Below are 56390 nucleotides of genomic sequence, written 5' to 3'. Positions count from 1 at the left end.
GCCGATCAGGCCGCAGAGGCCGAGGACGACCACGATCGGGCCCTGCTGCCGGAGCCGTCCGGCGACCCGGGGGATGACGAAGGCGAGCGGCACGCCCATCGCCATGGTGACCGCGAGCAGGACGCCCGCCGTACCGGCCGGGACCCCCGCGTCGCGGAAGATCTGCGGCATCCAGCCCATGGTGATGTACGCGGCGGTCGCCTGGAGCCCGAAGAAGCAGGCCAGCCCCCACGCGGTACGGCTCCGGGTGATCCGGAGCGCCGGGGCCTCGGCGGAGCGCGCGTCGGCCGCCCCGGAAGCCGAGGCGGAACCGGAGGCCGCACCGGAAGCGGAACCGGAGGCAGGACCCGAACCCTCAGCCGAACCGGAGGCCGCACCGGAAGCGGAGGCCGCACCGGAACCCCGCCCGGGCCTCGTGGCCGCCGGCTGACCCGGCGCCGGGGTCCGGTCCCGTACGAGGACGATCCACGGCAGCACCGCGAGGGCGGCGAGCACGGCCCAGACGGCCAGCCCGGACTGCCAGTTGCCGCCGAGCGCGCCGGTGAGCGGGACGGTGACGGCGGCGGCGAGGGCCGTGCCGAGGGCCAGGGCCATGGAGTAGAGGCCGGTCATGGTGCCCACGCGGTCGGGGAACCAGCGCTTGACGATCACCGGCATCAGGATGTTGCTCACGGCGATGCCCATCAGGGCGAGCGCGCTGGCGGCCAGGAACCCGGCGGTGGAGCCGACGTACGGGCGGATCACCAGGCCCGCCGCGATGGCGGCCATGCCCGCGCAGACGACGGTGCCCGCGCCGAAGCGCCGGGCCAGCCGGGGTGCCATGACCCCGAAGACCGCGAAGCAGAGCGGCGGCACGGAGGTCAGCACGCCCGCCACGCTGCCGCTCATGTGCAGCCCTTCGCGGACCTCTTCGAGGAGGGCGCCGAGGCTGGTGATGGCGGGGCGGAGGTTGAGGGCGGCGAGGACGAGCCCGACGGCGATCAGGCGCAGCAGCCAGGGGGCCGGACCCGCGTCGACGGGCCCGGGAAGCCGCGGGGCGGGAAGCCGCGCGGCGGAGGATCCGGCGGAGCTGCGGTTCAGGGTCTGGGTCTGCGGTGGGGCCTGGGTCGGGGCCGGGGTCTCGTCGTGCGGCATGAGGCCCATCATAGAATCATGGGATGATTGGTTGTCCAATCCTCGGAGGTCCGGGTTCCTGAGAGAATCCGGCCGGACATCCCTCACACCTCACAGCCCGCCACGAGCAAGGAGCACCATGGCGCTGACGTCTCCCCGGCGTTCGGCACTCGCCGACCAGGTGATCGCGCAACTGCGGAACCAGATCACCTCGGGCGAGTGGCCGGTCGGCTCGCGGATCCCGACCGAGCCGGAGCTGGTCGAGCAGCTCGGCGTGGCCCGTAACACCGTGCGCGAGGCGGTACGGGCCCTGGCGCACAACGGGCTGCTGGACATCCGGCAGGGCTCGGGCACCTATGTGGTCGCCACCAGCGAGCTGGCCGGGGTGATGCACCGCCGCTTCGCCGCCGCCGATCCCCGCCACATCGCGGAGCTGCGCTCGACGCTGGAGTCCTCGGCCGCGCGGCTGGCCGCCGTACGGCGCACCGAGCGCGATCTGCGGCAGCTCGACACGCTGATGGCGCGCCGGGAGGAGGCATGGGCGTCGGGGGACGCGGAGGCGTTCGTGGCGGCCGACGCGACGCTGCACCTGGCGGTGGTCGCCGCCTCGCACAACGACGTACTGACCGAGCTGTACGCGGACCTCGGGGATCTGCTGCGCGACTATCTGCGCGGCGACGTGGGACCCGAGCTGCGCCCCGAGAACCACATGGACCACGCCCGGCTGGTCGAGGCGATCCGGGCCGGGGACGCGGAGACGGCGGCGGCCGAGGCGGCGAGCCATGCGCTGAACTGCCTGGCGGACCGGGTGTAGCCGAGCTCCCACGGCCGTCGGACCACGCCAGGACCGCTTACAGCGGGGCCGGACGGTGGCTGACCCAGGCGGTCGCGATCTCCTTCCAGCAGCGGTCCTCCAGCCGTACGGTCCGCCCCGGCTCCACCGCCACCGCCGCTCCGTCCGCGTCCACGTCCCACCAGCGGGCGCACTCGGTGTGGAGCTGGACCAGGTCGGTGGAGGGGTAGGGGTTGTGGCAGTACGCGACGACCCGGGAGCCCTCGATGGTCGTACGGCACTCGGAGCCGGCCGGTTCGGGCTCGGGGGGCGCCGCCGCCGTACCGGAGTCGGCACCGCTGGCCGCGCGGACCCCCAGGGGTACGGCGAGGGCGGCGACGGCCACCGACGCGGCGAGCAGGAGACGGGTGCGGCGACGCTCGGGGCGCACAGCGATCTCCCTCCCGCAGCCTGACCAGAAGTCCGGTTCCTCCACATTCTGCGGTGGATCGGCGGACTTTTCGACCGGAGCGGCGACGGGAGTCACGGACGGCGACGGCCCCCGGTCGCGTACCGCCTCGAAGAACGACGAGGAGGTACGCGGCCGGGGGCCGTCCCGCAGGGGTCGTACGCCGGTCAGGCGCCCATCATGTGCACGCCGCTGTCGACGTGGATGATCTCGCCCGTCGTCCGGGGGAAGAAGTCGGAGAGCAGCGCCACGACACCGCGGCCGGCCGGCTCCGGGTCGGACATGTCCCAGGCGAGCGGGGCCCGGGTGTTCCAGACGTCGGCCAGCTCGGCGAAGCCCGGGATGGACTTGGCGGCCATGGAGCCGATCGGTCCGGCGGAGATCAGGTTGCAGCGCAGCCCGTCCTTGCCCAGGTCACGGGCGAGGTAGCGGGAGGTGGCCTCCAGGGCGGCCTTGGCCGGGCCCATCCAGTCGTACTGCGGCCAGGCGTACTGGGCGTCGAAGGTGAGGCCGACGATCGAGCCGCCCTCGCTCATCAACGGCTTGCAGGCCATGGCCAGCGACTTCAGCGAGAACGCCGAGACATGCATCGCGGTGGCGACGGACTCGAACGGGGTGTTGAGGAAGTTGCCGCCGAGCGCGTCCTGCGGGGCGAAGCCGATGGAGTGGACGACGCCGTCGAGCGAGCCCAGCTCCTCGCGGACGAGGCCCTCCAGCCGGTCCAGGTGCTCCTGGTTGGTCACGTCCAGCTCGATGACCTTGGCGGGCTTCGGCAGCTTCTTGGCGATGCGCTCGGTCAGGGTCGGGCGCGGGAAGGCGGTGAGGATGACCTCGGCGCCCTGCTCCTGGGCCACCTTCGCGGTGTGGAACGCGATGGACGACTCCATCAGCACCCCGGTGATGAGGATGCGCTTGCCGTCGAGAATTCCGCTCATGGTGATCAGTGACCCATGCCCAATCCGCCGTCAACGGGGATGACGGCTCCAGTGATGTACGACGCGTCGTCGGAGGCGAGGAAGCACACCGCGGCGGCGATCTCCTCGGGCTGTGCGTAGCGGCCCAGCGGCACCTGGGACACGATGCCCTTGCGCTGCTCCTCGGTGAGCACCTGGGTCATGTCGGTGTCGACAAAGCCGGGGGCGACGACGTTGAAGGTGATGTTCCGGGAGCCCAGCTCACGGGCGAGGGAGCGGGCGAACCCGACCAGTCCGGCCTTGGAGGCGGCGTAGTTCGCCTGGCCCGCCGAGCCGAGGAGGCCGACGACGGAGGAGATCAGGACGACGCGGCCCTTCTTGGCGCGCAGCATGCCGCGGTTGGCGCGCTTGACGACCCGGAAGGTACCGGTGAGGTTGGTGTCGACGACGGAGGTGAAGTCCTCCTCCGACATCCGCATCAGCAACTGGTCCTTGGTGATACCGGCGTTGGCGACCAGCACCTCCACGGGACCGTGCTTGTCCTCGATCTCCTTGTAGGCCTGCTCCACCTGCTCGGCGTCGGTGATGTCGCAGCGGACCGCGAGAACGCCGGCTTCGGTGAGGGCCTGGGGCGGCTCGCCGGAGCGGTAGGTGATCGCTACCTGGTCGCCGTTGTCGGCGAAGGCGCGGGCGATGGCGAGGCCGATGCCCCGGTTTCCTCCGGTGACGAGAACCGAGCGGCTCAACGGATCACCCTTTCCTTGGCGGTGTGGTGCGCAGTCCATGACGGGCTGGTACGTCGAAAACCTATCGGTACCGTGCTCCGATCGAGGAATCGGGCCCTGACAGTGGCTTGTCCGGGGTGCTGTGGGGTTCCTACAGTCCGCACGGTTGCATGCCGGGCACACATGTCCGCGATATCCCCGGCTGTCCACACCGTGCGCATGGTTCACTGCCGTCGTGTATCGAGAAGGGAATTCCCTGTGCCCCACGAGGTAGATCAGTCATTCCTGGCCCTGCCGTTGCGCGCCCTGGCCGACGCGGCGCTCGCGCGGGCGCGGGCCCTCGGCGCCACGCACGCCGACTTCCGGCTGGAGCGGGTGCGCAGCGCCTCCCTGCGGCTGCGGGACGCGCGCCCGGCCGGGGCTTCGGACAGTACGGACCTCGGGTACGCGGTGCGGGTCGTGCACGGTGGCGCCTGGGGGTTCGCCTCCGGCGTGGACCTGACGATGGACGCGGCGGCGAAGGTGGCCTCGCAGGCCGTGGCGATGGCCAAGCTGTCGGCGAAGGTGATCGCGGCCGCCGGTTCCGACGAGCGGGTGGAGCTGGCGGACGAGCCGGTGCACGGCGAGCGGACCTGGGTCTCGGCGTACGACGTCGACCCGTTCTCCGTACCGGACGAGGAGAAGGCGGCGCTGCTCGCGGAGTGGAGCGGGCGGCTGCTGGGCGGGGACGGGGTGGCTCATGTGGACGCCTCTCTGATGACCGTGCACGAGAACAAGTTCTACGCGGACACGGCGGGGACGGTCACCACCCAGCAGCGGGTGCGCATCCAGCCGCAGTTGACGGCGGTGGCGGTGGACTCCGCGACCGGTGAGTTCGACTCCATGCGGACGATCGCACCGCCGGCCGGGCGCGGCTGGGAGTATCTGACCGGCACCGGCTGGGACTGGGACGCGGAGCTGGAGCAGATCCCGGGGCTGCTGGCGGAGAAGATGCGGGCGCCGAGCGTCGAGGCGGGGACGTACGACCTGGTCGTCGACCCGTCGAACCTCTGGCTGACCATCCACGAGTCGATCGGCCACGCCACCGAGCTGGACCGGGCGCTCGGTTACGAGGCGGCGTACGCGGGCACGTCGTTCGCCACCTTCGACCAGCTCGGCAAGCTGACGTACGGCTCCCCCGTCATGAACGTGACCGGTGACCGCACCGCCGAACACGGGCTGGCGACCATCGGGTACGACGACGAGGGCGTCGAGGCGCAGTCCTGGGACCTGGTCAAGGACGGCACCCTCGTCGGTTACCAGCTGGACCGCCGCATCGCGAAGCTCACCGGGCTCGGCCGCTCCAACGGGTGCGCGTTCGCGGACTCCCCGGGCCATGTCCCCGTACAGCGCATGGCGAACGTGTCGCTCCAGCCGGACCCGGGCGGGCTGTCCACGGAGGATCTGATCGGCGGGGTCGAGCGCGGGATCTACGTGGTCGGTGACCGGTCCTGGTCGATCGACATGCAGCGCTACAACTTCCAGTTCACCGGGCAGCGGTTCTTCCGCATCGAGAACGGCCGCCTCGCCGGGCAGCTGCGCGATGTGGCGTACCAGGCGACGACGACGGACTTCTGGGGCTCGATGGAGAAGGTCGGCGGCCCGCAGACGTATGTCCTCGGCGGCGCGTTCAACTGCGGCAAGGCCCAGCCGGGCCAGGTCGCGGCGGTCTCCCACGGCTGCCCCTCCGCCCTCTTCCGAGGCGTGAACATCCTCAATACGACGCAGGAGGCCGGACGATGAGCCGCGTCAGCAAGCCGTACGAGATCGTCGAGCGGGCTCTGGAGCTGTCCACCACGGACGGTCTGGTGGTCATCGCGGACGAGCACTCCTCCGCCAATCTGCGCTGGGCGGGCAACGCGCTCACCACCAACGGCGTGGCCCGGGGGCGGACCCTCACCGTCATCGCGACCGTCGACGGGGCCCAGGGCACGGCCTCCGGTGTCGTCTCCCGGTCCGCCGTGACCGCCGACGACCTGGAGCCCCTGGTACGGGCCGCCGAGGCCGCCGCCCGGGGCGCGGGTCCGGCGGAGGACGCGCAGCCCCTGGTCAGCGGGGTGCCCTCGTCGCCCGACTTCACGGACGCGCCCGCCGAGACCGGCTCGGAGGTCTTCGCGGACTTCGCCCCGGCCCTCGGTGACGCCTTCGCCCGGGCCCGCTCCGGTGGCCGCGAGCTGTACGGGTTCGCCAACCACGAGCTGACCTCCACCTACCTGGGGACGTCGACGGGGCTGCGGCTCCGCCACGACCAGCCGACGGGGACGCTGGAGCTGAACGCCAAGTCTCCGGACCGGACCCGTTCCGCGTGGGCGGGGCGGTCGACCCGGGACTTCAAGGACGTCGACCCGGCGGCGATGGACGCGGAGCTGGCGCAGCGGCTGGGCTGGGCGGAGCGGCGGATCGAGCTGCCCGCCGGGCGGTACGAGACGCTGCTGCCGCCGACCGCCGTGGCGGACCTGTTGATCTACCAGCTCTGGTCGTCCACCGCGCGGGACGCCGTGGAGGGCCGGACGGTCTTCTCCCAGCCGGGCGGCGGTACGCGGCTGGGCGAGACGCTGGCGCCGCTGCCGCTGACCCTGCGCAGCGACCCGCACGCGCCGGGGCTGGAGTCGGCGCCGTTCGTGATCGCCCACTCCTCCGGCGACAGCGCCTCGGTCTTCGACAACGGGCTGCCGCTGGCCCCGACGGACTGGATCCGGGAGGGGAAGCTGGAGCGGCTGACGACGACCCGGCACTCGGCGGCCCTCACCGGGCTGCCGGTCGCCCCGGCGATCGACAACCTGGTGCTGGACGGGGGCGGTGAGCGGTCACTGGAGGAGATGGTGGCCGCGACGACCGGGCGGGCGCTGCTGCTGACCTGCCTCTGGTACATCAGGGAGGTGGACCCGGCGACGCTGCTGCTCACCGGGCTGACCCGGGACGGCGTCTATCTGGTGGAGGACGGCGAGGTGGTCGGTGAGGTGAACAACTTCCGGTTCAACGAATCGCCGGTGGACCTGCTCTCCCGGGCCTCGGAGGCGGGGCGTACGGAGAAGACGCTGCCGCGCGAGTGGGGCGACTGGTTCACCCGGGCCGCGATGCCCGCGCTGCGCATCCCGGACTTCAACATGAGCTCGGTCAGCCAGGGCGTGTGACCCGCCTAGACTGGCCCGTGCATCCCTACCAACTGCAAGGAGCACCGGAACCGTGACGGACATCGTCGACGAGCTGAAGTGGCGCGGGCTGTTCGCCCAGTCCACCGACGAGGACGCATTGCGCAAGGCTCTCGCGGACGGTCCCGTCACCTTCTATTGCGGCTTCGATCCGACCGCGGCGAGCCTCCACGTGGGCCACCTCGTGCAGGTCCTCACCGTGCGCCGGCTCCAGCTGGCGGGGCACCGCCCGCTCGCCCTGGTCGGCGGGGCCACCGGTCAGATCGGTGACCCGCGCCCGACCGCCGAGCGCACGCTGAACGACCCGGAGACGGTCGCGGCCTGGGTGCAGCGGCTTCGGCAGCAGATCGAGCCGTTCCTCACCTTCGAGGGTCCGAACGCGGCGACGATGGTCAACAACCTGGACTGGACCGCGGGCATGTCCGCGATCGAGTTCCTGCGGGACATCGGCAAGCACTTCCGGGTCAACAAGATGCTCACCAAGGACTCGGTCGCCCGCCGGCTGGAGTCGCAGGAGGGCATCAGCTACACGGAGTTCAGCTACCAGCTCCTCCAGGGCATGGACTTCCTGGAGCTGTACCGCCGCTACGGCTGTGTCCTCCAGCAGGGCGGCAGCGACCAGTGGGGCAACCTCACCGCGGGCATCGACCTGATCCACCGGCTTGAGCCGGGTGCCACCGTGCACGCGCTGGCGACGCCGCTGATGGTGAAGGCGGACGGGACCAAGTTCGGCAAGTCCGAGAGCGGTGCCGTCTGGCTGGACCCGGAGATGACCACGCCGTACGCGTTCTACCAGTTCTGGCTGAACGTGGACGACCGGGACATCACGCGGTACATGCGCATCCTCAGCTTCAAGAGCCGTGCGGAGCTGGAGGAGCTGGAGCAGCTGACCGAGGAGCGGCCGCAGGCCCGTTCGGCGCAGCGCGCGCTGGCCGAGGAGCTGACCACGCTGGTGCACGGCGGCGAGCAGTGCGCGGCGGTCATCGCGGCGTCGAAGGCGCTGTTCGGGCAGGGCGATCTGGCGGAGCTGGACGAGGCGACGCTGAGCGCGGCTCTCTCCGAGGTGCCGCACGCCCGGGTCCCCGAGCTGGGTCCGCTGGTGGACCTCCTGGTCGAGGTCGGGCTCGCGCCGAGCAAGTCGGGGGCCCGCCGTACGGTCAAGGAGGGCGGCGCCTACGTGAACAACGTGAAGGTCGTCGACGGCGAGGTCGCGCCGGACGCCGGGGAGCTGCTGCACGGGCGCTGGCTGGTGCTGCGCCGGGGCAAGAAGAACCTGGCGGCGGTGGAGGTCGTCCCGGCGGCCGGCTGATCCACGCCGCCGCATCACGTACGGGCACGACAGCGCCACGTACGGCACGATCGCACCACGTACAGCATGGCACCGCGTACGGCACCACAGCGCCGCGGCCGGACACGCTCTTCCTCGCGTGTCCGGCCGCGGCGCTGTGGTGTCCGGCCCCGGGTCAGGTTCTGTTTCTGTTCCTGTTGCCCCGGATGGACTGCCAGGCCATGTCCCCGACCCCGACGACGGCCACGGCACCGATCAGCTGGAGCAGATGGCGGATCCAGTCGATGCCCTTGGTGTCCTCGACGCCGATCCAGCCGGCCACGGCATTACCGAGGATGGAGCCGAGAATGCCGAACACGATCGTCAGCCAGAGCGGGATGTCCTGTTTGCCCGGCAGGATCGCCCGTGCGATCACACCGAGCACCAGGCCCACGATGATTGCCCACAACCAGCCCATTTCGCCTCCTCGTACAGCGCGGAGTGCGCGTCCGCCCCAGTCTCGGCGCCGCCCGGCGGGGCCGCACTCCGGGCAGGGCCGTACGGGTGGGCCGTACGGGTGGGACGGCTGCCGTACGCCACCGGGGGGCGCCCCGGTCTTCGGTCCGGCGAGGGCCCGGCGTACGGTGGATGCGGCCCGGTCCGGGAGCGTCCGGCACAGAGATCTGGTGGTGGAACACATGCTGCGGAAGAGCGACGAGGTGGAGGTCTTCCGGATCACGGGGGCCCGTCAGGGGCTGGCCGACGACGTGCGGGGCAGACAGCGGCGCTATGTGATCTCGATGTCCGTGCGTACGGTCTCGGTGGTGCTGGCCGCGGCGCTGTGGAACGTGGAGCGGCATGTCGCGATCGTCGCGCTGGTGCTGGGGGTGCTGCTGCCGTACATCGCGGTGGTCATCGCCAACGCGGGCCGGGAGAACGCCCCTTCGCTGCCGTCGACGTATCTTTCGGCGCCGGTCCGGCCCGCCGTGGAGGCGGGTCCGGCCGCCGGTTCCGCCGAGTCGGCGGGTCCTCACGAGCGCTCGGGGTGGGTGCCTCCGGCGCAGGAGCACAGGTGAGCGTACGCACCCCGGAAAGCTCTGGAAAAGCTCAGATCAATCATGACGTTCCGGTGCACCGCACCCCGGTCCCCGTGACATACTTCGAGTGCGCTCCGCATCCCCCGTCGGAGCGATGGACCGACGCCGGGCAGCTCCCCCCGTGGCTGCCCGGCGTCGCCGTTTCTCCGGCCGGGGATGCATCATTCACCGTATGCAGCGGCCGACTTCGCCGTGGACAGCACACGGCTCGGGCGTGCTCGGCGCCTGGCTTCGGGCCATCTCCCGGCCTGACTTAGGCTGGTCCCGTGATCTTCCCCGAGACCTCCGCCGAGAGCGCCGCCGGTGCCCCGATCTGTTCCGCCAAGGGCTGCCGGGCCGACGCGGTCTGGGTGCTCGCCTGGAACAACCCCAAGCTGCACACGCCGGACCGGCGCAAGACCTGGCTGGCCTGCGAGGAGCACCGGGAGCACCTCTCGCAGTTCCTGGGCGTACGGGGGTTCCTCAAGGACGTCGTGGCGCTGGCGGACTGGGAGTCGGGGAGCTCCTAGAGGGGTGTATCAGCCTCCGATGGCCGACATCGGCCGGTCCGGCTGGAGGAAGGACGGGTCGTCCAGTCCGGAGCCCGCCTTCTTGCCCCACATGGCGACCTTCCAGAGCCGGGCGATCTCCTCGTCCGGCGCGTCCGAGCGGAGGGCGGAGCGCAGGTCCGTCTCCTCGCGGGCGAAGAGGCAGGTGCGGATCTGGCCGTCGGCGGTGAGCCGGGTGCGGTCGCAGGCGCGGCAGAACGGGCGGGTGACCGAGGCGATCACACCGACGCGGTGCGGGCCGCCGTCGACGGTCCAGCGCTCGGCGGGGGCGGAGCCGCGGGCCTCGTCGTCCTCCGGGGTGAGGGTGAAGCGGGTGCGCAGCGAGGCGAGGATGTCGCCCGCGGTGATCATGCCGTCGCGCTTCCAGCCGTGCTGGGCGTCCAGGGGCATCTGCTCGATGAAGCGGAGCTCGTAGTCGTTGGCCACGGCCCAGGCGAGCAGCTCGGGGGCCTCGTCGTCGTTGAGTCCCGGCATCAGGACGGAGTTGACCTTCACCGGGGTGAGGTCGGCCTCGCGGGCGGCTTCGAGGCCTTCCAGCACGTCCTTGTGGCGGTCGCGGCGGGTGAGGGTCTTGAAGACGTCGGGGCGCAGGGTGTCCAGCGAGACGTTGACCCGGTCGAGGCCCGCGGCCTTGAGGGCGGTGGCGGTCCGCTTGAGGCCGATGCCGTTGGTCGTGAGGGACATGCGGGGGCGCGGGGTGAGCGCGGCGCACTGCTCGACGATGGAGACGAGGCCGGGGCGGAGCAGGGGCTCGCCGCCGGTGAAGCGGACCTCGGTGATGCCGAGGGAGGTGACCGCGATACGGATCAGGCGCACGATCTCGTCGTCGGAGAGCAGCTCGCTCTTGCCGAGCCACTGCAGCCCTTCTTCCGGCATGCAGTAGGTGCACCGCAGATTGCACTTGTCGGTCAGTGACACGCGCAGATCGGTGGCGACCCTGTCATAGGTGTCGATGAGCACGGTGGGCCCCTCCCCCGGTGGTGTCCGCGATGGTGCGGTCATGCGTCTCTCCGGCTGACATGCGGCTCTCCGGTGGAAAGGTGTCGCCCCGGCCGGCTCTCACCGTCCTCGGCCGCCGCCCTCTCCGCCGTCTCTTCCGAGCCTACGTGAGACCGGTGACATCGCGGGGGCCCGTTTGCCACGAGGTGCGGCCGGGCCGCGTCGTAGGACTCTACGACGCGGCCCGGCCTCGGGAGTGGGTGATGAACCGAACGGCTCCGTGAATTCCTTCTCTCAGTGCGCTCCGGTGCCGGTGAGGGACTTGACCTCCAGTTCGGCGTACTTGTCCGTGTCGGCCTTCTCCTTGCCGATCACCGAGCCGAGCCAGCCGAGCAGGAAGCCGAGCGGGATCGAGATCAGGCCGGGGTTCTCCAGCGGGAACCAGGCGAAGTCGACGCCCGGGAACATCGAGGTCGGCCTGGAGGAGACGACCGGCGAGAAGAGCACCAGCAGGACGGAGGAGGAGAGCCCGCCGTAGATGGACCAGAGGGCCCCCTGCGTGGTGAACCGCTTCCAGAAGAGGCTGTAGAGGATCGTCGGCAGGTTGGCGGAGGCGGCGACCGCGAAGGCGAGGGCCACGAGACCGGCCACGTTGAGGTCGCGGGCGAGGGCGCCGAGGGCGATGGAGACGACACCGATGGCGACGGTGGCCCAGCGTGCGGCGCGGACCTCCTCCTTCTCGGTGGCCTGCCCCTTGCGGATCACGTTGGCGTAGATGTCGTGCGCGAAGGACGAGGAGGAGGCGAGGGTGAGTCCGGCGACGACGGCGAGGATGGTCGCGAAGGCGACGGCGGAGATCACCGCTAGGAGGATCGCGCCGCCGGTGGAGCCGGAGCCGCCGCCGATCTCCAGGGCCGCGAGTGGTGCCGCCGTGTTGCCCGCCTTGTTCGAGGCGATGATGTCGTCGGGGTTGAGGATCGCGGCGGCGCCGAAGCCGAGCACGATCGTCATCAGGTAGAAGGCTCCGATGATGCCGATCGCCCAGTTCACGGACTTACGGGCGGCCTTGGCGGTGGGCACGGTGTAGAAGCGGATCAGGATGTGCGGCAGGCCCGCGGTGCCGAGGACCAGGGCGATGCCGAGCGAGATGAAGTCCAGCTTCGAGACGCCGTCGGCGCCGTACTTCAGACCGGGCTCCAGGAAGGCAGCACCCTTGCCGCTGTTGCTGGCGGCGGTGCCGAGCAGGTCGGAGATGTTGAAGTTGAACTTCAGCAGGATCAGGAAGGTGATGAGCAGGGTGCCCGCGATGAGCAGGACGGCCTTGACCATCTGCACCCAGGTGGTGCCCTTCATGCCGCCGATGGTGACGTACAGGATCATCAGCACGCCGACCAGGGCGACGATGACGATCTTGCCGAAGTCGCTGGTGATGCCGAGCAGCAGCGAGACGAGGACGCCCGCACCGGCCATCTGGGCCAGCAGGTAGAAGATCGAGACGACGATGGTGGACGTACCGGCGGCGGTGCGCACGGGGCGCTGGCGCATCCGGTAGGCGAGGACGTCGCCCATGGTGTAGCGGCCGGAGTTGCGCAGCGGTTCGGCGACCAGGAGCAGGGCGACGAGCCAGGCGACGAGGAAGCCGATGGAGTAGAGGAAGCCGTCGTAGCCGAAGAGGGCGATGGCGCCCGCGATGCCGAGGAAGGACGCGGCGGACATGTAGTCGCCGGAGACCGCGAGCCCGTTCTGGAATCCGGTGAACTGGCGGCCGCCCGCGTAGAAGTCGGCGGCGCTCTTGGTCTGGCGGCCGGCCCACACGGTGATGAAGAGGGTCGCCACGACGAAGGCGGCGAACAGGGTGATGATCAGCGGCCGGTGCTCACCCGCGCTGTCGGCGGCGAGCTGGACGGTCGGGTAGAGGGTGTGGGCGGCGCTCATGCGTCGGCCTCCATACGGGACTTGATCGCTTCGGCCTTCGGGTCGAGCTTGGTGGCGGCGTGCCGGGAGTAGAGCCAGGCGATGAGGAAGGTGGTGGCGAACTGGGCGAGGCCGAGGACGAGCGCCATGTTGATGTTGCCGAGGACCTTGGTGCCCATGAAGTCGCCCGCGTAGTTGCAGAGCAGGACGTAGAGCAGGTACCAGGCGACGAAGCCGACGGTGAGCGGGAAGGCGAAGGACCGGAACGAGCGGCGCAGGTCGGCGAACTCGGCACTCGCCTGCACCGCGTTGTACGCCTCGGTGGTGGGCTGGGCAGGGCTCGTGCCGACCGGGCCCTCGGGCGGCGGTGCATCGGTAGCCACGGAATCTCCTCGCGACGCTGGTGCGGTGATCTGGGGAACGGTGGGTGTCATGGGAGGCCTCGCTTACCGGGGGACGGTGATGTGCCTCCTGGACAACGGCACGGAGAGCGCGACGAAGCGGTTCACCGGATCTTTCGCCTTCTCGGCCGCATACCGGCGGGCGGTGAGGCTCAGCTCCGACGGACGGTGCGGCTCGATTCCGGTGGCGGGAAAGCCACCCGTACGCATTCGGCCGCACAGGTGCACTCTTCGAACTCACTTGCCCCAAATCGTTGATACGCCGGGAAGATCAACGGTAGCTTCACTCGTCATGTACGCGACCGAACACGCCAGGTGTCCGGTCGTCCGGCACGGATGATGTGGAGAACCCATGGCTCATCTGGCATCGAGACGGGCCCGCGCGCTGGCGCTGCCCGTCGGACTCGCACTCGTCGCCTCGCTCGGCTTCCTGCCGGCGGCGACGGCCACGGCGGCGCCCACCGGCGCCCCGGCCACCGCGACCCCGCGGACCGACGGGCCGAAGCTCAGCTACGTCGTCAACACCGGCACCGGCCGCGCGGCCGTCCAGCGGGTGGAGAAGGCCGTCAAGCAGGCCGGCGGCACGGTCGTCATCTCGTACGAGCAGATCGGCGTGATCGTCGCCCACTCGCAGAACCCGGCCTTCGGCGAAACGATCCGGCGCGTACGGGGAGTGGCGTCGGCGGGCGCGACCAGGACCAACCCGATCGTGCCGCAGGCCACCAAGGACGTCGGCGCCATAGCGCAGCCGCTGACCGAGGCCCAGGCCGCAGCCGCGGCAGCAGCCGCGACGGCGGACGAGGACCCGCTGGAGCCGCTCCAGTGGTCGCTGCCCGCGATCAAGGCGGACAAGGCGCACCAGAAGTCGCTGGGTTCGAAGCGGGTCACGGTCGCCGTCATCGACACGGGCGTCGACGACACCCACCCGGACCTGGCGCCCAACTTCGACCGCGCCGCCTCCGTCAACTGTGTGACGGGCGCTCCGGACACCACCGCCGGCTCCTGGCGACCGGCGGCGGGCGAGAGCGACCACGGCACGCATGTGGCGGGCACCATCGCCGCGGCGAAGAACGGCTTCGGCGTGACCGGTGTGGCGCCGGGTGTGAAGGTCTCCGGCATCAAGGTCTCCACCCCCGAGGGCTTCTTCTACACCGAGGCCGTCGTCTGCGGCTTCCTGTGGGCGGCCGAGCGGGGCGTCGACGTGACGAACAACAGCTACTACACCGACCCGTGGCTGTTCGCCTGCAAGAACGACGCGGACCAGGGCGCCCTGGTCGAGTCCCTCACCCGGGCCGTCAAGTACGCCGAGCGCAAGGGCACGGTCAACGTCGCCGCCGCGGGCAACGCCCGCCACGACCTGGCCGCCCGCACGATCGAGGACCGGACCAGCCCGAACGACACCGAGCCGGTCACCCGGACGATCGACCCGCGCGTCTGCCCCGACATCCCGACCATGCTGCCGGGCGTCGTGACGGTCGCCGCGACGGGCGCCAAGGGCCTCAAGTCCTCGTACTCGAACTACGGCAAGGGCGTCATCGACGTCGCGGCGCCGGGCGGTGACTCGACGGTCTACCAGACCCCCGAGCCGCCGGCCGTCAACGGGCTGATCCTCTCCACGCTGCCGGGCGGCAAGTTCGGCTACAAGGCCGGTACGTCGATGGCCTCCCCGCACGTCGCGGGCGTCGTGGCCCTCATCAAGTCCCGCCACCCCTACGCCCCGCCGGCCGCGGTGAAGGTGCTGCTGGGCCTCCAGGCGGACGCGAAGGCGTGCGGTGAGCCGTACGACTACAACGGTGACGGGGTCATCGACGCGGTCTGCGAGGGCGGCACGAGCTACAACGGCTTCTACGGGGCCGGTGTGGTGGACGCGCTGGACGCGGTCCGCTGGTAGGCGCGTGACGCGATAGGCACGGTCATGGACAGGGGCCCGGGGGAGATCTCCCCCGGGCCCCTGCTCGTACGTTCCTCTCCCCTACGGACGGTCGGCCCGCGCCGCCCCCAGCACCCCGAGGGCCAGCAGGAGTTGCGCGGCGATGTAGGTGAGCATCACCCAGAAGTCGGGGGCGGGCAGCCGGGGCCACTCCGCGATGCCGGTGGCGATGAGGGCGTCGGAGAGCAGGAAGAGCGCCCCGCCGGCCGCCGCGTACCGGCCGAGGACCCCGGCCCGCCACGCCATCGCGGTGAGCAGCAGGCTGTAGCCGGCCACCGGAACGCGCAGCTCCGCCGGGAGGTCGGACCAGATCAGGACGAGGAAGACGGCGAGGACGAGGACGTACGCGGCCCCCGTGGCCAGGGCGGCGGGGGCCCGGTCCCGGCCGAAGAGCGTCAGGTAGCAGACATGGCCGACGGCGAACGAGCCCATCCCGAGGAGGAACGCCAGGTCGTTGTCGGCGAGCAGGAACACGTCCCCGCCCCACCCGAACAGCAGGGCCGCGATCAGCAGCCGGGGCCCGCCCCGGACGGCCGCGTACCCGGCGAGGAGCGGCATCAGCAGCGGCTTGGCGACCAGGTGGACGGTGTCGAGCCCGGCGAGGAGCCCGGCCAGGTCGACGGCGGCGGCGAGGAGGAAGGCGATGAGCAGGGGCCGCGCGAACCGCTCGGCGCGCGGCGCGGTGGCGCGTCGCGGGTCGGTGGGACGGGCGGCCGTGGCGCTCATCGGGTGGGCTCCGGGGCGGCGGCCTGAGCGGGTACGGGGGCGGGTGCGGGTACTTCGACCGGTACGGGAGCGGGCGCGGGAGCCTCGCCGCGTACGGCACCAGGAGCTTCACCTGATGCAGGTGCCCCCTTCTTCAGCGCAGGCTGCCAGCCCGGCCCCCGGAAGACCCGCCCGGCGCGCTCGCTCCAGCTTTCGGCGGCCCGGATGTCCCGGGCGATGGCCGCGTACTCGTGGGTGGCCACGCGCAGCGGGTTGTGGGTGGAGATGTTCTTGGTGAGCCCGTAGACGGGCCGCTCGGTCTCGGCCGCGAAGGAGCCGAACATCCGGTCCCAGATGATCAGGATCCCGCCGTAGTTGCGGTCCAGGTAGCTGCCCTGCGAGGCGTGGTGGACGCGGTGGTGCGACGGCGTGTTCAGGACGTACTCGAAGGGGCGCGGAAGCTTGCCGACCCGCTCGGTGTGGACCCAGAACTGGTAGACGAGGTTGGCCGACTGGCAGAAGGCGAGGGCCGCCGGGTGGACACCGCAGGCGATCATCGGCAGGTAGAAGGGCCAGACGGTGGCGGAGGTCCAGGGCTGGCGGAGCGCGGTGGTGAGGTTGAACTTCCGGCTGGAGTGGTGGACCACATGGCAGGCCCACAGGATCCGGATGACGTGGTGGCCCCGGTGGGACCAGTAGTAGAAGAAGTCCTGGGCGAGGAGCATCAGCAGGACCGTCCACCACACGACCGGCACCCGCAGCGGTGTCAGCTCGTAGACCGCCATGTAGATGGCGAGGATGGGGATCTTCCACAGCAGGTCGAACCCGAGGCTGCCGAGCCCCATGGTGACGCTGGTGGCGGCGTCCTTGGTGTCGTATCCGGCGGCGTCCTCGTCCGGATGGAAGCGGTAGCTGACCATCTCGATCACGGTGAGCAGCACGAAGGCCGGTATTGACCACAGCACGACATCGGGCAGGTTCGGCTCCATGCGAGCACCGTAGGGCCGCCCGTCGGTGAGGGCTAGAGGTTGTTACCCACAAGTATGCGAGACCTGCTGTCAGCAGTCTTTGGCACCTTCTGCCAATGGACGGGGCCGTAGGATTTCCGGAACGCGCGTCGTCGAGGGGGAGGAACGCACGTGTCCGGTACGGAAGTTGCGCTGATTCGGCTGGCCACGACAGTGCTCGGCGCGGCGACGAAGGCCTTGCTCACCCCGAGGCCGGGCGCGGGCCTGGTACCGGACCCGGTCCGTCCGCTCCCCCGCCCGCCGAAGCCGGACCGGCTGGCGCAGGTGCTGGCGGGCCGCCTGTCCGAGGCGTACGCGGACCTGCCCGAGCACGAACGGCTGGCCGCGCTCGCCTCCGTACAGGACACGTTCGCGGCGGCGGGCAAGCTGGATACGGGGCGGCTGTTCGCGGCGGAGCTGGACCCCGGGCGGCTGCACGCCGAGCTGTCGTCCCCCGCCTCCGGACTCTCGGCACGCGCCCGCGACCTTTACGAGGACCTCCTCGGCCGCTGCTGCGCGCATCTGGTGGAGCAGCTGACCGCCCACCCGTCGTTCGCGGCGCGGGCGGCGGTGGAGCAGGTCCGGGCGGCGGGGCGTACGCGGGAGCTGGTGGAGGACGTACGGGACCGGGTCGGCCCGCGCCCGGTCGCGGCGGATCTCGACTTCGAGCTGCGGTACGCGGAGTTCATGGCGGCGGCCAACAGCCGGGTGGAGCTGTTCGGGCTGACGCTGGGGCGGTCGGCGGGCGGGTGGCCGCTGGAGACGGCGTACATCGGTCTGGAGGTCAGCGGCGAGTACGGGACCGCCGACTGGCCCGGTCTGGATCACCCGGTCCGGACCACGGTCAGGATCGAGCAGGCCCTCGGCGAGCGGGACCGGCTCCTGTTGCGCGGACCGGCCGGTTCCGGCAAGAGCACGCTGGTGCAGTGGCTGGCCCTGAACGCGGCCCGGCAGTCGTTCGGGGACGAGCTGACCGGCTGGAACCGGTGCGTCCCCTTCGTCCTGCGGCTCCGCGCCTTCACGGCCCTCGATGCGCTGCCCTCCCCTGCGGACTTCCTGCGCGCGGCCGGTGTCCCGCTGCACGGCTCGGCCCCGGCGGGGTGGGCGGACCGGCTGATGCACCAGGGCCGGGCGCTGGTGCTGGTGGACGGGGTCGACGAGGTGCCGGACCGGCTGCGCAAGCGCACGGAGCGCTGGCTGAAGGATCTGATCGTCGCGTATCCCCGGGCCAAGTACGTGGTGACGACCCGCCCGTCCGCCGTCCCCGAGACCTGGCTCTCCGCCTCCGGCTTCGAGCCGCACACGCTGCTGGCGATGCGCCAGGAGGACGTACGCGCGTTCATCGGCCACTGGCACCGGGCGGCGAGGTCGGAGTGCCGGGCGGAGGAGGAGCGCGCCGAGCTGGACCGGTACGAGAACGCGCTCCGTCGTGCGGTCGGCACCCGCCGGGACCTGGGGCTGCTCGCGACGAACCCGCTGATGTGCGCCCTGCTCTGCGCGCTGAACCGGGACCGCCGGATGCAGCTGCCCCGGGCGCGAAAGGAGCTGTACGGCGCGGCGCTCGACATGCTCCTGGTCCGGCGCGACACCGAGCGCGAGATCGTCGGGGTGGAGGGCGTCGACCTGACCCGCGAGGAGCAGACGGCGCTGCTCCAGCGGCTGGCGTACTGGCTGATCCGCAACGGCCTGGTCGAGGCGCGGCAGGAGGAGACAGTGGGCCTGCTCACCGACTGGCTGCGGTCCATGTCCCAGGTCCGGGGCACCCCCGACCAGGTCTTCACCCACCTCCTCAACCGCAGCGGCCTCCTCCGCGAACCGGCCCCGGGCTCGGTGGGGTTCGTCCACCGCACGTTCCAGGACCACCTGGGCGCGAAGGCGGCGGTGGAGGCCCGCGACTTCGGCGTCCTGGTCCGCCATGCCCACGAGGACCAGTGGGACGACGTGGTGCAGATGGCGGTAGGGCACGCCCGGCCGGACGAGCGGGCAGTGCTGTTGCGGGGGTTGCTGAAGCGGGCGGACGCGGAGCCGGAGCACGGACACCGGCTGGTGCTGCTGGCGGCGGGGAGCCTGGCCCATGCGCCGGAGCTGGATCCTGGGGTGCGGGAGGAGGTGGAGGGGCGGACGACGGGGCTGTTGCCGCCGGAGAGCCAGGAGTCCGTCGACGAGCTGGCCAAGGTGGGCGATCTGGCGGTGGAGCTGCTGGCGGCGATGGTGGAGGAGTTGACGGAGCGGGAGGCCGCGTCAACTGTGCGAACTGCAGAGGCCGTCGGCGGAGACGCGGCGTACGAGCTGATCAAGCAGTTCCGTGACGACGAGCGGCGTCAGGTGGCAGATGCCGTCTCTCTGGCTTGGAATGCATTCGACCCGGACCTCTACGCACGCGAGGTGATGGCGGCCCGGCCCTGGGACGACACCTACGTCTACGTGAAGTCCGATGCTCAGCTCGCATCGTTGCACCGCATTCCGCGCATGAGCCGTCTGAACTTGGCAGGTGAGCACCAAGATCTGTCCCAGGTGCTCTCCCGACCGAGCCTGGAACGACTCTTCCTGTGGGAGAACGGGCACCTGAACGACATCGGGCCGCTCGTAGCGATGCCACGCCTCCGCGAACTGGGGCTCAGCCACTGCCCGCGCGTCTGGGATCTGGAACCGCTGAGGCGTACCGGGGTCGAATGGCTCTCGCTCGTCCGGCTCCATCCCGCGCTCGACCCCGCACCGCTCACCGAGATGTCCGACCTCCGTCACCTCGTGCTCGGCCATCCCTTCCGGGTCGGGAGCATCGGCGAGCTGCCCGTATGCGATCAGCTGACCGGCCTCGACCTGCTGAGCGAGACGCGCTACCTGAACCTGGAGGGTCTGGACCGTTGGACAGGGCTGAAGTCGCTGTCCCTCTACACCAGGGCCCACTATCAGCAGCTCACCCGGATGCCCTCACTCCACGGTCTCGAGCGTCTTCACCTGCTCCGCGAGTCCGACCTGGACCTCCGTCTCGCAGGCCCCCTCACCTCGCTGCGTGAACTCCTTCTGTACCCGATCGGTAAGGCCCACGTCCTCGCGCCCCTCGCCGATCTCCCGTCGCTCACCACACTCGTCCTCCATGGAGAAGGCACCTACGACCTCACTCCCCTCGCCGCCTGCGAGAACCTGACGGTCCAACTGGCCCACGACACCCACGCCACAGGCACCGAACTCTTCCCGCCCGACCGCATCATCCGCCTCCCCTGACCCACCCCCCAGGCCCACCGAGTAGGGCACTGTCAGTCGCGGCCCGTATTCTCTGTGACCATGCTCGACGACCGTCAGACAGCCGCACCGTGGCCGACCGCCTACCCCCAGGGGTACGCGGTCGTCGACGTGGAGACCACCGGCCTCGCCCGGGACGACCGGATCATCTCCGCCGCCGTCTACCGGCTGGACGCCCTGGGCAATGTCGAGGACCACTGGTACACGCTGGTGAACCCCGAGCGGGACCCCGGTCCCGTCTGGATCCACGGGCTGACGAGCGATGTGCTGGAAGGCGCGCCGCTCTTCCCCGAGGTGGCCGGGGAGCTGTCGGCGCGGCTCGCGGACCGGGTGCTCGTCGCGCACAACGCGGCGTTCGACTGGTCGATGATCGCCCGGGAGTACGCCCGGGCGTCGGTCGTCGCCCCGGTCGAGCAGCGGCTCTGCACGATCGCGCTCGCCAAGGAGCTGCGGCTGCCGCTGCCCAACCACAAGCTGGCCTCGCTCGCCGCCCACTTCGGCGTCGTGCAGCAGCACGCGCACCACGCGCTGGACGACGCCCGGGTGCTGGCCGAGGCGTTCCGGCCGAGTCTGCACGCGGCGGCGCGGGGCGGGGTGCGGCTGCCGTTGCTGGAGTGCCTGCCGCTGACCGAGTGGTCCGACTCCCCCGTCACCCCGCGCGTCGGATACCGCCCGGCGCGGCAGCCGAACAGCTGGCGGCCCTCGCGGAAGCGCCCGGCCTGCCCGTATCCGAATCCGGGACGGTACGAGAAGGAGAAGCCGCTCAAACAGGGGATGCGGGTGGCGTTCTCCGGGGACACCTCGGTCGACCGGGAGCTGCTGGAGGACCGGGCCGTGGAGGCGGGGCTGCATGTGGCGACCAGCGTGTCGCGGCTGACCAGTCTGCTGGTGACCAACGATCCGGACTCGGCCACCTCCAAGACGCAGAAGGCGAAGTCGTTCGGCACGCCGATCGTGGACGAGAGCGCCTTCACCCATCTGCTGCGCGATGTGGCCCCGGCCGACGGGACCGTGCTGCCCCGGCAGGCCACCCCGCCACCGTCGGAGGCCACCCCGTCATCGGAGTGAACCGGGCGCGACTCGCCCCGTGCCCGCTCGCCCGTCGCCGCCGGGCGTCCCACCCTGTGGCGCATGGCACGTTGTGAGGTTTGCGGAAACGACTACGGCATGTCCTTCGAGGTGCACGCACAAGGTGCGGTGCACGTCTTCGACTGCTTCGCCTGCGCCATCCACCGTATGGCCCCGATCTGCGAGCACTGCCGGGTCCAGGTGATCGGGCAGGGCGTCGAGGCCGACGGGCAGTGGTACTGCGGCGCCCACTGCGCCCGCGCCGAGGGGAAGGCGGGCATCGTGGACAAAGTGTGACGGAACCACTCATCGTCGGGCAGCCCCGACCACACCCCCTGAGTGCCGCACCCCATGACCCCGGTTGTACGGTCATGGGGTGTACCGCTTCCTGTTGACCCGGCAGTGGGTTCTCCTCACCCTTCTCGCGCTCGTCCTGATGCCGACGATGGTCGAGCTGGGGTTCTGGCAGTTCCACCGCCACGAGCGGCGGGTCGCGCAGAACGAGCTGATCTCGCGGAACCTGGAGGCCGCCCCGGCCCCGGTCACCGATCTCACCTCCCCCGGGCACACCGTCCCGCGCTCCGACTACTGGCGGGCGGTGACCGCGACGGGCACGTTCGACACCGAGCACGAGGTGGTGGTCCGTCGGCGGACCTCGGCGGACGACAAGGTCGGCGTGCATGTGCTGACCCCGCTGGACCTCAAGGGCGGCGGCACCGTTCTCGTCAACCGGGGCTGGGTCCCCGCCGCCCCCAACCAGACGGCGTTCCCGGACGTGCCGCCCGCACCCCGGGGCGAAGTGACCGTCACCGGGCGGCTCAAGGCGGACGAGACGACCGGCAGCAGCGGGATCAAGGATCTGGCGGGGCTGCCGGACCGGCAGGTCATGCTGATCAACAGCGAGCAGCAGGCGCAGCTGCTCTCCCGTGAGGTCCTCGGCGGGTACATCGAGCAGACCTCCCCCGAGCCGTCGGGCGGGCTGCCCGAGCAGATCCCGGACCCCGACGACAGCTCGATCGGCGCCCATATGGCGTACGCGGTCCAGTGGTGGCTGTTCGTCGCCGCCGTCCCGGTCGGCTGGATCATCCTCGTACGGCGGGAGAAGCGGGACCGCGAGGAGGCCGCCGCGAAGGGCGAGCAGGCCGTGGAGGACACCCAGCAGCCCGCCCCCGCGAGCGCCTGAGCCCGTCCGCCCCTCGGTTCCCGGCAGGTCCTGAGAGGTCCGGCACACCGGTCGGCTGGTTGACGAGGGTCCGGTTCGGGAAAACGCCAGAGCGTGACCCCACGCATCGAGGACTACGCCCTGATCGGCGATCTCCAGACCGCCGCGCTCGTCGGCAGGAACGGTTCGATCGACTGGCTCTGCCTGCCCCGCTTCGACTCCGGCGCCTGTTTCGCGGCCCTGCTCGGCACCGAGGAGAACGGCCACTGGCGCATCGCCCCGCAGGGCGCCGGTCCCTCCGACACCTGCACCCGGCGCGGCTACGCGGGTGATTCGCTGGTCCTGGAGACGTACTGGGAGACCCGGACCGGCACGGTCAAGGTCATCGACTTCATGCCGCAGCGCGACAAGTCGCCCGATGTGATGCGGATCGTGGAGGGCGTCAGCGGCAGCGTCGACATGAGCTCCGTGCTGCGGCTGCGCTTCGACTTCGGCTCCGTCGTGCCCTGGGTGCGCAAGTCGCACGACCACCGGGTCGCGGTCGCGGGGCCCGACTCCGTATGGCTGCGCAGCGAGCCGCCGGTCAAGACGTGGGGCCAGCAGTTCAGCACCTGCTCCTCGTTCACCGTCGCGGAGGGCGAGAGCGTGGCGTTCGTGCTGACCTGGCACCCCTCGCACTCGCCGCGCCCCAAGCTGATCGACCCGCACAAGGCGCTCAAGCACACGCTGCACGACTGGGCGAAGTGGACCGAGCAGTGTACGTACGAGGGGCCGTACCGCGAGGCCGTGCTCCGGTCGCTCATCACGCTCAAGGCGCTGACGTACGCCCCGACCGGCGGCATCGTGGCGGCCCCGACCACCTCGCTGCCGGAGGAGATCGGAGGCGTACGGAACTGGGACTACCGCTTCTGCTGGCTGCGGGACGCCACGCTCACCCTCGGGGCGATGGTCTCGGCCGGGTATCTGGAGGAGGCGGAGGCCTGGCGGGACTGGCTGCTGCGGGCCGTCGCCGGGGACCCGGCCGACCTCCAGATCATGTACGGCCTCGCGGGCGAGCGCCGGCTGCCGGAGTCGGAGCTGCCCTGGCTCGCCGGATACGAGAACTCCCGCCCGGTACGGATCGGGAACGCGGCCGTCCGCCAGCGTCAGCTGGATGTGTACGGCGAGGTCATCGACGCGCTCCGGCTCGCCAGGGTCGCCGGTCTGGACGACAAGCCGCACGCCTGGAACCTCCAGCTCAGTCTGCTCGGCTTCCTGGAGTCGTCGTGGCGCGAGCCGGACGAGGGGCTGTGGGAGATCCGGGGCGCGCGCCGCCACTTCGTCCACTCCAAGGTGATGGCCTGGGTCGCCGCCGACCGGGCGGTCCGCTCGCTGGAGGAGAACCCGGAGCTGCCCGGGGACGCGGACCGCTGGCGGGCGATGCGGGACGCCGTCCACGCCGAGGTGTGCGAGAAGGGGTACGACCCCCACCGGAACACCTTCACCCAGTCCTACGGGTCACGGGAGCTGGACGCCTCGACGCTGCTGATCGTGCGGACCGGGTTCCTGCCGCCGGACGACCCCCGGGTCATCGGCACGGTCGACGCGGTCCGCGCCGAGCTGGGCAGCGACGGGCTGGTCCGCCGCTACAGCACCGAGGGCGCCTCCGTCGACGGACTGCCCGGCGACGAGGGGGCGTTCCTGGCCTGCTCGTTCTGGCTGGTGGACGCGTTGCAGCGGATCGGCAGGCCGGAGGAGGCGCGGGAGCTGTTCGAGCATCTGCTGGAGCTGCGCAACGACATGGGGCTGCTGGCCGAGGAGTACGACGTCACGACCGGGCGGCAGCTGGGCAACTTCCCGCAGGCGTTCAGCCATATCGGACTGGTCAACTCCGCGGTCGACCTGGCCGGGGAGGACCCGGCAGGATAGGGCCATGGATCTTGGACTGAAGGACCGCGTGTACATCGTCACCGGCGCGACCCGGGGCCTGGGCAACGCCACGGCACGGGAGCTGGCCGCCGACGGCGCGAAGGTGATCATCACCGGCCGGGACGCGAAGAGCGTCGAGGAGGCCGCCGCCGAACTGGGCCCGGACGCCGTCGGGGTCGCCGCCGACAACGCCGACCCGAGCGCCGCCCAGCGGCTGGTGGACACGGCGCGGGAGCGTTTCGGGCGGCTCGACGGCATTCTCGTCAGCGTCGGCGGGCCCGCGCCCGGCTTCGTCGCGGACAACACCGACGACCAGTGGCAGACGGCCTTCGAGACGGTGTTCCTCGGGGCGGTCCGGCTGGCCAGGACGGCGGCCGCCGCGCTGGGCGAGGGCGGGGTCATCGGCTTCGTGCTCTCCGGTTCGGTGCACGAGCCGATCGCCGGACTGACCATCTCCAACGGGCTGCGCCCCGGTCTCGCCGGTTTCGCCAAGTCGCTCTCCGACGAGCTGGGACCGCGGGGCATCCGGGTCGTGGGCGTGCTGCCCGCCCGGATCGACACCGACCGGGTCCGCGAACTGGACGCGCTCTCGGGCGACGCCGATGCCGCTCGTACGGCCAACGAGGCCCGCATCCCGCTGCGCCGGTACGGGACACCGGAGGAGTTCGGGAAGACCGCGGCCTTCCTGCTCTCCCCCGCCGCCTCGTATCTGACGGGGATCATGGTGCCGGTGGACGGCGGGGCCCGGCACGGGTTCTGAGGGGGCGCCGCCCGTCCAGGAGGCGTTCATGCGTGGGCGTACGGGAACGGGCCCGCCCCCGTACGCGTACGGAAACGGGTCCGGCCCCGTAAGCCGACCGGCCGTCAGGACACCCGTTCCGCACGGTGTTTGACGGCCTTCAGCCGGACCTCGGCCGGGAGTTCGTCCAGGCCCGCCGACTCGCGGGCGTGGGCCAGCGCGCCGTCGGCCACCGCGTTGAGGGCCCGGGCGGGGGCGGCGTGCGGCTCCATCAGGAGGCGGACGCGGGCGCGGGGCGCGGTCCGGCGGCCGGTCAGGGCCGCCTGGGCGCGGGCCACCCCGTCCACCTCACCCGCCTCCTCGGCGAGGACGCCCTCCAGCGCCCGGCCGCGAACCTGGGCGCCCTCGCCGTCGCCGCTGTCGACCAGCACCTCGGCGAGGCGGCCGCGCCGGAGCTGGGCGAGGAACCACCACAGGGCGAGGACGACCAGCGCGGCGAGGACCGCGATCACGGTCGGCCACCACCAGCCCTCGTCGCGCCAGCGGCCCCGGTCGGCGGCGCTGAGCAGTACGTCGGTCCTGCCGTCCCAGGGCCACCAGGACGGTACGGCGGCGCCGAGGCCCGCCGCGAGGACCGCGCCGCCCACGACGATCAGGACGAGTCCGGCGAGGGCCAGCAGGATCCGGTTGACGGTGGGGCGCATGCCGCTCATCCCTTCCTCTCCGGCCGGTCGACCCGGACGGAGAGGCCGGGCGGCTTCGCCAGGCCCAGCTCCCCGACGGCCCTGGCCAGCACGGTCTCCAGGTCGGTGCGTACGTCGTCGATCCCCCGGAAGTGCGAGAGGGCCCGCACCTTCGCCTTGCGCCGCCCCATCCGGACCCGGACGGACTGCACGCCGGGCACCTCCACGGCCCGGTCCCGCAGGACCAGCGCGGCGGCGGTGCGGTCGAGTCCGGCCCGGACCTCGGTACGGTCACGGCGCATCGGCAGCAGATCGCGCAGCCCGGGGGTGAGGGCGAGCAGGAGGAGCCAGAGGCCGATGGCCGCGGCGACGCCCGCGCCGACGAGCACGGCGACATCGTCGAGCTGCCGTTCCGCCAGGCCGTCCGCCAGGGAGCGTCGCCACTGCATGGCCGGGTGACCGGCCCGTACGGCGGCGATGTCGTAGAGCAGCAGCCCGGCCGCGCCCAGGAGCACCAGGGCCAGCAGGGCAGCCGGGACCCGGCGGGCGGACCAGAAGCGGCGGGCCCGGCCGCCGCCGCCCTGATCGAGGGTGGGGACCGGCTCGTGGGACGGGGGCGCGCCGGGGTCGGGCGGGCCCGGGGCGCCACCGGCCCGGTCCACCGTGGGCATACGCCGGGTGGAACCGGTGGAGCCCCTGGGGTCGTCGGGGGCCACCGGGGTCGTGGGGTCGGTCGGGTCCGTCGTCATCGGATCCTCCCCTGTCCGCCACCGGCTCCCGCCGTGTGCAGCCGTTCGACCTGGACGGCCACTTCCGGCACGTCCATCCCGGCCAGCGACTTGACCCGCTGGGCGACCCGGCTCCGTACGGCACCGCACTGGCGGCCGATGTCGCAGGGGTAGCGCAGCTCCAGGCTGACCCGGACCCGGGCGGCGTCACGGTGGACGGTGACCGTGGCGCGCGGGGAGGCTCCGTCCTCGGGGGGTTCGTCGACGGCTTCCTTCGCCGCCTGCGCGGCGATCTTGGCGACGACCCGGTCGGCGATCCGGGTCTCGCCCCGCTCGGCGGCGGCGACCTGCCCGGTCACCGCCGTCACCGTCGCCGGTCGCCGCGCTCGCGACTCCGGAAGAAGTCGCCGGGTTCCAGGTCACCGTCGAGGAAGCGGCCGGCGATGAAGCCGATCGCCCCCAGGGCGGCCACCAGGACGAACGCTCCGAACCCGCCGAAATATCCGGCGAATCCGAGCGCCATGCCGGCCAGCAGGCCGGCCGCAGCCATGCTCATCGTCTCTCCTCTTCCTCAACTGCTGTACGGAACCCGGGGATCACTGGACGCGCTGCTGGCCCTCGTCGTCATCGTCGTCGTCCTCGTCGGGCAGCTTGACGTCGCTGACCGCGATGTTGACCTCGACGACTTCGAGTCCGGTCATGCGCTCGACCGCCGAGACGACGTTCTCGCGCACGTCACGGGCGACGTCGGAGATGGCCACCCCGTAGTCGACGACGATCTCCAGGTCCAGGGCCGCCTGGGACTCACCGACTTCGGCCTTCACGCCTCGGGTGACGGACTTGCCGCCGCCGGGGACCCGGTCGCGGACCGCGCCGAAGGTCCGGGACAGGCCGCTGCCCATCGCATGGACGCCGACCACATCGCGTGCGGCCATTCCGGCGATCTTCTCGACCACGCCGTCCGCGATGGTGGTGCGGCCCCGGGTGCCGGGATCACCGCCACCGCGCTTGTTCAGGGGGGACTTGCCCCGGCTGTCGCCGGGACCGCTGTCGGGGCCGTTGCGCTGGGAGTTCTCGCTCATCGCCACTCTTCCCTTCGGGACAGGGTTGGGACTTCCTTGCCCACGTTAAGTGCGCTTGCCCGGTCCCGCGCCGTGGATACGGCAGGGTGGGGGGATGACGACGGAGCTGAGCCCGCGGAGGGCCGACGGATGGACAGCTGCGGTACGGCAACGGCTGGGCCTCGGCCGGCTGCTCCCCCTGGGCGGTGCCACGGACGGCGTCTGGATCGCGGAGACGGCGGCGGCCTCGGTGCTGCGCGCGGAGGCGGTCGTTCCGGGCGCGGTGCTCGGGACGCTGAGGATCGGGCTGTCCCGGGGAGCCGCCGATAGGAAAGACATGACCACGCCTGAGCCCACGTCCCCGCTCTCCTCTCCCCCCGCGTCCGGGGCCGCGCCCGGGCCCGTGCCGCCGCCGGGCGCGCTGCCGCCCGGGCCGCTGAGGATCGAGGCGGAGTTCCGGGCGGCGGCGGACCGCCCGCTGCCGGGGACGGCGGCCACCCTGCGCGCGGCGCTCGTCGCGGCGGCCGCCGCCCGGCTCGGCCTGGAGGTCGCGGAGGTGGACCTGCGGGTGACGGCACTGCTGGAGGACGGAGCATCGGCCGGGGACGACACACACGGTGACGGTGGGGCATCCGGCGACGGCGAGGCATCCCCTGACGGAGGGCCATCCGATGGCGGCGGGGCATCCGATGGCGGCGATGCGCCCGATCAGGTGATGGCCCCCTCCGCCGCGTCCCCCGCTGCCGCGCGGGCGGAGGGTCCGGTGGCGGAGGCCGCCGCCGGGGTGCCCGGGGTCGTCTCGCTGACCCGGACCCTGGGCAGCCCGGTGCACACCGCCACCGACCACATCCGGGTCGAGGTGGCGACGGCGGGGGACCACCGGGCCCTCGACGTGGCCCGGTCGGTGCGTACGGCGGTGTCGGCGGCCACGACGGACCGGCTGCCGGTGTCGGTGCTGGTCACGGACGTGGTGGAGCCGCCTACCGGGCGCGCCCGGTAGCCCCCGGGGCCCCGCCCGATCCAGCCGGGCCGGTCCGGCCGGGTATCAGTCGGTGATGCCCGCCAGGTCCCGCAGCCTGCGGCCCTGTGCGGCGCGCTCGGCGACCCGCTGCTCCTCGTACGTACGGGAGACGGTACCGCTCAAGAGCGCCTTGGTCTCCACGACCGCGTCGCGCGGGGCGGCGAGCAGTGCGGCGGCCAGGTCGCGGGCAGCCCCGTCGAGCTGGTCGGCGGGGACGACGAGGTTGGCGAGGCCGGTGCGCTCGGCCTCCTCGGCGTGCACGAACCGCCCGGTGGCGCAGATCTCGAGCGCGCGGGCGTACCCCACGAGGTTCACGAGGGGGTGGGTGCCCGTGAGGTCGGGGACCAGACCGAGGCTGGTCTCGCGCATGGCGAACTGCACGTCCTCGGCGACGATCCGCAGATCGCAGGCGAGGGCGAGCTGGAAGCCGGCGCCGATGGCGTGGCCCTGGACGGTCGCGATCGACACCAGGTCATTGCGGCGCCACCAGGTGAACGCCTCCTGGTACTCGGCGATGGTCGCGTCGAGTTCGGCCTCCGGGCCGCGCGCCATGTCGAGGAAGGACGGCTCGCCGTCGAACCCCTCGGGGTGAACGCCTGCCGGTCGAGTCCCGCGGAGAAGGACTTGCCCTCGCCACGGAGCACCACGACACGGACATCGCCGGGCAGCACCCGTCCGGCCTCGGTCAACGCCCGCCAGAGAGCGGGAGACTGGGCGTTGCGCTTGGCCGGGTTGGTGAGCGTCACCGTGGCGACCGCGTCTTCGACGGTGAGCCGTACGCCGTCCTTGTCGAGCACAGGGTCGAGCGAGGTCATGGGGCACCTCCGGATCGGGTGCAGTCAGCACTCGGGAATGAAGTGACTGAACAGTAACCACCCGGACGACCTTGCGGTCAGCCGGGTGGCCACCCCGAATTCCGATGAGCCCGCAGAGGACCGGGGCACTCAGGCCGAAGCGGCCTTCTTGCCTCGTGTGGCACCGCCACGGCCTCGCAGCGTCACTCCGGACTCACTGAGCATCCGGTGGACGAACCCGTAGGAGCGGCCGGTTTCCTCGGCCAGCGCCCTGATGCTCGCACCGGAGTCGTACTTCTTCTTCAGGTCTGCCGCGAGCTTGTCACGCGCGGCGCCGGTCACCCGGCTGCCCTTCTTCAGAGTCTCGGCCACCCGTGCCTCCTCTATGGGAAGTGCGCTCTGGACTCTCATGATCACCCCTCCCGCGCTTCCTGGCCACCCATTCGGCAAGGTCGATACGACCGGATTCCGGACCGGAGAGCGCTCCGACACGATCGGAATCCCGTATTCCGCCGGGTTGCCGGGGCATGCGGAGCCTACCGGCGAGAGAACCGGCAGGTCAGAGCCGTACGGGAAGGAGAGGCCCGGAAAGGGGCGCGCGGCGGGTGAGCACCGGGCGCACCACCGGGGTACGAGACGTCCTCACGCAGATGGTGGATCACGCGTAGGCCGAATGATCTATCCGGGGGTGATCCGGGCTCCTCCCGAAGGGTTCGACGCGGGGCGCGACCCGGGCCCCGGTGGGGGCGCGGGGGCTCAGGCCAGGGCGACCAAGTCGCGGTAGTCGGCGCCCCAGAGGTCCTCGACACCGTCCGGGAGGAGGATGATGCGCTCCGGCTGGAGCGCCTCGACCGCGCCCTCGTCGTGGGTGACGAGGACGACGGCGCCCTTGTACGTACGGAGCGCGCCGAGGATCTCCTCGCGGCTGGCGGGGTCCAGGTTGTTGGTGGGCTCGTCGAGCAGGAGCACGTTGGCGGAGGAGACGACCAGGGTCGCGAGCGCGAGCCGGGTCTTCTCGCCGCCGGAGAGCACCCCGGCCGGCTTGTCGACGTCGTCGCCGGAGAAGAGGAACGAGCCGAGCGTCTTGCGGACCTCGACGAGATCGAGGTCGGGGGCGGCGGAGCGCATGTTCTCCAGGACCGTGCGCTCGGGGTCCAGGGTCTCGTGCTCCTGGGCGTAGTAGCCGAGCTTGAGGCCGTGGCCCTGGATGATCTGGCCGGTGTCGGGCTTCTCGGCGCCGCCGAGGAGGCGCAGCAGCGTGGTCTTGCCGGCGCCGTTGAGGCCGAGGATGACGACGCGCGAGCCCTTGTCGATGGCGAGGTCGACGTCGGTGAAGATCTCCAGCGATCCGTAGGACTTCGACAGGCCCTCCGCCATCAGCGGGGTCTTGCCGCAGGGGGCGGGCTCGGGGAAGCGGAGCTTGGCGACCTTGTCGGAGACCCGGACGGCCTCCAGTCCGGCCAGCAGCCGGTCGGCGCGCTTGGCCATGTTCTGGGCGGCGACGGTCTTGGTGGCCTTGGCGCGCATCTTGTCGGCCTGCGAGTTGAGGGCGGCGGCCTTCTTCTCGGCGTTCTGGCGCTCGCGCTTGCGGCGCTTCTCGTCGGCCTCGCGCTGCTGCTGGTAGAGCTTCCAGCCCATGTTGTAGATGTCGATCTGGGAGCGGTTGGCGTCGAGGTAGAAGACCTTGTTGACGACCGTCTCGACCAGCTCGACGTCGTGGGAGATCACGACGAAGCCGCCGCGGTAGGACTTCAGGTAGTCGCGCAGCCAGACGATGGAGTCGGCGTCGAGGTGGTTGGTCGGCTCGTCCAGGAGCAGGGTGTCGGCGTCCGAAAAGAGGATCCGGGCCAGCTCGACACGGCGGCGCTGACCGCCGGAGAGGGTGTGGAGGGGCTGGCCGAGCACCCGGTCGGGGAGGTTGAGCGCGGCGGCGATGGTGGCGGCCTCGGCCTCGGCGGCGTACCCGCCCTTGGTGAGGAACTCCGTCTCCAGGCGCTCGTACTTCTTCATCGCCTTCTCGCGGGTGGCGCCCTTGCCGTTCGCCATCCGGTCCTCGTTCTCGTGCATCTTGCGCAGGATCTCGTCGAGACCGCGGGCGGAGAGGATGCGGTCCCGGGCGAGGACGTCGAGGTCGCCGGTGCGGGGGTCCTGCGGGAGGTAGCCCACCTCGCCGGAGCGGGTGATGGTGCCGCCCGCGGGGGTGCCCTCGCCCGCGAGGCACTTGGTGAGGGTGGTCTTGCCCGCTCCGTTGCGGCCGACCAGGCCGATGCGGTCGCCCTTGGCGATCCGGAAGGAGGCGGACTCGATGAGGATGCGGGCGCCGGCGCGCAGCTCGATGCCGGTGGCGGTGATCACGGAAAAACTCCAGGGCAGGGTGGACGGCGGAGGGACGAGGGCGGAGGTCTCTCGACGCCGCTAATGCACAAGGAGAATGGCCATGGGCTCCATTCTACTGGCGGTGTGCAACTGCTTTTCCGCGTGCCCGGCGGGATGAACCGCCCGATACTCGGCGCAGGGCGGCACCCCGTCGCCCGCCCCGAGCCGAGGGTGGTGCGCCCGTGCAGTTCGACGACGACGCCGGTCTGGACACGTCGGAGGTCCAGGATGTGCGCGGGAGCCGTATCCCGGGCGGGCGGGCCACCGTGGGCGGCGGCATCGTGGGGCTCATCGCCCTGGCCCTGGGGCTGCTGTTCGGCGTCGGCCCGGATCAGCTCGGCCTCTCGTCCGGCGACACCGAGCCGGAAGCGGTCTCCTCATCGGCGGCGCAGGTGCAGCAGAGCTGCCGGACGGGCCAGGACGCCAACAACCGGGACGACTGCCGGACGGTGGCTGTGGTCAACAGCGTGCAGGACTTCTGGCGCCAGGAGTTCGAGCGGCGGCGGGGCAGTTACGCGGCCGCGCCGACGGTCCTGTTCAGCGAGCGGGTGAACACCGCGTGCGGGTCGGCGACCTCGGCGGTGGGCCCCTTCTACTGCCCGGGCGACCGGAAGGTCTATCTGGACCTGGGCTTCTTCGACGAGCTGCGGACGAAGTTCGGCTCCAGCGGCGGGCCGTTCGCCCAGGCGTACGTGGTGGCGCACGAGTACGGCCACCATGTGCAGAACCAGCTGGGCACGCTGAGCCGGTCGCAGGACGGGCGGCAGGGCGCGGACAGCAACGCGGTGAAGGTGGAGCTGCAGGCCGACTGCTACGCCGGGGTCTGGGCGCACCACGCGACGACGACCCCGGACGAGTCGACGGGCCGGCCGCTGATCACCGAGCTGACCCGGGCGGACATCCGGGACGGGCTGGACGCGGCGGCGGCGGTCGGGGACGACCGGATCCAGGAGCGGTTCCAGGGCCGGGTGACCCCGGAGTCCTGGACGCACGGCTCCTCCGCGCAGCGGCAGCAGTGGTTCTCCACGGGGTTCCGCAGCGGTGACATGGCGCAGTGCGACACCTTCTCCTGATCCCCTCCCGGGCCGGACGGAAGGCCGTCGGCGGCGGACGGAAGGCCGTTGTCAGCGCCGGGTGGAAGACTGAGACGCAGATCACACAGGTGGTCGATCCCGGAAGAGGTGAGGACGATGGCGGGCGCGGCGCGGGGTGTCCCGACGATCTACCCGACGGTGCTGTACGAGGACGCGAAGGCGGCGATCAGGACGCTGACGGAGGGCTTCGGCTTCACCGAGGAGGCGGTCTACGAGGGCGAGAACGGCAGCGTGCTCCACGCCGAGCTGTCGTGCGGCAACGGCAGGGTGATGCTCGGCTCCAAGGGCGGTTCGGGTGTCTTCGCCCGGGCGATGGCGGGCGCGGGACCGGCGGGGGTGTACGTGGTGGTCGACGAGGTGGACGAGCACTACGCGCGGGCCCGGGAGTTCGGCGTGGAGATCCTCATGGAGCCCACGGACCAGGACTACGGCTCACGGGACTACATGGCCCGGGACGCCGAGGGCAACGTCTGGAGCTTCGGGACGTACGCACCGGGGTCCGCCGACTGAGCGGCGGGCCCCGGCGGGGTGGGTGCGGACCGGGCGGTGCCGGGTGCGGGCTCGGCCCGTAAGGGCGTTCGGCGTGGGGCTCCGCCTGTGGGGATGTTCCCGCTCCGCGCGCAGGGGCGCGGTCAGGCTCCGCCCGTGTGGACCTGGAAGGCGGCTCTGCGGACCGCCTTGGCCAGGGCCGGGTCGGGGTGAGCGGCGGCCAGGGCGACCAGGACCTGGACCGTGCGCGGGTGGCCGACGGCCCTGACCTCGTCGAGCAGGGCCGGGACGGTGCCCTGGACGGCGGAGTCGAGGTGGCGCACCAGCAGCCCGGTCTCGCCGTGGTCCGCGACGGCGGCGGCGGTGTCGACCCAGAGCCAGGTGGCTTCCTCCCGGCTGAGGATCTCCTGCGCGTCGTCCGGGTCGACCCCTTCGTACTCCGCGAGCCAGAGCAGGGCGTAGGGGCGCAGCGAGGAGTGGTCGACCACCGCGCGGACCTCGGGCTCGGCGGGGGCGCCGACGACGCGCAGCGCCTCGAAGGCCAGGCCGCGCAGGAGGGCGTCCTCGCCCCGGGCGACGGCGAGCAGTTCCGCGACGGCGCTGCCGACCGTACGGGCGGCGAGCCAGGCCCGGTACTCGTCGCGGGCCGGTCCGGGGGTGAGCCGGGCGCAGCCGAGGAGCATGTCGGCGGCGGACTGCTCGATGTTCCCGGCCGGGCTCTGGGCGGCGACGCAGATCTGTTCCAGCTTGACCCAGACCGCCCAGTTGCCGAGCGGGGTGAGGGTGGCGTGGCCGTTGCCGAGGGTCAGTGCTCCGACGGCGGCGAGGCCCTCCAGGGCCCAGTCCAGCAGCAGGGCGTCCAGGTCGGCGTTCCGGTCGGCCGAAGGCGCGGGAGCGGGCGCGGGCACGGATGTCGGCGCCGGTGCCGGGCGTCCGTCGGCCGGAGCGCTCTCAAGGGGCGCGCGGCCGGCCCCGTACGGCACTTCGCAGCGCTCCTCCTGGAGTTCGGCGATGCGCTGCGCGAGGAGGTCCAGCAGGGCGGGCACGGGAACGGGGCCCGCGGAGAGCTGGAGGAGGGAGAGCACCTGGGGCACGGCCTCGACGGCTTCCGCGACCGCGCCGGTCTCGATGCCCTCGGGCGCCGCGTGGACCAGCGACCAGGCGTCGAAGAGCGCCACCCAGCCGCGGAGCACGGCCGAGTCGTCCCGGTCCCAGGCCCGCAGCCGCCAGCCGGGGCGGGCGGTGTCGCCGTGCAGCTCGATGAGGCCGGCCAGCCGGGCCCGGTCCCAGCCCGCGCGCACCTGGGCCGGGGAGAGTTCCAGGGCGGTCGCGGCCCGTTCGAGCGCCTGGGCGGCGAGCGGGGCGGAGCTGCCGGGGGCCGGGGCGCCGGCCGCCCAGTGGGCGATGCGCACGGCGTCGGCGAGGACCGCCCTGGCCTGGCGGGCCAGTTCCGTGCGGGGAGGGGTGCCCTCGGGGGGCCGGGGGGCCGGCCTGGTGCGCCGGGTGGACACGGCCCTGCGGGCGGTGGCGAGGGGTCGCGGGCGGACAAGTCGCAGCCTGGAGTCGCGCGGGGTACGGGACGTCACGGGAGCAGTCTTGCCCCTGACGGCCCGAAAGCCCAAACGGAAGGCGTTTCCCCGCTACCGGCACCGTTTCGCGGGGCCCGGTGACCAAAGGGACCGATCCCCGCATCACCTCACATCAGGGGCGTGAGGAAGCGCCGGAGGGTCTCCTCGTAGCGGCCGGGGTCGGCGTTCCACATCGACGCGTGCGGAGCCTGCCGTACGGCGTGGAGGCTGATCAGGTCCGGGCGGCGTGCGGCCAGTTCCCGGGAGGGGCCCCAGGGGGCGATGGTGTCGTCGGGGCCGTGCAGGATCAGCGTCGGGGCGGGCAGCGCGTCGGGCAGGGCCGGGTCCAGGAGCGGGTCGGAGGCCATCCCGGTCCGGCCCTGGGCGGCGCGGACGGCCAGCGGCAGCAGGGCGGCGGGGACCCCGCGGGCGACGGCCAGGGCGCGCAGGGTGGTCTGCCAGTCCAGGACCGGGGAGTCCAGGACGAGGCCGCCGATCCGTTCGCGGAGCGGGGAGCTGACGGCCGCGTGCAGGGCCATGGAGGCGCCGGTGGACCAGCCGTACAGGATCACGCGCCGGGCGCCGTAGCGGACGGCGAAGCGCATGGCCGCGTCCAGGTCGCGCCACTCGGAGGCGCCGAGGTGGCCGAGGCCGTCGGCGGGACGGGGGGCTCCGGGGTCTCCCCGATAGGCGAGGTCCAGCACGGGGAGGTGACGGTCGGCGAGGAAGCCCATCAGGTTCATGGGGTGGTCGCGGGTGGTGCCGAGCCCGTGTGCGGTGATGACCCAGGTGTCGCGCTTGCCGGGCACCCACCAGGCGGGCAGTCCGCCCAGTTCGCCGGGGATCTCGACCTCCCGGTGCTCCAGGCCGAGGGCGCTGCCCGGGTCGCCCCGGTACAGCTCGGGGGTGAGGCGGACCTTGTCGCCCGGCTCCAGGGTGCCGGTGTCGATCTGCTCCAGCCTGCGGACGACGGTGTCGGCGGTGGTCTCCGCCCCCTCGACGACGGGGCCGACCACCGCGTGGACGCCGGGGCCCTCGATCCCGTACGTACCGGGGCGGAGCGCGGTGAGGGAGCGGGTCAGGGTGATCCGGCCGGGCGCCGTGGCGTGGACGGTGAGCCTGCGGTCGGCGGGGAGGGGCCGTCCGGGGGCCGCCTTGAGGGCGGCGTCGCTGGCGTACCGGCCGGCCGCGACCGCTGCCGCGCCGGCGCCGAGGATCGTGGTGACGGCCGTTGCCGTCGCAGTTGCCGGGCGCACCGCTTCAGTGTCGTGGGGCGGGCGGCGCGGTGCCAGTGGGCGGGGGCCGTCCGGTGCGGCGCCCACTCCCCCGGCCGGCCGGGGGCCGCGGCGGCCACGGACGCGGACGGCCGAGGGGCGCGCGGGGCCTGGAGCCCGGAGAGCCAGGGGCGCGGGGCCGGGGACCCAGGCGGCCAGGGGGCACGGAGGGCCAAGGGGACGCGGGGGGCCGGGAGCATGGAGCGACGGAGGGGGTGGGCCGTCAGCCCTGCTGTCCGTATCCCTTCAGCGCTTCCGTCACCTCGTCGAGCTGGGCGCGGCTGAGCAGGGACGGGCTCAGGCCCGGTACGGCGTTCGCGGTGAGCCAGAGGCGGCAGAGCCACTCCAGCTGGGCGGTGCGCTCGTAGGCCTGGTCGAGGGTGGCGCCGTGGGTGACGGTGCCGTGGTTGGCGAGCAGGCAGCCGGTGCGGCCGCGGAGGGCGGTGAGCATGGCGTCGGCCAGCTCCGGGGTGCCGTAGCGGGCGTAGGCGGCGGTGCGGACGGGGCCGCCGAGGATGGCAGCCGCGTAGTGCACGAGCGGCACCTCGGTGACGAGCGTGGAGACGGCGGTGGCGTGCACGGCGTGGGTGTGGACCACGGCAGCCGCGTCGGTCTCCCGGTAGACCGTGAGGTGGAGGGGGAGTTCGCTGGTCGGCCGGAGCTTCCCGAGGACCTGGCGGCCGTCGAGTCCGACGCCGACCGCGTCCTCCGGTCCGAGGCGGTCGTAGGGCACCCCGCTGGGGGTCACCAGGACCAGGTCCCCGACCCGGGCGGAGACATTGCCCGAGGTGCCGACGACCAGCCCGTCGGCGGCGCTGCGGCGGGCGGTGTCGACCACCTCCCGCCAGGCCCGGGCGACGGATTCCGGCTGCTGCTCGCTCATGGGGCGAGCGTAGGGGTGACGGCCCGGAAGCGGAACGTGATCCCCCACGTGACGGGGATCTCTTCCGGGCCCGGGACCGTCCGTCAAAGTCTTCGCCAACGAGGGGTAAAGGGCAGCCCAGCCGGTGCCCCAGGGGCCCCGCACAGCCCCTCGCGCACACAAACGGAACCGGCGCACTCCGGTTGGAGACACCACGGCGCCCCGCTCAGTTCATCTTCCGTTCACCCAGGTTGCCTACGGTCCACGAGCCACTGACGTCGAACGATTGCCTGGGTAAATGGAACACATCACGCTGCTGCTTGCGATTGTGGTCGTAACAGCTCTCGTGTTCGATTTCACGAACGGTTTCCACGACACCGCCAACGCGATGGCGACCACCATCTCGACCGGCGCGATGAAGCCCAAGACAGCGGTGGCCATGTCCGCCGTTCTCAACCTGATCGGCGCGTTCCTGTCGGTGGAGGTCGCCAAGACGATCTCCGGCGGGATCGTCAACGAAGACGGCATCAGAACAGAGGTCATCTTCGCGGCGCTCGTCGGCGCCATCCTGTGGAATCTCCTGACCTGGCTGCTGGGCCTGCCGTCCAGCTCCTCCCACGCCCTGTTCGGCGGTCTGATCGGTGCCGCCGTGATGTCGGCCGGCTGGTCCTCGATCAATGGCGGCACCGTCGTCACCAAGGTGCTGCTGCCCGCGATCGCGGCCCCCCTGGTCGCCGGTATCGCCGCGATGCTGGCCACCCGGCTCACGTACCGGATCAACCGGAACGTCACCGACCCGAACCAGCAGAAGTCGACCGCCAAGGGCTACCGGGCCGGGCAGATCGCCTCCGCCGGTCTCGTCTCGCTCGCCCACGGCACCAACGACGCCCAGAAGACGATGGGCATCATCACGCTGGCGCTGGTCACCAGCGGTGTCCTGGCCCCCGGCTCCAACCCGCCCATGTGGGTCATCGTCTCGGCCGGCATCGCCATCGCGCTCGGCACCTACCTCGGTGGCTGGCGCATCATCCGCACCATGGGCAAGGGCCTGACCGACCTCCAGCCGCCGCAGGGCTTCGCCGCCCAGACCAGCGCGGCCACGGTCATCCTGGCCTCCTCGCACCTCGGCTTCTCGCTCTCCACCACGCAGTCCTGCTCCGGCGCCGTCATGGGCGCGGGCCTCGGCCGCAAGGGCGGCGTGGTCCGCTGGTCCACCGCCACCCGGATGTTCGTCGCCTGGGGTCTGACGCTCCCTGCCGCCGCCCTGGTCGGTGCCGGTGCCGAGTTCCTCACCAAGCAGGGTCCGTGGGGCGTGGCCGCCACCGCGGTCATCCTCGTCGGCGGCTCCTTCGCCATCTGGGTGGCCTCGCGCCGCGAGCCGGTCGACCACACCAACGTCAACGACACCGAGGCCACGTCGGCGGACGAGCCGCAGGGCGTCGTCACCACCGCCATGGCCGCGGTCGCCCCGCCGCCCACCGCCGGTGCGGTCCCCGACCTCTCGACCACCATCCCGGCCCCGTCCGCGGCGCCCGACGACACGCCCCGCCCCGCGGCCACGGTGTAAGGACAGATCCGCATGAAAATCGACTGGGCAGCTCTCGCCTCCGTCTTCGGTGTCAGTCTCGTCGTCACCGTCGCACTGGTCGGCGTCTTCACCCTGGGCATCGTCGCCCTCTCCAAGCTCTCGGCCCCGGCCGACGGCACCACCCCCGCCGCCTCCGGCGGCACGGCAGCGCTGGCGCGCACCGGCGCGTACGCCGCCTTCGCGGCGTGCGTGGCGGCGGTCGCGTACGGCATCTATCTGATCGTCGCCTGACCCGCGCCGACCCACTCCATCGGGCCGGACACACCACCGTGTGTCCGGCCCGCTGCGCGTCCGCGTGTGCGTCTGCGCACACCGGGCCTCCGCAGGTCAACAGCAAGTTGACGGCCGTTCTCGCAGCGTGGTGGACTGCCTGGGCCATTACGGCGACAGGAGAGGAAGCCGGTGCGAATCCGGCGCGGTCCCGCCACTGTCACCGGGGAGCACTCCCCCACACCGGAGTCACGGCCCGCCGCACGCGGGCTGGAAGGCCGGGGGAACTGCGGATCCGGGAGCCAGGAGACTCTCGTCGCCGGACACGTCGAACCAGGGCGCGGACCCTGAGTTAAGGACCTGACGCCATGCCTGGCCGCCGAGCGCCGCAACTGCCGCCGTTGCCGTTGTTCCCGTACGTGCCGCTGTTCCCGTACGCCGGAACCTCCCGCCCCACGACGGCCTGACCCCGTGCGTGCCGATCGCGCTCCCCTGCGCGCCGATCGCCTTCCCGTACGCGCCGACCGCGCTCCTCTGCGTGCCGGGCGCGTCTTCGCGTACGGCGCCACAGCCGGGCTCGTCGCCGACGCCCTGCTCGGTGACCCCCGCCGGGGGCACCCCGTCGCCGGTTTCGGGCGGGTGGCCGCGCGCGTGGAGTCGCTGCTGTGGCGGGACGACCGGGGCCGGGGCGCGCTGCACACCCTCGTCTGCGCCGGAGGCGCCGTGGGGGCCGCCGCGCTGACCGCCCGTGCCGTACGGGGGCGCCCCGCGCTCGCCGTCGCGCTGACCGCCGCCACCACCTGGTCGGTCGTCGGCGGTACGTCGCTGGGCCGGGAGGCCCGCGCCATCGGGGGCGCGCTGGCCGCCGGGGACCTGGAGGTGGCCCGGGAGCGGCTGCCGCATCTGTGCGGGCGCGATCCGCAGGCCCTGGACGGGCCGGGGATCGCCCGCGCGGTGGTGGAGTCGGTCGCGGAGAACACCTCGGACGCCGTCGTCGGCGCGCTGGTGTGGGGCGCGATCGGCGGAGTCCCGGGGCTCGTCGGCTTCCGGGCCGCGAACACGCTGGACGCGATGGTCGGCCACAAGTCGCCCCGCTACCGCCGCTACGGCTGGGCCTCGGCCCGCCTGGACGACATGGTGGGCTGGCCGGGCGCCCGGCTGACCGCCGCGCTGGCCGTGGTGGCCGGCGGGCGGCCCGCGGAGGCGGTACGCGCCTGGAAGGCGGACGCGCACCGGCACCCGAGCCCGAACGCGGGCCCGGTGGAGGCGGCGTTCGCGGGGGCGCTCGGCGTACGGCTCGGCGGCACGCTCGCGTACGCGGGGCGCGTGGAGCACCGGCCGGTACTGAACGGGGCGTCCGGGCGGGAGGTCCGGGGCAGCGACATCGAGCGGGCCGTACGGCTCTCGCGACGGGTGAGCGCGCTGGCCCTGGGGGTGTGCGTGGCGGGACGGTTGGTGGCCGGGCACCTCGTCGCGGCACGGAAGCGGGGGCGGGCATGACAGGCGTGGGCGCGAGCGGTACGGCATCGAGCGGTGCGGTACGGGAACGGAGGCGGGCATGAGCGGCGGCGGGCTGCTGGTCGCGGGGACGACCTCCGACGCGGGCAAGAGCGTCGTCACGGCGGGCATCTGCCGCTGGCTGGTGCGCCGGGGCGTGAAGGTCGCGCCGTTCAAGGCGCAGAACATGTCCCTCAACTCCTTCGTCACCCGCGAGGGCGCGGAGATCGGCCGTGCCCAGGCCATGCAGGCCCAGGCCGCCCGGGTGGAGCCGACGGCCCTGATGAACCCGGTGCTGCTCAAGCCCGGCAGCGACCGGTCCAGTCAGGTCGTGCTGATGGGGAAGCCCGTCGGTGAGATGAGCGCCAGGGGGTATCACGGGGGCCGTCAGGAAGCCCTGCTCGGGACGGTCACGGACTGCCTGGAGCAGTTGCGGTCCACGTACGACGCGGTGATCTGCGAGGGCGCCGGGTCACCGGCCGAGATCAACCTCCGGCGCACCGACATCGTGAACATGGGGATCGCGCGGGCCGCCCGCTTCCCCGTGCTGGTCGTCGGGGACATCGACCGGGGCGGGGTCTTCGCCTCCTTCTTCGGCACCACGGCCCTGCTGAGCCCGGAGGACCAGTCGCTGGTCGCGGGGTATCTGGTGAACAAGTTCCGGGGTGACGTCTCGCTGCTGGAGCCGGGGCTCGACATGCTGTACGGGCTGACCGGGCGGCGTACGTACGGGGTGCTGCCGTACGCCCATGGGCTCGGCATCGACGAGGAGGACGGTCTGCGGGTCTCCCTGCGGGGTGCGGTGCGCGAGTCGGTCGTGGCGCCGCCGCACGGGGAGGACGTGCTGCGGGTCGCGGTCTGCGCGGTGCCGTTGATGTCCAACTTCACGGACGTGGACGCGCTGGCCGCCGAACCGGGCGTCGTCGTGCGGTTCGTGGACAGGCCCGATGAGCTGGCCGACGCGGACCTGGTCGTCGTGCCCGGCACGCGCGGCACGGTGAAGGCGCTGGCCTGGCTGCGCGAGCGCGGTCTCGCGGAGGCGCTGGTGCGGCGGGCGGCCGAGGGGCGTCCGGTGCTGGGGATCTGCGGCGGGTTCCAGGTGCTCGGTGAGCGCATCGAGGACGAGGTGGAGTCGCGGGCGGGGGTCGTGGACGGGCTGGGGCTCCTTCCCGTACGCATCCGCTTCGACCGGGCCAAGACGCTGGCGCGGCCGGTGGGTTCGGCGCTCGGTGAGGTGGTGGAGGGGTACGAGATCCACCACGGGGTGGCCGATGTACGGGGCGGGGAACCGTTCCTGGACGGCTGCCGGGTCGGGTCGGTGTGGGGCACGCACTGGCACGGGTCGCTGGAGAGCGATGCGTTCCGGCGGCGGTTCCTGGAGGAGGTGGCCCGGGCCGCCGGGCGGCGGTTCGTACCGGCGCCGGACACCTGTTTCGGGGTGCTGCGGGAGGAGCAGCTGGACCGGCTCGGGGATCTGGTGGAGGAGCACGCGGATACGGATGCGTTGTGGCGGTTGATCGAGGGGGGTGCGCCGCCGGGGTTGCCGTTCGTGCCGCCCGGGGCCCCTTCGGTGCCGGGTGACGTGGGTGCGGGTGCGTCGGAGAGCCGGGGCGCTGCCCCGGGCCCCGCTCCTCAATCGCCGGAGGGGCTTGATTTTGCCGGGTCCGCCGGGCTCGAGCAGGAAGCTGAACAGCATGTCGACGAGGAGGCCTTGTGAGTACGCCCTATCCCTTCACCGCGATCGTCGGGCAGGACGACCTGCGGCTCGGGCTGTTGCTGAACGCCGTCAGTCCGGCCGTCGGCGGGGTGCTCGTGCGGGGTGAGAAGGGGACCGCCAAGTCCACCGCCGTGCGGGCGCTGGCCGCGCTGATGCCCGAGGTCGCCGTCGTACCGGGGTGCCGGTTCTCCTGCGACCCGGCCTCGCCCGACCCGGCGTGTCCCGACGGGCCGCACGCGGAGGCGGCCGGGGTGGCGCGGGCCGCGCGGACCGTGGAGCTGCCCGTGGGCGCGTCCGAGGACCGGCTCGTGGGGGCGCTGGACATCGAGCGGGCGCTCTCGGAGGGCGTGAAGGCGTTCGAGCCGGGTCTGCTGGCCGACGCGCATCGCGGGATCCTTTACGTGGACGAGGTCAACCTCCTCCACGACCACCTGGTGGACCTACTGCTGGACGCGGCGGCCATGGGTGCCTCGTACGTCGAGCGCGAAGGCGTCTCCGTACGGCATGCGGCACGGTTCCTGCTGGTCGGGACGATGAACCCGGAAGAGGGCGAGCTTCGGCCGCAGTTGCTGGACCGGTTCGGGCTGACCGTGGAGGTCTCCGCGTCCCGGGACACCGACGAGCGGGTGGAGGTCGTCCGGCGCCGGCTCGCGTACGACGACGATCCCGAGGGGTTCGCCGCGCGCTGGGCCGAGGAGGAGAACGCCCTGCGGGAGCGGATCGCGGGTGCGCGGGCCCTGCTCTCCCGGGTCGTGCTCGGTGACGGCGTGCTGCGGCAGATCGCCGCCACCTGCGCCGCGTTCGAGGTCGACGGGATGCGGGCCGACATCGTGATGGCCCGGACCGCGACCGCGCTCGCCGCCTGGGCCGGGCGCGAGGAGGTCACCGCCGACGACGTACGGCAGGCCGCCCTGCTGGCCCTCCCCCACCGGCGGCGCCGCAACCCGTTCGACGCGCCGGGCCTGGACGAGGACAAGCTCGACCAGACTCTGGACGAGGCCGGCCCGCAGGAGAACAGCGACGGCGACGACGATCCCGACCCCGGCCCGGACGGCGGGGGCGACGGCGGTGGGGGCGGTGGCGTGCCGCCGCAGGCCGACGGGGAGGACCGTACGCCTCCACAGCCTCCGCAGGGGCAGGGCTCCGAGGGCGACTCTCCGTCCCCGGCCCCCGAGGGCTCGCCCGACGCGCCCGGGCGGACCGCCGGAGGTGAGCAGCAGCCCGTGGCCGCCGCCGAGCCGTTCCGTACGAAGATGCTCAGCGTGCCGGGGCTCGGTGAGGGCGCTGCGGGGCGGCGCTCCCGGGCCCGTACCGAGCACGGGCGTACGACCGGCGCGCGGCGGCCCGAAGGAGCGCTGACCAAGCTGCACCTGGCCGCCACCGTGCAGGCCGCCGCCCCGCACCAGCACGCGCGCGGGCGCAGCGGGCGCGGGCTCGTGGTGCGCCGGGACGATCTGCGGCAGGCCACCCGGGAGGGGCGGGAGGGCAACCTCGTGCTCTTCGTCGTGGACGCGTCCGGGTCGATGGCGGCCCGGCAGCGGATGAGCGCGGTCAAGGGGGCCGTGCTCTCGCTGCTGCTGGACGCCTACCAGCGGCGGGACAAGGTCGGTCTGGTCACCTTCCGGGGCAAGGAGGCCGAGGTGGCTCTGCCGCCGACCTCGTCCGTGGACGCGGCCGCCGCCCGGCTGGAGTCGCTGCCGACCGGGGGCCGCACTCCGCTGGCCGCCGGGCTGCTGAAGGCCCATGACGTGCTGCGGGTGGAGCGGCTGCGCGATCCGTCGCGGCGGCCGCTGCTCGTCGTCGTCACGGACGGGCGGGCGACCGGCGGTCCTGAGCCGGTGGCGCTCGCCGGGCGGGCTGCGCGGCTGCACCGCTCGGAGGGGACGGCCTCGGTCGTCGTGGACTGCGAGTCGGGGTACGTACGCCTCGGTCTCGCCGGGGAACTCGCCCGGGAGCTGGGAGGCACCGCCGTCACGCTGGACGAGCTGCGGGCCGACTCGATCGCCGGGCTCGTCAAGGACGTCACCGCAGCCGGGAGGGCCGCTTAATGCCGCAGGGACAGCCGATATCGGTGCCGGACGACGGGCTCACCACCCGTCAGCGCCGCAACCGCCCGCTCCTGTTCGTCCACACGGGCATCGGGAAGGGCAAGTCGACCGCCGCCTTCGGGCTCGCGCTGCGGGCCTGGAACCAGGGGTGGCCGATCGGGGTGTTCCAGTTCGTGAAGTCGGCGAAGTGGAAGGTCGGCGAGGAGAACGCGCTGAAGGTGCTGGGCGCGAGCGGTGAGGGCGGCACCGTCGACTGGCACAAGATGGGCGAGGGCTGGTCCTGGGTCCAGCGCGACGGCCAGCTCGACAACGAGGAGAAGGCCCGCGAGGGGTGGGAGCAGGTCAAGCGGGACCTGGCGGCGGAGACGTACAAGCTGTACGTGCTCGACGAGTTCGCCTATCCGCTGCACTGGGGCTGGATCGACACCGACGAGGTCGTCGAGGTCATGCGGAACCGGCCCGGCACCCAGCATGTGGTGATCACCGGCCGCAACGCGCCGGACGCGCTGATCGAGGCCGCCGACCTGGTGACCGACATGTCGAAGGTCAAGCACCCGATGGACGCGGGGCAGAAGGGCCAGAGGGGCATCGAGTGGTGAGTGTGCCCCGTCTGGTCATCGCCGCTCCGGCCTCCAACAGCGGCAAGACCACCGTCGCCACCGGTCTGATGGCCGCCTTCGCCGCGCGCGGACTGGCCGTCTCGCCGCACAAGGTGGGCCCGGACTACATCGATCCGGGCTACCACTCGCTGGCGACGGGCCGCCCCGGCCGGAATCTCGACGCGTACATGTGCGGGCCGGAGCTGATCGCCCCGCTCTTCGCGCACGGGTCGGCGGGGTGCGACCTCGCCGTGGTCGAGGGCGTGATGGGGCTGTACGACGGTGCCTCGGGGCAGGGGGAGCTGGCGTCGACCGCGCAGGTGGCGAAGCTGCTCAAGGCGCCGGTGGTGCTGGTGGTGGACGCCTCCTCGCAGTCGCGGTCGGTGGCGGCCCTGGTGCACGGGTTCGCCTCCTGGGACCCGGAGGTGCGGATCGGCGGGGTGATCCTGAACAAGGTGGCCTCCGACCGGCACGAAGCGCTGTTGCGTGACGCGTTGGACGAGTCGGGGCTTCCGGTGCTGGGCGTGATCCGGCGGGCCCCGCAGATGGCGACGCCCTCGCGCCATCTGGGGCTGGTCCCGGTGGCCGAGCGGCAGGGCGATGCGGTGGACGCCGTACGGGCCATGGGTGAGCGGGTGCGCGCCGGGTGCGACCTGGACGCGCTGCTGGCGCTGGCGCGGACGGCGCCCGCGCTGCCGGACGAGCCGTGGGAGCCCGCGTACGCCCCTGCGGACGGCCCCAGGCCCGTCGTCGCCGTGGCGGGCGGGGCCGCGTTCACCTTCGCGTACGCGGAACACGCCGAGCTGCTGACGGCGGCCGGGGCGGAGGTCGTGGTCTTCGACCCGCTGCGGGACGAGAAGCTGCCGGCGGGGACGTCGGGGCTCGTCATCGGCGGCGGGTTCCCTGAGGTGTACGCGCCCGAGCTGTCGGCCAACGAGCCGCTGCGGCGGGCGGTGACCGAGCTGGCCCTGAGCGGCGCCCCGGTCGCGGCGGAGTGCGCGGGGCTGCTGTATCTGGCGCGGGAGCTGGACGGGAAGCCGATGTGCGGGGTGCTGGACGCGGAGGCCCGGATGTCGGAGCGGCTCACGCTCGGGTACCGGCAGGCGGTGGCGGTCTCGGACAGCCCGCTCGCGGCGGCCGGGACCCGGCTGCGGGGGCACGAGTTCCACCGGACGGTGCTGGAGCCGGGGGCGGGTCCGGCGCCCGCCTGGGGGATGCACCAGCCGGAGCGGCGGGTGGAGGGGTACGTCCAGCGGGGCGTGCACGCCAGCTATCTGCACACCCACTGGGCGGCCTCGCCGGAGGTGGCCCGGCGGTTCGTGGAGCACTGCCGGGCGCGGTGAGGCGTACAGGGGCGCACAAAGGCGTGCGCGCGGCTCACTCCGCGATGCCGACCACCAGCCAGATGAAGCCCACGCCCCCGACGGTGCAGAGAAGGGTGGAGCGGGCGGGATGGGTGTGGTGTGCCTCGGGAAGAATCTCGGCGGCGGCCAGGTAGAGCAGGGCTCCGCCGAAGAATCCGAGATAGCCGCCGAGCAGTTCCTCCGGAAGGGTGAACAGCAGCGTCGTCGCGGCGCCCACGACCGGGGCCACGGCGGCCGCGAAAAGCATCAGGAGCGCCTTGCGGCGGGCGTTCCCGTAAAGACTGGTGAGGGTGTACGTGTTGAATCCGTCGGCGAAGTCATGACTGATCACGGCCAGCGCCACGGCCACGCCCATGGAACCGCTGATCTGGAAGGCGGCGCCGAGCGCGATGCCGTCCATCAGGCTGTGGCCGACCATCGCGGCGGCCGCCGCCAGCCCCACCTGCGGCACCCGCTGCCCGTCCGCCCCGTGTGCCACCTGGCGGGCGGCGAGCAGCCGCTCGACCAGATGGGCCACCAGAAAGCCGCCGACGAACAGCAGCAGCGCCGCGGGCACCCCGAACACCGGCGTGCCCGCGGCCTCCAGGGCCTCCGGCAGGAGGTCCAGGCCGACCACGCCGAGCATCAGCCCGCCCGCGAGGCCGAGCACCAGGTGGCGGCGGTCGGTGACGCGTTGCGCGACCCAGCCGCCGGCCAGGGTCATCAGGAACGCGCCGAGCGCGACGAACACCGCCATGGGGTCTTGCTAGCCGATCGACCCCGTCGGCCGCATCTCAGGGTGTCCTTACCCACGGCCCTCTCCCCGGCGGCCCCGCCCGCCACGGGGACCGGGCCCGTGACCGTATACGGAACAGCTCCACCCCCCACCGCTTGATGTGAAAGGCAGGCCCCGCCATGACGACCCCCACCCCTGAGCCCGGTGTGCGGGACCTGGTCGTCGGGGTCGGTGCCCGGCGCGGTGTGCCGGCCGACGAGGTGTACGGCCTGATCGAGGCGGTGCTGCGTGGTGCCGGGCTGCGGACCACCGATGTGGTGGAGGTGGCGACCGTCGACGCGAAGGCGGACGAGCCCGGGATCGTCGGGGCCGCCGCCCGGCTGGGGGTCGCGGTGCGGTCGCATCCGGCGGCGGCGCTGGCCGGGGTGCGGGTGCCGAACCCGTCGGACGCGGCCGCCGGTTCGGTGGGCACGCCCTCGGTCGCGGAGGCGGCGGCGCTGATCGAGGCGGACGAGCTGGTGGTGGAGAAGTCCGCCGGAAAGGGACGCGCGACCTGTGCGGTGGCCCGCCGTTTTCCGGCCGTCCTCCCGTCATTCCCCGTTTCCGGCGAGAAAACTTCCACCCCACTCGTGACGGAAGGCCCCCGCCCGTTCACCATGGCAGCCATGAATCCCCCCACGCGTCCCCCCACGCGGGACATCGAGAGCGCCGGGCCCGACCTGCGGCACCACGGCGACGCGGAGGTGCGCGGCGAGAATCTGACCGATCTCGCCGTGAACGTCCGCACCCACACCCCACCGGAGTGGCTGCGCCAGCGGATAGCCGCGTCCCTGGTCTCGCTGGCCGCCTATCCCGACGGCACGGCGGCCCGGGAGGCGGTGGCCGAGCGGCACGGACTGCCGGTGGAGCGCGTCCTGTTGACGGCGGGCGCCGCCGAGGCGTTCGTCCTGATCGCGCGGGCGCTCCCGGCCCGCTGCCCGGTGGTGGTGCATCCGCAGTTCACCGAGCCGGAGGCGGCGCTGCGGGCGGCCGGGCACGGGGTGGGGCGGGTGCTGCTGCGGGCGGAGGACGGCTTCCGGCTCGATCCGGCGGCGGTGCCGGAGGAGGCGGACCTCGTGGTGGTCGGCAACCCGACGAACCCGACGTCCGTGCTGCACCCGGCGGCCCTGCTGGAGCGGCTGGCCAGACCGGGGCGGACGCTGGTGGTCGACGAGGCGTTCATGGACGTGGTGCCGGGCGAGCGCGAGGCGCTCTGCGGGCGTACGGACATCCCGGGGCTGGTCGTGCTGCGCAGCCTGACCAAGACCTGGGGGCTGGCGGGGCTGCGGATCGGCTATGTGCTGGCCGAGCCGGAGACCGTGGCGCTGCTGGCCGAGTCCCAGCCGCTGTGGCCGGTGTCGTCCCCGGCGCTGGCGGCGGCCCAGGCGTGCATGGAGCCGCGGGCGCTGGTGGAGGCGGCCGAGGCGGCGGACCGGATCACGGTGGACCGGGCCCATCTGCTGGCCGGGCTCGCGGAGTTCAGCGAGGTGCGGGTGGTGGAGGAGGCGCGGGGCCCGTTCGTCCTGGTCCGGCTGGAGCGGGCGGCGGAGATCCGGGAGCGGCTGCGGCTGCTGGGCTTCGCGGCCCGTCGCGGTGACACGTTCCCGGGGCTCGGGCCGCAGTGGCTGCGGCTCGCCGTGCGGGACCGGGCGACGACGAACCGCTTCCTCCAGGCCCTGGACCAGGCGGTGCAGGCGCTGCCCGCGCGGACGGGGCGCTGAAAGCCCTCGTAAGGCGTTACGGCCCCCTCGGGGCGGCGTTCCGTCGTACGGACGCCGCCCCGAGGTCCCCCGTACGCGGGGGTCAGCCCTGGCTGCTGCTGCGCCGGCGTGCGACCACCGTGGCGCCCGCGCCGACCGCGAGCAGCAGGGCCGCGCCGCCCGCGAGGTACGGGGTGGAGGAGCTGCCGCCGGTCTCGGCGAGGTTGGGCGTGGTGTCGGAGCCGGTCTGCGGCTTCGTACCGGCGCCGCCATCGCCCTGGTCGCCGCCGGTCGAGCCGGTGGAACCGCCCGAGGAGCCCCCCGTGTCTCCGCCCGTGGAACCACCGTCCGAACCTCCGGTGGAGCCTCCCGTGTCACCGCCCGTCGAGCCTCCGGTGGAGCCGTTCGTGGCCCCGCCGTCGGTGGTGCCCGGCTTCTCGGGCTTCTTCGGGGTCTCGCAGGTGGCCCCGGCGAGGGTGACCTCGCCGTTCACCTCGGCCACGTTGAGGTCGAGCGGGTTGACCGCGACCTTGAGCTGGAGCGCCGTCGCGGCGGCCGTACGGGAGGTGGTCTCCGTCTTCGACAGGTCGAGGCTCACCTCACCGACGCCCGGCACCGCCACCCGGGTCGGCCCGCCCGCGGAGAGCGTCACCTTCTTGCCGAGCACCGAGACATGGCCGAGCACGTTGGACTCGGCGACGGGCGCCTTGCCGACCTCGCAGAGCGCCTTGGAGGTGACCTTCTCGACCTCGATGAGCGAGAGCAGCGGCAGACCGGGCACATGGACGCGGGCCTTGGCCAGGTTGGTGTAGCCCTCGGCCTTCTTCTCGTCCACGGTCGCGTCGGCCGTGGCCACGTCGGCGCGCAGCACGCTGACCGGCTTTCCGCCCTCCACGCCGTCCAGGTTCACCGTCAGCGCGGTCTTCTCGGCGCTGGCCGGGGCCTGCACCTCGTTGAGCGTGACCTTGAGGGGCACCTGGACGGACTTGTTGAGGAGCGAGACGTCGAGCCCGGTACGGAGCACGACCGCGCTCGCCTTGCCCTCGCCGCCGGTGGCGGGCGTCGCCGGGGCTGCCTGCGCGGGGACGGCGGCAAACAGGGCGACGGGAGCGGCGGCGACCGCCAGGGCAGCGAGACGGAAGGTGTTGCTGTTCAAGATGGTGGAACCCCCACAAGAGACATGGAGCCACCGGCGCAGTCCAATGGGGGACATCGCCTGCGCCGGTGGCATCGACTCCGTGAATCTTTACGCACTGTGGGTGAACTGGCGGACACCTGAAGTGAGTTCACCCCAAAGAGGGGTTTCCGCGCGCATATTCGAATCTTTCGGCACGTGCGTTCCCTCCCGCCTCGTTCCGTCACCCGTTTCCCACGGGTGAACCGAACGGCGTGCGACCGTGCCGGAGGCCGCGTAAAGACGTTCAACGAGCCGGGGGCCGGTTACGTCACCCCCGGTCAACCCGGCACCGCACGGGGCTCCGCCTCCGGCTCACCCCACCACCCGCCCGTTCAGCACCACATGGCGCGGGGCCGCCAGCACCCGGACGTCGGCGCGCGGGTCCTCCTCGTACACGACCAGGTCCGCCGGAGCGCCCTCCTCCAGGCCCGGCCGCCCCAGCCACCGCCTCGCCCCCCACGCGGTGGCGGAGAGGGCCTCCAGCGGCGGGATGCCCGCCTTCACCAGCTCGGCGACCTCGCCCGCGACCAGGCCGTGCGCCAGCGAACCGCCCGCGTCGGTGCCGACGTAGACCGGGATGCCGGCGTCGTAAGCAGCGCGCACGGTGTCGTACCGGCGCTCGTACAGCTGCCGCATATGGGCCGACCAGCGGGGGAACTTGGCCTCGCCGCCCGCCGCGAGGTCGGGGAACGTGGCGATGTTGACCAGGGTCGGGACGATGGCGACGCCGCGTTCGGCGAAGAGCGGGATGGTCTCCTCGGTGAGGCCGGTGGCGTGCTCGACGCAGTCGATGCCCGCCTCGACCAGATCGCGCAGCGACTCCTCCGCGAAGCAGTGCGCGGTGACCCGGGCACCCAGCCGGTGCGCCTCCGCGATGGCCGCCTCGACCTCGCCGCGCGGCCAGCAGGCGGTCAGGTCCCCGGCGGAACGGTCGATCCAGTCCCCCACCAGCTTGACCCAGCCGTCCCCGCGCCGGGCCTCCCGCGCCACGTACGCGACGAGGTCGCCGGGCTCGATCTCATGGGCGTAGTTGCGGATGTAGCGGCGGGTCCTGGCAATGTGGCGGCCGGCCCGGATGATCTTCGGCAGGTCCTCGCGGTCGTCGATCCAGCGGGTGTCGGAGGGCGATCCGGCGTCCCGGATGAGCAGGGTTCCGGCACCCCGGTCGGTGAGCGCCTGCTTCTCCGCCGTGGCCGCGTCGACCGGGCCGTGCGCGTCCAGCCCCACATGGCAGTGCGCGTCGACGAGACCGGGCAGCGCCCACCCCGTCACGGTCTGCGCGCCCTCCGCGCCCGGCGGCCGCTCGCAGGTGATCCGCCCGCCGACGGCCCACAGTTCGTCGCGCACCTCGTCCGGACCGACGAGGACCCGCCCCTTCACGCGCAGCACCGGCTGCCGCTCCTGATCGCGCACCTGATCACTCATAGCGGCACTGTACGAGGCCATCGGTAGGCTGCGAGGGGGGCGTCGGGACCGAGCCGGACACCCCCGCGCGCGGCACACCCCCGAGGGGGCGTCAGCCGCTCCGCAGCACCGCCGCCCGACCACGGCCCCGACCCGAAGAGAGCCCCACCGTGACGCACCCCTTCCTCGACCTCCCCCCGCTGACCGCCGACCGCTTCGCGGCCATCGAGCGGCGGGTGGCCGCGCTCCTCGCCACCGGGCAGGACGTCGTCATCACGCAGGGCGAGGCGCTGCTGCCGCTGGAGGGCTGCATCCGCAGCGGTGCCCGGCCCGGCTCGACCGCGCTGAACGTGGTCACGGGGCCGTACGGGCAGACCTTCGGCAACTGGCTGCGGGACTGCGGCGCCCGGGTCGTCGACCTCACGGTGCCCTTCCACACGGCGGTCACCGCCGACCAGGTCGCCGAGGCGCTCGCCGAGCACCCGGAGATCGACTTCGTCTCGCTGGTGCACGCGGAGGCGGCCACCGGCAACACCAACCCGGTCGCGGAGATCGGTGAGGTGGTCCGGGCGCACGGGGCGCTCTTCATGCTGGACGCGGTCGCCTCGGTGGGCGCCGAGCCGCTGCTGCCGGACGCCTGGGGCGTGGACCTGTGCGTGATCGGCGCGCAGAAGGCGATGGGCGGTCCGGCCGGGGTCTCGGCGGTGTCGGTGAGCGAGCGGGCCTGGGAGCGGTTCGCCGCCAACCCGGCCGCCCCGCGCCGCTCCTATCTCTCGCTCCTGGACTGGAAGGAACGCTGGATCGACGCCGGCCGCACGGCGCTCCCGCACGCCCCGGCGCAGCTGGAGATGCTGGGTCTCGAAGCGTGCCTGGAGCGGATCGAGGACGACGGCCTGGAGACGGTGATGGCCCGCCACGCCGCGGCCGCGGCGGCGACCCGGGCGGGCGCGGTGGCCCTCGGCGGCGGTCTGGAGCCGTACGTCCACGAGGCGCGGGACGCCGCTCCGGTGGCCACGACGCTGCGCGCCCCGGCGGGGACCGACGCCGCCGCGCTGGTCGCGCGGGCGCTGACGACGGAACCCTCGCTGCCGCTCGTCGCGGGCGGCGGGGCGCTGTCCAAGGAGATGATCCGGGTCAATCACTACGGGGCGGATGCGACGCGGAGCGCGGTGCTGTCCTCGCTCGCGGCTCTGGGGGCGGCGCTGGGCGCCACGGGTCGGCAGGTCGACTTCGATGCTGCCCGCCATGCGGTCTCGGAAACCTCTCCGGGCCTCTGAGCATCTGATATCCATAATGCGGGGAGCTGCTTTATCGAAAGCAGCTCCCCGCATTCTTCTGCCCGCTTTCCCGCCCCCTAAACGCGGAAGTTTTTCCGGGGCCCGAACTTCATGATTCGGACACGTTCCGAAGGAGTTACCAGCTTGTGACCGACTCCACAAGCTGGGCGTTATGCCCGAAAAATTCAGGACAAAGAGTACCGAATCGCACCTCGATCGCCCCGGGTCTCGCGCACGCCTGATAACACATACCGGCGCTCCACCCAACCCCTTGCCTCGATGCAATTTCGAAATTTGCTGGGTAAATTCAATTCGCATGACCGCCGCACCAGCAGATTTTGCCCGTGCCCGAAGCGAATTCCTGAGTATCGACACACCACGAGTGGAGGACGGAGCCGCGATCTGGCGCATCGCCCGCGACTCCGAGGTTCTGGACCTGAACTCCTCGTACAGCTACCTGCTGTGGTGCCGTGACTTCGCCGCGACGTCCGCCGTCGCCCGTGGCGAGGACGGCGAGCCGATCGCCTTCGTCACCGGCTACGTCCGGCCCGACCGCCCCGAGACCCTGGTGGTCTGGCAGGTGGCCGTCGACGGGGCGCACCGCGGCAAGGGGCTGGCCGCCTCGCTGTTGGACGCGCTGACCGCCCGGGTCGCCGCCGGCCAGGGGCTCTCCTGGGTCGAGACGACGATCACCCCGGACAACACCGCGTCCGACCGGCTGTTCACGTCCTACGCCCAGCGGCACGACGTGGCGCTGGAGCGGGAGGTGCTCTTCGACGGCGGGCTGTTCCCCGAGGGGACGCACCTGCCCGAGGTCCTCTACCGGATAGGTCCGTTCACCGGCTGAGGCGCCCGGGGCACCGCTGAGCCCTGAGGCACCGAGGCACCGCTGCGGCGGCCCCGGGCGTCCGAGGCGCCCGGCCCATCGGCCGGGGCACCGCCGGGACACCCCCGGACACGACCCGCCCGGCCCGCCCCGAATGCCCGAGCCCGGACGGCCCCGTACGACCGCACGGCCCGTACACCCTCCGTACGACCGGGCGTACCGCACCCGTACGCCCGGTCCCCCACGACTTTTCGCGCCGGCCGACCACCCGGCGCGGTCCCGGCCGCCCCCTCGGGGCCGGGAGCACCGACCACACCGCCCGTCACACCCCCTCACGCAGGAGATCCGCTGTGACCATCACCCCGCCCGCACTGAGCGTCTTCGAGACCCTGGAGTCGGAGGTCCGTAGCTACTGCCGCGGCTGGCCCGCCGTGTTCGACCGCGCGCAGGGCGCCCGGCTGACCGACGAGGACGGCCACTCCTACCTGGACTTCTTCGCCGGGGCCGGCTCGCTCAACTACGGCCACAACAACCCCGTGCTGAAACGAGCGCTGATCGACTACATCGAGCGCGACGGCATCACCCACGGCCTGGACATGGCGACCACCGCGAAGCGCGCCTTCCTGGAGACGTTCCAGAACGTGATCCTGCGCCCGCGCGACCTGCCGTACAAGGTGATGTTCCCCGGCCCGACCGGCACCAACGCCGTCGAGTCGGCGCTGAAGCTGGCCCGTAAGGTCAAGGGCCGCGAGTCCGTCGTGTCGTTCACCAACGCCTTCCACGGCATGTCGCTGGGCTCGCTCGCCGTCACCGGCAACGCGTTCAAGCGGGCGGGCGCCGGCATCCCGCTCGTGCACGGCACGCCGATGCCGTTCGACAACTACTTCGACGGTACGGTCCCCGACTTCCTCTGGTTCGAGCGACTGCTCGAGGACCAGGGCTCCGGGCTCAACAAGCCCGCCGCCGTGATCGTGGAGACCGTCCAGGGCGAGGGCGGCATCAACGTGGCCCGCGCCGAGTGGCTGCGCGCGCTCCAGGAGCTGTGCGAGCGCCAGGACATGCTGCTGATCGTCGACGACATCCAGATGGGCTGCGGCCGGACCGGCGGCTTCTTCTCCTTCGAGGAGGCCGGGATCGTCCCGGACATCGTCACGCTGTCGAAGTCCATCAGCGGCTACGGCCTGCCGATGTCGCTCTGCCTGTTCAAGCCGGAGCTGGACATCTGGGAGCCGGGCGAGCACAACGGCACCTTCCGCGGCAACAACCCGGCCTTCGTCACGGCCGCCGCCGCGCTGGACGCCTACTGGGCCGACGGCCGGGTGGAGCAGCAGACCAAGGAGCGGGGCCTCCAGGTCGAGCAGGCGCTGCTGGCGATCTGCGCCGAGGAGCCGACCGCGCAGTTCCGCGGCCGGGGCCTGGTCTGGGGCATGGAGTTCGAGGACCCGGCGCGCGCCACGGCGGTCTGCGCCCGCGCCTTCGAGCTGGGGCTCCTGCTGGAGACCTCCGGTCCGCAGAGCGAGGTCGTCAAGCTGCTGCCGCCGCTGACCATCACCACCGAGGAACTGGACGAGGGCCTGCGCACGCTGGCCCGCAGCGTCCGCGAGACGGCCTGACCCGGCCCGGCCGGGGCAGGCGCAGGAAGAAGAGGCGCCCCGGGCCTCACGGCCCGGGGCGGAGCACGAGAGAAAGGCACCGCTCACCGTGATCGTCCGATCGTTCAAGGACATCGAGAACACCGACCGGCATGTGAAGGCCGCGTCCGGCACCTGGGAGAGCAAGCGCATCGTGCTCGCCAAGGAGAAGGTCGGCTTCTCCCTCCACGAGACCGTGCTCTACGCGGGTACGGAGACCTCCATGTGGTACGCGAACCACATCGAGGCCGTCCTGTGCACCGAGGGCGAGGCCGAGCTGACCAACGACGAGACCGGCGAGACCCACTGGATCTCCCCCGGCACGATGTACCTGCTGGACGGCCATGAGCGGCACACCCTGCGGCCCAAGACCGACTTCCGCTGCGTGTGCGTCTTCAACCCTCCCGTCACCGGACGGGAGGACCACGACGAGAACGGTGTCTACCCACTGCTGACCGAGGAGGCCTGAACCGCATGACCACCGAAGTACGCGCCGATCTCTACCCCTCGCGCGGCGCCGCCGAGATGACCACTCCCCGCCAGGACCCGGTCATCTGGTCGGCGCCGGGCGCCCCGGGCCCGATCGCCGCCAAGGATCTCCAGAGCTACGAGCACGACGGCTTCCTCACCGTCGACCAGCTCATCACCCCGGACGAGGTCGCCGTCTACCGCGCGGAGCTGGACCGGCTGGTCGCCGACCCGCTGATCCGTGCCGACGAGCGCTCCATCGTGGAGAAGCAGTCGCAGAACGTCCGGTCCGTCTTCGAGGTCCACAAGATCAGCGAGGTCTTCGCCGGGCTGGTCCGCGACGAGCGGGTGGTGGGCCGGGCCCGCCAGATCCTGGGCTCGGACGTGTACGTCCACCAGTCCCGGATCAATGTGAAGCCGGGGTTCGGTGCCTCGGGCTTCTACTGGCACTCGGACTTCGAGACCTGGCACGCCGAGGACGGGCTGCCGAACATGCGGACCGTGTCCGTCTCCATCGCGCTGACGGAGAACTTCGACACCAACGGCGGGCTGATGATCATGCCCGGTTCGCACAAGACCTTCCTGGGCTGTGCGGGCGAGACGCCGAAGGACAACTACAAGAAGTCGCTCCAGATGCAGGACGCGGGCACTCCGTCCGACGAGGCGCTGACGAAGATGGCGGACCGGCACGGCATCAGGCTCTTCACGGGCAAGGCCGGTTCGGCGACCTGGTTCGACTGCAACGCCATGCACGGCTCGGGCGACAACATCACCCCGTACGCCCGCTCCAATGTCTTCATCGTCTTCAACAGCGTGGAGAACACGGCGCAGGAGCCGTTCGCGGCACCGATCCGCCGCCCGGAGTTCATCGGGGCGCGGGACTTCACCCCGGTGAAGTAGCGGAGGACATCCCCGTGCGAGGGGCCCGGAACGGTACGCCGTTCCGGGCCCCTCGCGCGTAACTCGGTGGACCGGGCCCCGGCCACCGGAGAGGGTGGAGGCCATGACTTCTCACGTACGGCACATAACGATCGACTGCGCCGACCCTTACGCGCTCGGCACCTTCTG

Annotated in this window: 53 protein-coding genes, 1 pseudogene and 1 riboswitch (2 of these 55 cut by a window edge); of the genes and pseudogenes, 30 read left to right on the top strand and 24 right to left on the bottom strand. The window is 72.4% G+C overall.

The window, feature by feature from the left end:
* A protein-coding gene (locus DJ476_RS27940; protein WP_112492644.1) for a CynX/NimT family MFS transporter crosses the window boundary here: on the bottom strand, positions 1 to 1134 show its 5' portion. 321 nt of this gene lie to the left of the window's left edge; only the first 1134 of its 1455 coding nucleotides appear in the window; its start codon is at positions 1132 to 1134; its stop codon lies beyond the left edge, outside the window.
* Positions 1135 to 1252: 118 nt separating this feature from the next.
* Here DJ476_RS27940 and DJ476_RS27935 point away from each other — a divergent pair, with 118 nt between their 5' ends.
* Complete coding sequence (locus tag DJ476_RS27935) at positions 1253 to 1927, top strand: FadR/GntR family transcriptional regulator (protein WP_018488218.1); 675 nt, start codon at positions 1253 to 1255, stop codon at positions 1925 to 1927.
* A gap of 37 nt (positions 1928 to 1964) precedes the next feature.
* On the opposite strand, the gene DJ476_RS27930 is transcribed toward DJ476_RS27935, so the two are convergent.
* From DJ476_RS27930 to fabG, 3 genes are all read right to left on the bottom strand, one after another.
* Positions 1965 to 2336, bottom strand: a complete 372-nt coding sequence (locus DJ476_RS27930) for a hypothetical protein (protein ID WP_070201471.1) — start codon at positions 2334 to 2336, stop codon at positions 1965 to 1967.
* A 185-nt stretch (positions 2337 to 2521) separates the two neighbouring features.
* A complete protein-coding gene (fabI, locus tag DJ476_RS27925; protein WP_018488216.1) occupies positions 2522 to 3289 on the bottom strand; it encodes an enoyl-ACP reductase FabI in 768 nt (255 codons plus the stop codon).
* Between the two features lie 5 nt (positions 3290 to 3294).
* The gene (gene fabG, locus DJ476_RS27920) at positions 3295 to 4014 is read right to left on the bottom strand and encodes a 3-oxoacyl-[acyl-carrier-protein] reductase (protein WP_103418801.1); all 720 of its coding nucleotides are present in this window, start codon (positions 4012 to 4014) and stop codon (positions 3295 to 3297) included.
* Between the two features lie 237 nt (positions 4015 to 4251).
* On the opposite strand from fabG, the gene DJ476_RS27915 reads away from it, so the two are divergent.
* The 3 genes from DJ476_RS27915 to tyrS are packed head-to-tail and all read left to right on the top strand — an operon-like array spanning position 4252 to position 8493.
* Positions 4252 to 5775 (top strand): TldD/PmbA family protein, encoded by a 1524-nt coding sequence (locus DJ476_RS27915; protein WP_112491816.1) that lies wholly within the window; start codon positions 4252 to 4254, stop codon positions 5773 to 5775.
* The gene (locus tag DJ476_RS27910; RefSeq protein ID WP_103418799.1) at positions 5772 to 7166 is read left to right on the top strand and encodes a metallopeptidase TldD-related protein; all 1395 of its coding nucleotides are present in this window, start codon (positions 5772 to 5774) and stop codon (positions 7164 to 7166) included. The genes DJ476_RS27915 and DJ476_RS27910 overlap by 4 nt, the downstream gene beginning before the upstream one ends.
* 52 nt (positions 7167 to 7218) lie before the next feature.
* Positions 7219 to 8493: a tyrosine--tRNA ligase gene (gene tyrS, locus DJ476_RS27905; RefSeq protein WP_103418798.1), complete on the top strand. Its 1275-nt coding sequence runs from the start codon at positions 7219 to 7221 to the stop codon at positions 8491 to 8493.
* A gap of 154 nt (positions 8494 to 8647) precedes the next feature.
* Here the strand turns inward: tyrS and DJ476_RS27900 are convergent, their stop codons facing one another.
* Positions 8648 to 8929 (bottom strand): GlsB/YeaQ/YmgE family stress response membrane protein, encoded by a 282-nt coding sequence (locus tag DJ476_RS27900; RefSeq protein WP_103418797.1) that lies wholly within the window; start codon positions 8927 to 8929, stop codon positions 8648 to 8650.
* A gap of 220 nt (positions 8930 to 9149) precedes the next feature.
* Here DJ476_RS27900 and DJ476_RS27895 point away from each other — a divergent pair, with 220 nt between their 5' ends.
* Both DJ476_RS27895 and DJ476_RS27890 read left to right on the top strand, forming a co-directional pair.
* Positions 9150 to 9527 carry a DUF3099 domain-containing protein gene (locus tag DJ476_RS27895; protein WP_103418815.1) on the top strand — a complete coding sequence of 126 codons (378 nt, stop codon included), beginning with the start codon at positions 9150 to 9152 and terminating at the stop codon, positions 9525 to 9527.
* Between the two features lie 287 nt (positions 9528 to 9814).
* Entirely contained in the window at positions 9815 to 10057 is a 243-nt protein-coding gene (locus DJ476_RS27890) for a hypothetical protein (RefSeq protein WP_103418796.1), read from the top strand.
* A 9-nt stretch (positions 10058 to 10066) separates the two neighbouring features.
* On the opposite strand, the gene moaA is transcribed toward DJ476_RS27890, so the two are convergent.
* The 3 genes from moaA to DJ476_RS27875 form a co-directional block, all read right to left on the bottom strand.
* On the bottom strand, positions 10067 to 11056 hold the full coding sequence (moaA, locus tag DJ476_RS27885) for a GTP 3',8-cyclase MoaA (protein WP_318294907.1): 990 nt from the start codon (positions 11054 to 11056) through the stop codon (positions 10067 to 10069).
* 273 nt (positions 11057 to 11329) lie between these two features.
* Positions 11330 to 12970 carry a solute symporter family protein gene (locus tag DJ476_RS27880; protein WP_103418794.1) on the bottom strand — a complete coding sequence of 547 codons (1641 nt, stop codon included), beginning with the start codon at positions 12968 to 12970 and terminating at the stop codon, positions 11330 to 11332.
* Entirely contained in the window at positions 12967 to 13332 is a 366-nt protein-coding gene (locus DJ476_RS27875) for a DUF485 domain-containing protein (RefSeq protein WP_103418793.1), read from the bottom strand. Before DJ476_RS27875 ends, DJ476_RS27880 begins: the two co-directional genes overlap by 4 nt.
* 370 nt (positions 13333 to 13702) lie before the next feature.
* Here DJ476_RS27875 and DJ476_RS27865 point away from each other — a divergent pair, with 370 nt between their 5' ends.
* A complete protein-coding gene (locus DJ476_RS27865) occupies positions 13703 to 15241 on the top strand; it encodes a S8 family peptidase (protein ID WP_103418791.1) in 1539 nt (512 codons plus the stop codon).
* An 81-nt stretch (positions 15242 to 15322) separates the two neighbouring features.
* Here the strand turns inward: DJ476_RS27865 and DJ476_RS27860 are convergent, their stop codons facing one another.
* A complete protein-coding gene (locus tag DJ476_RS27860) occupies positions 15323 to 16006 on the bottom strand; it encodes a lysoplasmalogenase (protein WP_112491814.1) in 684 nt (227 codons plus the stop codon).
* Positions 16003 to 16974, bottom strand: coding sequence for a sterol desaturase family protein (locus tag DJ476_RS27855; RefSeq protein ID WP_112491813.1), 972 nt, complete (start codon positions 16972 to 16974; stop codon positions 16003 to 16005). Before DJ476_RS27855 ends, DJ476_RS27860 begins: the two co-directional genes overlap by 4 nt.
* A 150-nt stretch (positions 16975 to 17124) precedes the next feature.
* Between DJ476_RS27855 and DJ476_RS27850 the strand changes: the two genes are divergently transcribed.
* From DJ476_RS27850 to DJ476_RS27825, 6 genes are all read left to right on the top strand, one after another.
* Positions 17125 to 20217: an NACHT domain-containing protein gene (locus DJ476_RS27850; protein ID WP_208853537.1), complete on the top strand. Its 3093-nt coding sequence runs from the start codon at positions 17125 to 17127 to the stop codon at positions 20215 to 20217.
* Between the two features lie 54 nt (positions 20218 to 20271).
* Entirely contained in the window at positions 20272 to 21303 is a 1032-nt protein-coding gene (locus DJ476_RS27845; protein WP_103418787.1) for a DEDDh family exonuclease, read from the top strand.
* 63 nt (positions 21304 to 21366) lie between these two features.
* Positions 21367 to 21600, top strand: a complete 234-nt coding sequence (locus DJ476_RS27840) for a hypothetical protein (RefSeq protein ID WP_078507646.1) — start codon at positions 21367 to 21369, stop codon at positions 21598 to 21600.
* Positions 21601 to 21679: 79 nt separating this feature from the next.
* Positions 21680 to 22486 (top strand): SURF1 family cytochrome oxidase biogenesis protein, encoded by an 807-nt coding sequence (locus DJ476_RS27835; RefSeq protein WP_112491811.1) that lies wholly within the window; start codon positions 21680 to 21682, stop codon positions 22484 to 22486.
* Positions 22487 to 22579: 93 nt separating this feature from the next.
* On the top strand, positions 22580 to 24373 hold the full coding sequence (locus DJ476_RS27830) for a glycoside hydrolase family 15 protein (protein WP_112491810.1): 1794 nt from the start codon (positions 22580 to 22582) through the stop codon (positions 24371 to 24373).
* Between the two features lie 4 nt (positions 24374 to 24377).
* Entirely contained in the window at positions 24378 to 25133 is a 756-nt protein-coding gene (locus DJ476_RS27825; protein ID WP_070201484.1) for an SDR family oxidoreductase, read from the top strand.
* Positions 25134 to 25237: 104 nt separating this feature from the next.
* Here the strand turns inward: DJ476_RS27825 and amaP are convergent, their stop codons facing one another.
* The 5 genes from amaP to DJ476_RS27800 are packed head-to-tail and all read right to left on the bottom strand — an operon-like array spanning position 25238 to position 27605.
* Entirely contained in the window at positions 25238 to 25825 is a 588-nt protein-coding gene (amaP, locus tag DJ476_RS27820; RefSeq protein ID WP_112491809.1) for an alkaline shock response membrane anchor protein AmaP, read from the bottom strand.
* Positions 25822 to 26544: a DUF6286 domain-containing protein gene (locus DJ476_RS27815; RefSeq protein WP_103418782.1), complete on the bottom strand. Its 723-nt coding sequence runs from the start codon at positions 26542 to 26544 to the stop codon at positions 25822 to 25824. The genes amaP and DJ476_RS27815 overlap by 4 nt, the downstream gene beginning before the upstream one ends.
* Complete coding sequence (locus DJ476_RS27810; protein ID WP_070203797.1) at positions 26541 to 26891, bottom strand: Asp23/Gls24 family envelope stress response protein; 351 nt, start codon at positions 26889 to 26891, stop codon at positions 26541 to 26543. Before DJ476_RS27810 ends, DJ476_RS27815 begins: the two co-directional genes overlap by 4 nt.
* The gene (locus DJ476_RS27805; protein WP_018488194.1) at positions 26888 to 27079 is read right to left on the bottom strand and encodes a hypothetical protein; all 192 of its coding nucleotides are present in this window, start codon (positions 27077 to 27079) and stop codon (positions 26888 to 26890) included. Before DJ476_RS27805 ends, DJ476_RS27810 begins: the two co-directional genes overlap by 4 nt.
* A 40-nt stretch (positions 27080 to 27119) precedes the next feature.
* Positions 27120 to 27605, bottom strand: a complete 486-nt coding sequence (locus DJ476_RS27800; RefSeq protein WP_103418781.1) for an Asp23/Gls24 family envelope stress response protein — start codon at positions 27603 to 27605, stop codon at positions 27120 to 27122.
* Positions 27606 to 27699: 94 nt separating this feature from the next.
* Here DJ476_RS27800 and DJ476_RS27795 point away from each other — a divergent pair, with 94 nt between their 5' ends.
* A complete protein-coding gene (locus tag DJ476_RS27795) occupies positions 27700 to 28584 on the top strand; it encodes a hypothetical protein (RefSeq protein WP_103418780.1) in 885 nt (294 codons plus the stop codon).
* A gap of 45 nt (positions 28585 to 28629) precedes the next feature.
* Here DJ476_RS27795 and DJ476_RS27790 read toward each other — a convergent pair.
* The 3 genes and pseudogenes from DJ476_RS27790 to DJ476_RS27780 form a co-directional block, all read right to left on the bottom strand.
* A pseudogene (locus tag DJ476_RS27790) lies at positions 28630 to 29420 on the bottom strand (enoyl-CoA hydratase/isomerase family protein).
* 129 nt (positions 29421 to 29549) lie between these two features.
* A complete protein-coding gene (locus tag DJ476_RS27785; protein ID WP_006123601.1) occupies positions 29550 to 29771 on the bottom strand; it encodes a helix-turn-helix domain-containing protein in 222 nt (73 codons plus the stop codon).
* A 384-nt stretch (positions 29772 to 30155) separates the two neighbouring features.
* On the bottom strand, positions 30156 to 31754 hold the full coding sequence (locus DJ476_RS27780; RefSeq protein WP_053561752.1) for an ABC-F family ATP-binding cassette domain-containing protein: 1599 nt from the start codon (positions 31752 to 31754) through the stop codon (positions 30156 to 30158).
* A 203-nt stretch (positions 31755 to 31957) separates the two neighbouring features.
* Here DJ476_RS27780 and ypfJ point away from each other — a divergent pair, with 203 nt between their 5' ends.
* Positions 31958 to 32848: a KPN_02809 family neutral zinc metallopeptidase gene (ypfJ, locus tag DJ476_RS27775; protein ID WP_112491808.1), complete on the top strand. Its 891-nt coding sequence runs from the start codon at positions 31958 to 31960 to the stop codon at positions 32846 to 32848.
* Between the two features lie 117 nt (positions 32849 to 32965).
* Positions 32966 to 33379: a VOC family protein gene (locus DJ476_RS27770; RefSeq protein ID WP_112491807.1), complete on the top strand. Its 414-nt coding sequence runs from the start codon at positions 32966 to 32968 to the stop codon at positions 33377 to 33379.
* A gap of 122 nt (positions 33380 to 33501) precedes the next feature.
* On the opposite strand, the gene DJ476_RS27765 is transcribed toward DJ476_RS27770, so the two are convergent.
* The 3 genes from DJ476_RS27765 to DJ476_RS27755 form a co-directional block, all read right to left on the bottom strand.
* Positions 33502 to 34869, bottom strand: a complete 1368-nt coding sequence (locus DJ476_RS27765; protein WP_112491806.1) for a hypothetical protein — start codon at positions 34867 to 34869, stop codon at positions 33502 to 33504.
* Between the two features lie 185 nt (positions 34870 to 35054).
* Entirely contained in the window at positions 35055 to 36182 is a 1128-nt protein-coding gene (locus DJ476_RS27760; protein ID WP_103418776.1) for an alpha/beta hydrolase, read from the bottom strand.
* 241 nt (positions 36183 to 36423) lie between these two features.
* Positions 36424 to 37083, bottom strand: coding sequence for a class II aldolase/adducin family protein (locus DJ476_RS27755; protein ID WP_112491805.1), 660 nt, complete (start codon positions 37081 to 37083; stop codon positions 36424 to 36426).
* 277 nt (positions 37084 to 37360) lie between these two features.
* Between DJ476_RS27755 and DJ476_RS27750 the strand changes: the two genes are divergently transcribed.
* From DJ476_RS27750 to DJ476_RS27720, 7 genes are all read left to right on the top strand, one after another.
* Positions 37361 to 38629 carry an inorganic phosphate transporter gene (locus tag DJ476_RS27750; RefSeq protein ID WP_103418775.1) on the top strand — a complete coding sequence of 423 codons (1269 nt, stop codon included), beginning with the start codon at positions 37361 to 37363 and terminating at the stop codon, positions 38627 to 38629.
* 12 nt (positions 38630 to 38641) lie between these two features.
* Positions 38642 to 38881, top strand: coding sequence for a hypothetical protein (locus DJ476_RS27745; protein WP_053561746.1), 240 nt, complete (start codon positions 38642 to 38644; stop codon positions 38879 to 38881).
* A 162-nt stretch (positions 38882 to 39043) separates the two neighbouring features.
* A riboswitch (cobalamin riboswitch) is annotated at positions 39044 to 39172 on the top strand.
* A gap of 222 nt (positions 39173 to 39394) precedes the next feature.
* Complete coding sequence (locus tag DJ476_RS27740; RefSeq protein WP_103418814.1) at positions 39395 to 40360, top strand: cobalamin biosynthesis protein; 966 nt, start codon at positions 39395 to 39397, stop codon at positions 40358 to 40360.
* Positions 40361 to 40418: 58 nt separating this feature from the next.
* Positions 40419 to 42074, top strand: coding sequence for a cobyric acid synthase (locus tag DJ476_RS27735; RefSeq protein WP_103418774.1), 1656 nt, complete (start codon positions 40419 to 40421; stop codon positions 42072 to 42074).
* Positions 42071 to 44122 carry a putative cobaltochelatase gene (locus DJ476_RS27730; protein WP_103418773.1) on the top strand — a complete coding sequence of 684 codons (2052 nt, stop codon included), beginning with the start codon at positions 42071 to 42073 and terminating at the stop codon, positions 44120 to 44122. The genes DJ476_RS27735 and DJ476_RS27730 overlap by 4 nt, the downstream gene beginning before the upstream one ends.
* Complete coding sequence (gene cobO / locus DJ476_RS27725; RefSeq protein WP_070203786.1) at positions 44122 to 44721, top strand: cob(I)yrinic acid a,c-diamide adenosyltransferase; 600 nt, start codon at positions 44122 to 44124, stop codon at positions 44719 to 44721. Before DJ476_RS27730 ends, cobO begins: the two co-directional genes overlap by 1 nt.
* Positions 44715 to 46064, top strand: coding sequence for a cobyrinate a,c-diamide synthase (locus DJ476_RS27720; RefSeq protein ID WP_103418772.1), 1350 nt, complete (start codon positions 44715 to 44717; stop codon positions 46062 to 46064). Before cobO ends, DJ476_RS27720 begins: the two co-directional genes overlap by 7 nt.
* A gap of 34 nt (positions 46065 to 46098) precedes the next feature.
* On the opposite strand, the gene DJ476_RS27715 is transcribed toward DJ476_RS27720, so the two are convergent.
* Entirely contained in the window at positions 46099 to 46821 is a 723-nt protein-coding gene (locus DJ476_RS27715) for a ZIP family metal transporter (RefSeq protein ID WP_070203779.1), read from the bottom strand.
* Positions 46822 to 46979: 158 nt separating this feature from the next.
* Here DJ476_RS27715 and cobC point away from each other — a divergent pair, with 158 nt between their 5' ends.
* Positions 46980 to 48560, top strand: a complete 1581-nt coding sequence (gene cobC / locus DJ476_RS27710) for an Rv2231c family pyridoxal phosphate-dependent protein CobC (protein ID WP_112491804.1) — start codon at positions 46980 to 46982, stop codon at positions 48558 to 48560.
* Between the two features lie 82 nt (positions 48561 to 48642).
* Here the strand turns inward: cobC and DJ476_RS27705 are convergent, their stop codons facing one another.
* Positions 48643 to 49695: an SCO1860 family LAETG-anchored protein gene (locus DJ476_RS27705; RefSeq protein ID WP_103418770.1), complete on the bottom strand. Its 1053-nt coding sequence runs from the start codon at positions 49693 to 49695 to the stop codon at positions 48643 to 48645.
* A gap of 333 nt (positions 49696 to 50028) precedes the next feature.
* Positions 50029 to 51141 (bottom strand): amidohydrolase family protein, encoded by a 1113-nt coding sequence (locus DJ476_RS27700; RefSeq protein WP_112491803.1) that lies wholly within the window; start codon positions 51139 to 51141, stop codon positions 50029 to 50031.
* A 149-nt stretch (positions 51142 to 51290) separates the two neighbouring features.
* On the opposite strand from DJ476_RS27700, the gene DJ476_RS27695 reads away from it, so the two are divergent.
* From DJ476_RS27695 to DJ476_RS27670, 6 genes are all read left to right on the top strand, one after another.
* A complete protein-coding gene (locus DJ476_RS27695; protein ID WP_112491802.1) occupies positions 51291 to 52397 on the top strand; it encodes a pyridoxal-phosphate-dependent aminotransferase family protein in 1107 nt (368 codons plus the stop codon).
* A gap of 316 nt (positions 52398 to 52713) precedes the next feature.
* Entirely contained in the window at positions 52714 to 53244 is a 531-nt protein-coding gene (ectA, locus tag DJ476_RS27690; RefSeq protein WP_103418767.1) for a diaminobutyrate acetyltransferase, read from the top strand.
* Positions 53245 to 53573: 329 nt separating this feature from the next.
* On the top strand, positions 53574 to 54836 hold the full coding sequence (ectB, locus tag DJ476_RS27685) for a diaminobutyrate--2-oxoglutarate transaminase (RefSeq protein WP_112491801.1): 1263 nt from the start codon (positions 53574 to 53576) through the stop codon (positions 54834 to 54836).
* Positions 54837 to 54924: 88 nt separating this feature from the next.
* Entirely contained in the window at positions 54925 to 55323 is a 399-nt protein-coding gene (locus DJ476_RS27680) for an ectoine synthase (protein ID WP_018488170.1), read from the top strand.
* A gap of 5 nt (positions 55324 to 55328) precedes the next feature.
* Positions 55329 to 56222, top strand: a complete 894-nt coding sequence (gene thpD / locus DJ476_RS27675; RefSeq protein WP_112491800.1) for an ectoine hydroxylase — start codon at positions 55329 to 55331, stop codon at positions 56220 to 56222.
* A gap of 103 nt (positions 56223 to 56325) precedes the next feature.
* Positions 56326 to 56390: the 5' portion of a VOC family protein gene (locus DJ476_RS27670; protein ID WP_112492643.1), read on the top strand. The gene runs 970 nt beyond the window's last position; the window shows 65 of its 1035 coding nt (coding positions 1–65); the start codon lies at positions 56326 to 56328; its stop codon lies off the right edge, out of view.

The organism is Streptomyces bacillaris, assembly GCF_003268675.1.
Taxonomy (GTDB): domain Bacteria; phylum Actinomycetota; class Actinomycetes; order Streptomycetales; family Streptomycetaceae; genus Streptomyces; species Streptomyces bacillaris.
This window is presented reverse-complemented; position numbering and strand designations above follow the sequence as displayed.

Excerpts from the sequence above, each read along its gene's own strand:
- DJ476_RS27900 (WP_103418797.1), bottom strand. The coding sequence starts at position 8,929 with ATGGGCTGGTTGTGGGCAATCATCGTGGGCCTGGTGCTCGGTGTGATC.
- amaP (WP_112491809.1), bottom strand. The coding sequence starts at position 25,825 with ATGAGCGGCATGCGCCCCACCGTCAACCGGATCCTGCTGGCCCTCGCC.
- DJ476_RS27715 (WP_070203779.1), bottom strand. The coding sequence starts at position 46,821 with ATGGCGGTGTTCGTCGCGCTCGGCGCGTTCCTGATGACCCTGGCCGGC.
- DJ476_RS27860 (WP_112491814.1), bottom strand. The coding sequence starts at position 16,006 with ATGAGCGCCACGGCCGCCCGTCCCACCGACCCGCGACGCGCCACCGCG.
- DJ476_RS27755 (WP_112491805.1), bottom strand. The coding sequence starts at position 37,083 with ATGAGCGAGCAGCAGCCGGAATCCGTCGCCCGGGCCTGGCGGGAGGTG.
- DJ476_RS27855 (WP_112491813.1), bottom strand. The coding sequence starts at position 16,974 with ATGGAGCCGAACCTGCCCGATGTCGTGCTGTGGTCAATACCGGCCTTC.
- DJ476_RS27735 (WP_103418774.1), top strand. The coding sequence starts at position 40,419 with ATGAGCGGCGGCGGGCTGCTGGTCGCGGGGACGACCTCCGACGCGGGC.
- DJ476_RS27745 (WP_053561746.1), top strand. The coding sequence starts at position 38,642 with ATGAAAATCGACTGGGCAGCTCTCGCCTCCGTCTTCGGTGTCAGTCTC.
- DJ476_RS27770 (WP_112491807.1), top strand. The coding sequence starts at position 32,966 with ATGGCGGGCGCGGCGCGGGGTGTCCCGACGATCTACCCGACGGTGCTG.
- fabI (WP_018488216.1), bottom strand. The coding sequence starts at position 3,289 with ATGAGCGGAATTCTCGACGGCAAGCGCATCCTCATCACCGGGGTGCTG.
- DJ476_RS27840 (WP_078507646.1), top strand. The coding sequence starts at position 21,367 with ATGGCACGTTGTGAGGTTTGCGGAAACGACTACGGCATGTCCTTCGAG.
- DJ476_RS27895 (WP_103418815.1), top strand. The coding sequence starts at position 9,150 with ATGCTGCGGAAGAGCGACGAGGTGGAGGTCTTCCGGATCACGGGGGCC.
- DJ476_RS27750 (WP_103418775.1), top strand. The coding sequence starts at position 37,361 with ATGGAACACATCACGCTGCTGCTTGCGATTGTGGTCGTAACAGCTCTC.
- DJ476_RS27935 (WP_018488218.1), top strand. The coding sequence starts at position 1,253 with ATGGCGCTGACGTCTCCCCGGCGTTCGGCACTCGCCGACCAGGTGATC.
- DJ476_RS27700 (WP_112491803.1), bottom strand. The coding sequence starts at position 51,141 with ATGAGTGATCAGGTGCGCGATCAGGAGCGGCAGCCGGTGCTGCGCGTG.
- cobC (WP_112491804.1), top strand. The coding sequence starts at position 46,980 with ATGACGACCCCCACCCCTGAGCCCGGTGTGCGGGACCTGGTCGTCGGG.
- ectA (WP_103418767.1), top strand. The coding sequence starts at position 52,714 with ATGACCGCCGCACCAGCAGATTTTGCCCGTGCCCGAAGCGAATTCCTG.
- thpD (WP_112491800.1), top strand. The coding sequence starts at position 55,329 with ATGACCACCGAAGTACGCGCCGATCTCTACCCCTCGCGCGGCGCCGCC.
- cobO (WP_070203786.1), top strand. The coding sequence starts at position 44,122 with ATGCCGCAGGGACAGCCGATATCGGTGCCGGACGACGGGCTCACCACC.
- DJ476_RS27880 (WP_103418794.1), bottom strand. The coding sequence starts at position 12,970 with ATGAGCGCCGCCCACACCCTCTACCCGACCGTCCAGCTCGCCGCCGAC.
- DJ476_RS27795 (WP_103418780.1), top strand. The coding sequence starts at position 27,700 with ATGACGACGGAGCTGAGCCCGCGGAGGGCCGACGGATGGACAGCTGCG.
- DJ476_RS27815 (WP_103418782.1), bottom strand. The coding sequence starts at position 26,544 with ATGACGACGGACCCGACCGACCCCACGACCCCGGTGGCCCCCGACGAC.
- DJ476_RS27800 (WP_103418781.1), bottom strand. The coding sequence starts at position 27,605 with ATGAGCGAGAACTCCCAGCGCAACGGCCCCGACAGCGGTCCCGGCGAC.
- DJ476_RS27865 (WP_103418791.1), top strand. The coding sequence starts at position 13,703 with ATGGCTCATCTGGCATCGAGACGGGCCCGCGCGCTGGCGCTGCCCGTC.
- DJ476_RS27910 (WP_103418799.1), top strand. The coding sequence starts at position 5,772 with ATGAGCCGCGTCAGCAAGCCGTACGAGATCGTCGAGCGGGCTCTGGAG.
- DJ476_RS27805 (WP_018488194.1), bottom strand. The coding sequence starts at position 27,079 with ATGAGCATGGCTGCGGCCGGCCTGCTGGCCGGCATGGCGCTCGGATTC.
- DJ476_RS27825 (WP_070201484.1), top strand. The coding sequence starts at position 24,378 with ATGGATCTTGGACTGAAGGACCGCGTGTACATCGTCACCGGCGCGACC.